The following is a 57671-nucleotide window of genomic DNA, read 5'->3' on the forward strand; positions in this document are numbered from 1 at the left end:
CGACCCCAGGGACCGTCGCAAGAACGCGGTCACCGTCACCCCGGCCGGCCAGGACCTCGTCGAACGCTGCGCGGCCGCGGCCGAAACAGCCAACGCCCAGCTTCTCGCACCGCTCGCCCCCGCCGAAGCGCGCCGCCTCATGGCCCTCCTGGCGCGCTTGCACGAGGCGTGACGAACCCGCTCCCGACCCGCCCCTGCGTGCGGCCCACTCGTGGCCCGAAGAGCTCCCCGGCGTACTGTCGAGATCATCGGGGCCGGTACGGTGCCGCCATGACCGCATTCGAAGGCGAGCCCGCCACTCCCGATCCCGCGCGCACGGCGCTCGTCCTCGCCGATCCGATCGGCCGTATCGCGGCGCTGCCGCTCGCCCCGCGCTCCGGACGTCAAGTGATCGACGTGGCAAGGAAGTCGGCGGACACCTTCCGTGCGGTGGGTGGCTGATCGCATGCCCAAGTTCTCGATAGCCGCGGCCGGTTCACGCCCCTGCACCCTCGTCGTGTGCCGGGGCTGCTGCTGTGGCGACGCCGCCAAGAACCCCGGCACCGACCACGCCGGTCAGCTCGCCCGGCTCCGGGCGGCGGCCGCCGCCTCGGACGGCCGCATCGCGGTGCGCACCACCGACTGCCTGGGCCCCTGCGGCCAGGCCAACGTGATGGTGGTCCAGCCCTCGGCCAAGGCGCGCGGGCGCGGCGCCCGCGCGACCTGGCTCGGCTGGATCCTCGACGACGACGCCACCGATGACATCCTCACCTGGGCGGAACAAGGCGGCCCAGGCATCGCCGAACCCCCGGCCACCCTCGCCCTCCAGATGATCCCGCCCCCGTCCGAGGCCCGGAAGCGCGCCCGCTGAGACCTGGCGGAACCGCCCTGCTCCCGACGGCCGCCCATGAGCCCGAGTCAGTACGCCTCGGAGCCGGAGGTGGTGGTGGAAGGGATGCCGTCATGCCGGGCATGGCCGGACGACGCCGCCTGCTCCGCCGCGCCGAAGAAGTCTCCGCCCTTGCGGCGGTAGTCGTCCGTGCCCCAGTCGCGGGCCGCACGTTGCTGCGGGGGGACCTTCTGCAGGTGCGGGATGTGCTTGGCGCAGTGGATGTACGCCTCCTGGACGGTTACCTCCACCCAGAGGCGGGCGCGGCGGCCGGGGGCCGGGTCCGGGGGGATGTCGGGGTGGTGGGCGCGGACCTCCTCGTCCAGGAGGATGCGGGCCCGGCCGTTGACATGCAGGCCGATGCGGTCCCGGGTGAAGTCGACCATCAGGATGCCCACCTGGGGGTTCTCCGCGATGTTGCCCATCGAGGCCATGACGCCGTTGCCCCGGTATTCCGGGTACATCAGGGTGCGCTCGTCCAGGACCCGGACGAAGCCGGGCGGGCCGGCCCGGAAGGTGGAGTCGCACTCGCCCCGGCGGTCGGCGCTGGCCAGGAAGAACATCTCCTGGCGTGCCACGAACTCCCGCATGTGCTGGTTGAGTTGGTCGAGGACCTGCTCGTCGTAGAAGCGGTCGGCCCGCTCCGTGGTACCCAGGTGGCGCTGCATCAGGTGCTCGCCGTCGCTCCCCGGCCGTACACCTGCCCGCTCCGCAGCCCTGCCGTGCTCGATCTCTGTCGCCAAGTCCTCAGTCTCCCGCCATGACCAGCTCTTCGATGAAGTCGTGCCGTATGCGGCTCGACGGCATGCCGGCTCCCACCAGCGCGTCCACCCCGCTGCGCACCATGGCCGCCGGCCCCGACAGGTACGCGTCGTACGCCCGCCATGGGCCGTACTGCCGTACGGCGTCCGGCAGTTGACCGCTGATGCTGTTCACCTGGCCGCCCGCCGGGCCGGTCGCGACGACCGGGCGTACGGACAGCCACGGGTGCTTGCGCGCCAGCGTCAGCAGCGGGTCGATGTCGTACAGGTCGCTGCCGCTGCGCGCACCGTAGAAGACGTCCACCAGGCGACGGCGGCCGTGTTCGGCGACGTCCTCGACCAGCGCCCTGATCGGGGCGATGCCGGTGCCGCCGCCCAGGCACAGCAGGCCGTTGTCCGTGGTGTGGTCCACGGTCATGGAACCGGCTGGGGGACCGAGGCGGATGACATCGCCGGGCCGGGCGCGGTGCACGAGGGCTCCGGACACCCAGCCGGCCGGAACTGCCTTGACATGGAAGGAGAGCAGACCGTCGGAGCGAGGGGCCGACGCGAAGGAATAATGCCGCCACACCCGCGGCCACCAGGGTGTCTCCAGGGTCGTGTACTGACCGGCGAGGAAGGGGTAGGGCTGGTCGGGGCGTACGGTCACGACCGCGATGTCGGGGGTCCGCAGCTCGTGGGAGACGACCTCGGCGTGCCACCAGGCGGGCGAGACGGCCTCGTCCACGGCGGCCGCGTCGATCATGATCTGCGAGATGGCGGTGTAGGCCTGGACCCAGGCCGCTTCGGTGTCCGGGTTCCAGGTGTCGGGCGCGTACCGGGCCAGCGCGCCGAGGAGGCACTCTCCGACGGCCGGGTAGTGCTCGGGCCGGGTCCCGTACTTGCGGTGGCCGCGGCCGAGGTGGGACAGGTAGTCGCCGAGGGTGTCGGCGTCGTCCACGTGCTCGGCGGCCGTCAGCAGGGCCTTGAAGAGGCGGTCGCGCTGGGTGTCCATCGCGGCGGGGAAGAGGGCGCGCAGATCGGGGTGCCGGACGAAGAGCAGCGCGTAGAAGTAGGACGTGACCTTGTCGGCCACGGGATCGATCTCCGCCATGGTGCGCCGGATGAGGACGGCGGTGGGGGAGGCGGCCTTCGGTGCGGCTCCGCCTTCCGGGTCGGCTTGCGTGCCGCCACGGGGGTCGGGGTCCGGCGCGTCCGCGATGTCCGGTGGAGGCGTGCGGTGAACCGGTGTGTCGTGAGCCGCCGCCGCGGGCCAGGTGCCGGAAGCGAGGTCTTGGCTCGCCTCCACGGGGCCGGCCTCGGCGTGCGACCGCCCCTCTTCGCCGGTGATGTCCGCGTCCTGTGCGGGGTGGTGGGTCCTCTCGTAGCCCGGGTTGTCTTCGGGGCGGGAGAGGGGAGTCGGCGCGGCGGGTGGTCCGGGCGGCGCCGGTCTGCGTATTCGCTCCTCGGCGTTGCCGACCGGGTGAATGGGATTCGGAGTCCTGCGGGGCAGGCCGTTCTCCGTATCGACATGAACGGAACTTCCCGCATCACCATCGCGTTCATCCCGCCGCAACCTGCTGGGACTGGCAGAGGATTTGTTCGGCGGAGTGAACCAACCCCGCTCGCCATTGCTGCCGTCGGAAGAGCCGCTGTCGCCCGTCGTCGTGGGAGCGTCCATGATCTGCCTCGCCTCGCACGTCTTTCGGTCGTCTTCGCATTCCGTGATGCGGAAGGAATTCGGGATTGCCTCGAGCCGCCTTCGAATTCCGGAACAGCCGTCGCTGCGCCGGCGGTGTCAGCCGCATCCCCCATGGGGACAGACGTTGCGTTCGTCTGTGTTCGGCGCCCGGTTCTTTCCGATCCACCTTTCCTTCCGGACTGCGGAGTTGGTCATTCCTCTGAGTCGGACTAGACCATACCGGCAGCGGTTGAAACCGCAACCCCTGGTCTTTGGACACTCCAGGCAGGCCTGCCGAAATCGAACCGGGTCGCACATGTCCCATATTCGGCCCCATGGTGGGAGGGAAATGCAAAATCGGCCCGTGGGCAAATCGCTGGGACCTGGGGCGATTCGCCCACTCGTCTGGGGAACTTCCCACAGCGCTGGAGTCCGCCCGACTCGGCCGAGCCCTCGCTCCCTCAGTGCCGTACGTCCCCGCGGGGCCGTTCCAGGGTGAAGGTGTCCACGGGGGTCAGGTCTCCGTAGGGCCCGTCGAAGGTGTAGTACGTGACCCGCATACGGGTGCGGCCGGTGCGGGTGTCGCCCGGGTCGACATCGAAGGCGGCGAAGCCGTGGGTGTGGACGCGGTCCTGGACGGCGCGCCAGGGTGCGTCCTCGGTGACGAAGACCGCCTTGCGGTGGCGGCCCTCGGTCTCCTTGCCGAGATCGACGACGACGCGCCCCTTGGGCTCCTCGAACAGGGCGTCCTGGGTGGTCGCGAAGTTGCCGCCGTTCCCGATGATCATGTGGACGGTGCCCTTGCCGGTGTCCGCGACATCGGTGCGCGTGGAGACCGGGACCGGGGTGCGGGCCTCGTTCGGCAGGGTGCCGCGGACCGGCAGCGAGCGCTCGTAGTAGTGCTCGTGGCCGCTGAGTACCAGGTCGACCCCGTACGTGTCGAAGAGCGGGCCCCACGCCTCCCTGATCCCGAGGTCGCTGCCGCTTCCGCTGCGGCTGCTGGAGATCATCGGGTGGTGCATGAAGACGACGATCCAGTCGATGCCGCCGTCCGCACGCGCCGCCTTCAACTCCCGTTCCAGCCAACGGCGTTGGGCCCCGCCCGAATAGCCCCGCACATACGTGTCGCCGGTGTCCTGGATCGCCACGTCGTCGTTGGCCAGGCTGATGAACCGGACCCCGCCGACCGTGAAGCCGTACCACAGGCCCCGGGTCTCCGGGTCGGCGGAGGCCGTCGGTCCGGGCAGGGTGAAGTAGGTCTGGTAGCCGGTCACGCCCAGGGGGCCGTTGCCCTGTTCGTTCTCCCCGTTGCCGACGCAGGGCATCCACGGACGCAGCCGTGTCGAGCGGCTGTTGCCGATGAACCAGTCCGCCCACGTCGCGACGCGGTTCTGGCCGAAGACACCGGCCGCGGAGGCGTAGCACAGGTCGCCGTTGACGAGGTTGAACAGCGGCCCGACCCGTTCCACCGCGGCCACGATGTCGGCGGAGGCCGCCGTGCCGGCCTGGCTGCTGGTGTAGAGCGGGAAGCGGCCCGAGGGTGAAGGGGCGCCGCCCGTCGGCCAGTTGACGGCCCGGCGGAGATTGGGCGCGCCCTGGTCGCCGAAGCTCGTGAAGGTGAACGCGGTGCGCCCGCGCGGCGCCGTCGTGAACGAGCCGGTCTCCGGTGCGGCGCCGTCGTGCCCGGCCGAGTACAGGTAGGTGGTGTCCGGCCGCAGCCGGGTGAGGCGGGCGTGGTGGACGTACACCTCTTCGTGGGAGAGCCCGTCGCGGTAGGTGCGGGTCTCGGCGTCGACCACCCGGCCGGTGCCGCCGTCCGGGGAGCCGAGGCGCACCTGCGGTCGGCGCACGGACTGGGGGCTGATCCAGGAGACGGTCATCTCGGTGGCGGGGTCCGCGCCGAACTGGAGGTGCAGCCCCGCCACGCCGGGCGCGCCGATACGGCCCGGAGTGCGCTGCAGCAAGGGGAGCGGTGCGGGCTGCGACGGGCCCGCGGCCTCGGCGCGTCCCGCGGCGCCGAGGGCGGTGGCGGCCGCGGCCGCGGTCGAACCCGTCAGTACTGATCTGCGCGCGATCGGCATGGAACACCCTTTGGACGGAGGAAAGTTGACCAACCGCACCCTACGGCCGTCGTTCCTCTCGTGGGGCAGGGCTTGGGGCCGGTGTTCCTTCCGTGCGGCAGGGCTTGGGGCCGGTTGTGGGGTGTGGCGGTCAGTGGTCCGGTTCGCCGGTGGAACGCGCCACTACGCCGGCAGCTCGCCTGACGGGAGTGGGCCCGGCGTGTTCGCCGCCCGGCGCGGAGAGCGCGCTTTCGGGGCGGACTTCGGGCTTTCGTCGTGCGGCCGTCCGGCGGTCCCGAGCAGCCTCAGGACCTGCTGGACGGCGGCGTCGGGGCCGTCCGGGCGGTGGACGGCCGCGACCGTGGTCTCCAGATGGGGAGAGTCGCCGCGCAAGGGGCGGTAGGTCACTCCGGGAATCCCCAGCGAGAGCACCTGCTCGGGGGCGAGCGCCAGACACAGGCCGGCCGAGACATGGCTGAGCAATCCGGGCAAGTCGTCCGCCTCGCCCAGCGATTGGGGGAGGAAGCCGGCCTGCGCGCAGGCGAGCGTGACCTGCTGGGCGAGCCCCGGCAGGGCGCTGGACTTGGGCAGCGCGAACTTCTGCCCGGCGAGCTCGCGCAGGTCGAGGGAGTGTTCGGCGGCGAGCGGGTGGTGCTCGGGGAGGGCCACGACCAGCCGCTCCACGGCGATCTGCCGGACGGCCAGGCGTTCCGCGCCGAGGGCCGGGATGCGGATCAGCGCGAGATCGAGCGTCCCCGCGTGGAGCATGCCGGCCAGTTCCGCGGACGGGCGCTGGCTCAGGTGCAGCCGCAGGCCGGGCAGTTCGGCATGGATGCGGCGCAGCAGGCGCGGCAGGAAGTCGTAGCTGAGGCTGCTGATGAAGCCGAGCCGGAACTCCCCCTCGTGGCCGCTCGCGACCCGCCGGGCCCGGTCGACGGCGGCGGCCTGCGCTTCGAGCAGCCTTCGGGCGTCCTCGGCGAACGCGCGGCCGGCCGGGGTGAGCTGTGCGCCCCGCGGATTCCGCTCGAAGAGGGCGACCTTGAGGCCGCGCTCCAGTCGCTGGATCGCCTGGCTGAGCGGCGGCTGGCTCATGGCGAGTCGCTCGGCGGCGCGGCCGAAGTGCTGTTCTTCGGCCAGCACGACGAACTGCTGGAGTATGCGCTGCGTCAGTTCCATATGGCACAGCATATGAGAGATGGCAGAAGGAAGTATTGGACGATATGGAGCGCCGGGGATTTGACTGGGCGTCAAAGGACCGGTGCGCAAAGCCGGTCTCCGTGGAGATCGGAGACGTGACATGTCATCAGAACCAGAAGTCCCCTGTGGAATGGGGCCGTTGCACGGCCTGCGCGTGATCGAGCTGGCCGGCGTGATCATGGGTCCCTATGCGGCGCAGCAGCTCGGGGACCTCGGGGCGGACGTCATCAAGGTCGAACCGCCAACCGGCGACATCACCCGCCACTACCCGCCGACCCGCAGCCCCGGAATGGGCGCGGCGACGCTCAACCTCAACCGCAACAAGCGCAGCGTGGCGATCGACCTCAAGGCACCGGGCGGCCGCGACGCGCTGCTCGCCCTGACCGCGACCGCGGACGTGTTCATCACCAACGTCCGCCCGCAGGCCCTCGAACGACTCGGCCTGGGCTACGAGGAAGTGGCGGCCGGCAACTCCGGCCTGGTGTATGTCAACGCCCAGGGTTTCCGCAGCGACTCCGAGCTCGGCGGGCGGGCGGCCTACGACGACATCGTGCAGGCGGCCTCCGGCCTGGTGTGGCTGAACGAACAGGTCAGTGGCATCCCGTACTTCGTCCCCACCGTGATCGCCGACAAGATCTGCGGCCTGGTGATCGTGCAGTCGGTGCTCGCCGCGCTGCGCCATCGCGACCGCACCGGTCAGGGGCAGCACGTCGAGGTCCCGATGGCCGACACCATGCTGGCCTTCAATCTGGTCGAGCACCTGGCGGCGGCCACCCTCGACCCGCCCGAAGGCCCGATCGGCTACGCGCGGGCGCTGAGTTCGCAGCGCCGAGCCTCACGCACGGCGGACGGCTGGATGTGCATCCTGCCCTACAGCGACCGCAACTGGTACGACTTCTTCGCCCACGTAGGCCGCCCGGAGCTGGCCGGCGATCCGCGCTTCGCCTCACTCGGCGCGCGCGCCAGTTACGCCGACGAACTCTACGCACTGGCAGGCGAGTTCACCGCCCGGCACACCAACGCCGAATGGCAGGCGTTCTGCGACGCGAACAGCATTCCCGCGGCCCCCGTGCTGAGCCTGGCCGAGGCCGTCGCCGGCGACTACGCCACCGAAGGCGGCCTGCTGCGGACTGCCGTGCATCCCACCGAGGGCGGCTACCGCCTCATCGGCCAGCCCGTCCGCTTCTCGGCGACCCCGGCCGGACTGCACCGGCACTGCCCACACATCGGTGAGCACACGGAGGAGGTGTTCGCCGAAATCGGCCACCGCCCGTCCGCCTGACCGCGCGGCAACCGAAACACCCGCCCCTCCGCCTGAGCCGCGACAACCGAAACCACCGCCCGTCCGCCTGACCAAAGACAACCGAAACCACCGCCCGTCGCCCTAGCCCGCAGCGGCCGAAACCGAGGACACACATGAGCGAGCAGGATCCCCTGCGCATCGAGCACCGGCCCAACGGTGTCACCGTGCTCACCTTCGACAACCCCGACCGGCGCAACCCCATGACCCGGCGGCTGACCGAACAGTGGCGGCGCGCCGTGCGGTCCCTGCGCGAGGCCCCCGACCTGCGGGCCGTCGTCGTCACCGGCACCGGCCCCGCCTTCTGCTCGGGAGCCGACCTCAACGAGCTTGCCGACCGGCACGGCCAGGATCTCCCCGGCACCCGGGCCCAGCTGTCGGCCTTCTACCGGACCTGGCTGAGCATCCACGACCTGGCCGTCCCCACCGTGGCGGCCGTGAACGGCCACGCGGTGGGCGCCGGACTTGCCCTCGCCCTGGCCTGCGACCTGCGCTACGCCGCCGAGGAGGCAAAGCTCGGCGCGCCGTTCGTCCAGCTCGGTCTGCACCCGGGCATGGCCACCACCGCACTGCTCAGCGAGGCTGTCGGACTGCCGTGCGCACGCGAACTGCTGCTGACCGGACGGCTGGTGAGCGGCGCGCAAGCAGCCTCCATGGGCATGGTGCACGAGGCCCTGCCCGCCGGCCAGGTGCTCCCGGCCGCGCTCGACGTGGCCGACCGGATGGCCGCCGCCGCCCCGCTCGCGGTCCGGTTGACCAAGAGCGGCCTGTCCCAGGGGCAGCTCACCGTCGAGCAGGCGCTGAGCTGGGAGGCGCTCGCCCAGCCGGTGACGACCACCACCGACGACTTCCGCGAAGGCGTCCAGGCCCGCCGGGAGCGCCGCCCCCCGCGCTTCACGGGTGCCTGACCGCCGATCACCTACGTACCACCACCTGTGAGGAGTACTCCCATGACCCTCTCCGCACTCGACATCGGAGCGGTTCAACCCCCTAGTGAATCCTGGCAGTTGAGGAAGGAGGTGCGCGACTTCCTCGATGAGGAGCGGGCCGCGGGCACCGTCCTGGGGCGGCCCGACTCGTGGCTGACCGGCTGGGATCCCGCGTTCACGCGCCGCCTCGCCGCACGCGGCTGGGTCGGCATGGCGCTGCCGCGGCAGTACGGCGGCCAGGGGCGCGGCAACCTCGAACGCTATGTCGTCATCGAGGAGCTGCTGGCGGCCGGCGCTCCGGTATCGGCCCACTGGGTCGCCGACCGGCAGGCCGGCCCGTCCATCCTGCGCCACGGCACCGAGGAGCAGCGGCGCTGCTTCCTGCCTAGGATCGCCGCCGGCGAGTGCTTCTTCTCGATCGGAATGAGCGAGCAGAACAGCGGCTCCGACCTGGCCTCGGTGCGGACCCGGGCGGAGCGGACCGACAGCGGCTGGCGGCTGACCGGCACCAAGATGTGGACGGGCGGCGCGCACGTCAACGACTACGCGATCGTGCTCGCCCGCACCGACGAGTCCGACGACCGTCACGCCGGGCTGAGCCAGTTCATCGTCGGCCTGCGTGATCCGCGCATCCGGGTCGAGCCGATCCGCCTGCTCAGCGGCGAACACACCTTCAACTACGTCCACATGGAAGGCGTCGAGCTCGCCGACGACGCACTTCTCGGCCGCCCCGGCGACGGCTGGCAGCAGGTCACCGGGGAACTGGCCCTGGAACGCAGCGGGCCGGAACGCTTTCTTTCCACACTGCCGCTCCTCGTCGCCCTCGTCGGGCAGCTCCGGCAGACCGCGTGCGGCCCTGAGCAGCACGCCCGCGTGGGCCGCCTCACCGCGCGGCTGTCCTCGATCCGGCAGCTGTCCCTCGGCGTGGCCGCGGCCCTGGAGGCCGGCCGCCCGGCTGACGTGCAGGCCGCACTGGTCAAGGACCTCGGGACGCGCTTCGAGGGTGAACTCGTGCGCGAGGTCCGAGAGATCCTTCCGGTCGCCGCCCGCTTCGACGCCACGCGCGGCACCTTCCCCGAACTGCTGGCCACGGCGATCCTGCACTCACCGGGATACACGCTGCGCGGCGGCACCAACGAAATCCTGCGCGGAATCATCACCCGAGGCCTGGAGCAGTCGTCATGAGCAACGAATCCGTCATCCGGCGTGCCGTCGCCGTACTGGCCGGAACAGATCTGGCCGACATCCAGGAGCGCCCCGCCGAGTCCGCCCGGGCGGTGTGGAACGAGCTGCGGGCCGCCGATGCGCTGCCGCCGCTCGGTACGGACCGGGCCGCTCTCGTGGCGCTCGCCCGCGAGGCCGGTTACCGCGGAACACCGGCTCCGCTCGCCGAGACGCTGCTCGTCGCGCGCCCGCTGCTTGCCGAGGCCGGGCTCACCGTCCCGGACGGCCCGCTCACGGTTGCCTCCGGTCCCCTCGACATACGGTTCACCCACGTGGACACGGCCAGCGGGGTCGGCCCCCTGGGGGCGTGCGGCACCGATGACGCGGTGCGGGTCAGCGGCACACTGAGCCGGGTGCCGTGGGCCCGCGCCGCCGACGCCGTGGCCGTACTGACCGAAGGGCCGTCCGCCGGGCCCGTGCTCCTCCTGCTCGACGCGGCCGAGGGCGTGCGGGTCGAGGGCGCGAACCTGGCGGGCGAGCCCCGGGACGACCTCGTCCTGATCGACGTGGCCGTCCCCGCCGACCGGGTCCGTCGCGTCCCGGCCGCGCTGGTGCGGGAGGCGCAGTGGCGTTCCGGTCTGGCGCGGGCCGCACTGATCGCCGGCGCGGCGCGCCGCTGTGTCGACCTGACGGTCACTCATACTGCGTCCCGCGTGCAGTTCGGCCGGCCGCTGAGCCACTTCCAGGCGGTCAAGCAGGAGGAGGCCAAGCTGATCGAGGAGGCGGCCCTGATGGCGGCGGCCGTCGACGCGGCAGGTGCCGCCCCCGCCGATCCGGCCGCCGCGGAGTTCGCCGCCTGGACCGCCGCCGCGCAGGCCTGCGCCTCGGTGGGCGAGGTCACCCGCATCGCCCACCAGCTGCACGGCGCGATCGGATTCACCGAACTCAGCCCGCTCCGCCTGGCCACCACCCGCATGTGGTCCTGGCGCGACGAGGACGGCGGTGAACACGAGTGGTGCCGAAGGATCGGGCGGCGTGTCGTGGAAGGCGGCAGCGACCGGCTCTGGCCTCAGGTGACCGCCGGCTGACCGAGCCGGGGGACGACTCCCGATCCGGGAACCCGGCGGATCGGCGTTCCGAACGCGTTCAGGCCTTGACGGCGTCCGACAGGCGCACGAACTCGTATCCCTGGTCCAGCAGTTGAGGCACGGCGCCGCTCATTCCCCGGGCGGTGCCGCCGTGGGGATGGTTCATGTGGCCTATGACGACCGAGCCGGGGCGTACGTCCTGCATGGCCTGGTGCACCTGTGCCGGCGTGAAGGTCGCCCCGCCGTCGCTGTTGACGTCGAAACTCACGAAGCGCTCTCCGAGGTCGGTGACGATCCTGGCGGCCACGTCGTCGCAGTAGGCCGTGCCGGAGCGGAAGAAGCGCGGCGGGTGGCCGAGGAGGCCGGTGAGCTTGGCGCGGTTGCCCGAGACCTCGTCGAAGACCTCGCCCGCGTTCCGAGTGCCGGGTATCCGGTAGGCGGAGCGCCCGGAGACGGAGAGCGGGAGGTGGCGGGTGCCGTGGTTGCCCATTTCGAAGAGCGGGTCGGCGGCGAGCTCCTCGAAGACCGACGGATTCTCGTCGATCCAGCGGGAGTTGATGAACAGGGTCGCGGGGACGGAGCGCCGGCGCAGGAACTCGATGAGCGCCTTGTCGTACGCGTTGCCGCCCTTGCCGCCGCACGCGTCGAAGGTCAGCGCGGCCGTCTTCCCGCCGGCCGGCAGCCGCGAGAGCGCTCCCGGCACGGTCAGCCCCCAGCTGGTGGGCGCGTGCCTGCCGTAGCGGGCGACGATCTCGGCCCTGGTCGGCCCGGCCGGTGGTGCGGAGGGGGCGGACGAACGCGTTCCCGACGAGGACGGCGAGTCAGTGGCCGTGGGGGCGGCCGGGGCGGGCTTCGCCGGTCCTGAGCAGCCGGTGAGGAGTCCACTCGCCGCCACCGCAAGGACCGTACGCCGACTCACGTTCATCGTGCCGCTTTCTCCGATCGAGGCAGCGCTGCTCGCCGCACGTGATCAGCCTAGGCGGCGTGCCCGACGGGCCCGTGGCGGGTCCTCTCCGCCGTGGACCGGCGCGGGCGGCAAAAGGCCCGGCCGGCGCAGGGGGCGCTCCTCGCCGGCCGGGCCGCTCGGTCGCAGCGGGTCAGACGCCCGAGCGCAGCGCTATGCGCTCGTCACCCGCGTACACGTTCATGGAGCTGCCACGCAGGAAGCCCACCAGGGTGAGCCCGGACTCGGCGGCCAGGTCGACGGCGAGCGAGGACGGCGCGGAGACCGCCGCGAGGACCGGAATGCCCGCCATGACCGCCTTCTGGGCGAGCTCGAAGGAGGCCCGGCCCGACACCAGCAGGATGCAGCGCGACAGCGGAAGCCGGTCGTCCTGGAGAGCGCGGCCGACCAGCTTGTCGACGGCGTTGTGGCGGCCCACGTCCTCACGTATGTCGAGCAGTTCGCCCTCCGGCGAGAACAGTGCCGCCGCGTGCAGGCCCCCGGTCCGGTCGAAGACCCGCTGCGACGCGCGCAGCCGGTCGGGGAGGCTCGCGAGCAGTTCGGGCTCCACCCGGACCGGGGGAGTGTCGGCGATCGGGAAGCGGGCCTGCGTACGGACGGCGTCCAGGCTGGCCTTGCCGCACAGGCCGCACGACGATGTCGTGTACACGTTGCGTTCGAGGGTGATGTCGGGCACCGCGACGCCCGGCGCCAGCTTCACGTCGACCACGTTGTACGTGTTGGATCCGTCCGCCGTCGCGCCCGCGCAGTACACGATCGACTGGAGCTCGGACGCGGCTCCGAGCACCCCCTCGCTGACCAGGAACCCGGCCGCGAGCGCGAAGTCGTCGCCCGGAGTGCGCATGGTGATCGCGAGGGGTTTGCCGCCCAGCCGGATCTCCAGGGGCTCCTCGGCGACCAGGGTGTCCGGGCGGGTCGAGACCGCCCCGTCCCGGATGCGGATGACGCGGCGGCGTTCGGTGACCCGTCCCATGTCCTCAGTCCCTCGATCGCTCTCGTCGAACTCGTCAGTCTCGTGTCTGTACGTGCTGGAAGCCGAAGCGTCCCTTGATGCACAGATTGCCGTGGGTCACCGGGTTGTCGTGCGGCGAGGTGACCTTGACGATCTCATTGTCCTGCACATGGAGGGTGAGGTTGCAGCCGACGCCGCAGTACGCGCACACCGTGGTCGTCTCCGTCTGCGCCGCCTCGTCCCAGGTGCCCGCCGCCCGCATGTCGAACTCGGACTTGAAGGAGAGCGCTCCCGTCGGGCAGACCTCGATGCAGTTCCCGCAGTACACGCACGCCGAATCGGTGAGCGGGGCGTCGTGCTCGGTCGAGATCCGGGCATCGAAACCCCGCCCGGCCACCGCGATGGCGAACGTGTTCTGCCACTGCTCCCCGCAGGCGTCGACGCACTGGTAGCAGAGGATGCACTTGTCGTAGTCGCGCACATACAGGTCGTTGTCGACCTTCGGCTGCTCGTCGACCCGCCCCGCCTCCGCGCCGAACCGGCCGGGCTCGGCCCCGTACTCCCTGATCCACTCCCCGGCGCGCGGGGTCGTGGAGAGGTCGACGGACGAGGCGAGCAGTTCGAGGACCACCTTGCGGCTGTTGCGGGCGCGCTCGGTGTCCGTGCGCACCGTCATTCCCGCCTCGGCCCGCCGCGAGCACGCGGGCGCGAGGGTCCGGCCGCCCTCCACCTCGACGACACACACCCGGCAGGCGTTCTTGGGGGTGAGGGTGTCGCCCTGGCAGAGCGTGGGGATGTCCTTGCCGACGCCTCGGCAGGCATCGAGGACGGTGTCGCCCTCCGGCACCCGTACGGTCTCGTCGTCGATCGTCAACTCGACGATGCGGCGCGGTGGTTGAAGCGGAATCGCGGTCACTCGGGGGGCTCCTGTTCGCTGCGCTGCGGCACTCACCGGACGGCGCCGGCACCGGTTCGGGCGGCTCATTCGAAGGCTCCGAGGCGGTCGATGGCGGATTCGACGGCGTTCCACGCGGTCTGCCCGAGGCCGCAGATCGAGGCGTCCCGCATCGTGCGGCCGACATCCCGCAGCAGCGCGATGTCGCCCGCCGCGGCGGCGCCCGTGCGGTCCTTGATCCGGTGCAGCGCCTCCTCCTGGCGTACGGTGCCGACCCGGCAGGGCACGCACTGGCCGCACGACTCGTCCCGGAAGAACTCCGCGATCCTGAGCAGGATCAGGGGCAGCTCGACGGTGTCGTCCAGGACCAGGACCACCCCCGAACCGAGCGTGGTGCCCGCCTCCCGGGTGCCCTCGAAGGTGAGCGGGATGTCCAGCTCGTCGGGGCGCACGAAGCCGCCCGCGGCGCCGCCGAGCAGGACGGCCCGCATCCGCTCCGGAGGGCCCGAGAGCGCGATCAGTTCGCGCAATGAGGCCCCGAACGGCAGCTCGTAGACGCCCGGGCGGGCCACGTTCCCCGAGACGCAGAACAGCTTGGTGCCGGTGGAGGCCGCGGTGCCGGTGCGTGCGTACGCCTCCGCGCCGTGCTCCAGGATCGGCAGCACATTGACCAGCGTCTCGACGTTGTTGACGGCGGTCGGCTTCCCGAACAGGCCCTTCTCGACGGGGAACGGCGGCTTCGAGCGGGGCTCCCCGCGCCGCCCCTCGATCGAGTTGAAGATCGCGGTCTCCTCGCCGCAGATGTACGCGCCCGCGCCGCTGCGGATCTCGATGTCGAAGGCGTACCCCTGTCCGAGGACGTCGGGGCCGAGCAGTCCGCGCTCGCGGGCCCGGGCGATCGCGTGGCTCAGCCGCTCGTGGGCCCGGGGGTACTCGCCGCGCAGGTAGAGGTAGCCGCGCTCGGCGCCGACCGCGTACCCGGCGATCGTCATGGCCTCGACCAGGGCGTACGGGTCCCCCTCCATCAGGACGCGGTCCTTGAACGTGCCGGGTTCCGACTCGTCTGCGTTGCACACGAGGTAGTGCACGCGTTCCGGCCGACGGGCGGTGGCCTCCCACTTTTGCCCGGTCGGGAACGCGGCGCCGCCCCTGCCCACCAGGCCGGCGTCCAGGACCTCCCGGATCACTCCGGCGGGGCCGAGGGCGAAGGCTCTGCGCAGTGCGGTGTATCCGCCCTGGGAGCGGTAGTCGTCGAGGTCGTACGGGTCGACCTCGCCGATGCGCTTGAGGAGGACGAGGCTGTTCCGGGTGGCGTGCCGGCCCGCCTGGGGGACGGCGTGTGCGGCGGGGTGTTCGGGGGCGGTGGCGTCCGGGGCGGCCAGGGCGTGGGCCAGCGTGGCGGGGGTGGCGGGGGCGAGGACGGCCGTGAGCCGGGGGGCTGGTTCACTCCCCGCCCCGCCCCTTCCCGCAGTGACATGAGCGGCTCCGCCGCGTGGCCTCCGGGGGTTGGGAAGGGCGTCGGGTTTGATGCCGGGGGTGGTGCCCCCGGACCCCGGCTCCTCGAACGCCGGAAGGGCTGGATGTGTGGGTTGTCCGGCTGCGGGCCGTGCATGGCTGGTCGCGCAGTTCCCCGCGCCCCTGGCGGGATCGAATCTGGTCGGCTCGGGCATACCCAGCCCGTCCGGCGTTTGAGGACGAGCGCCTTTCGGGCGCGATCGGGGGTCCGGGGGTGGAGCCCCCGGGGTGTCCGGGGCGGGCGGGCCCGCTCTTCGGAGCAGTGCCGCCGGGGCGCGTTCGCACAGACCCAGGCACGGGCTGCGCTCCCAGGAGGCGGACGGGGTGTCCGCCAGGGCGTCGCACAGCTCCGCCGAGCCCTTCGCCGCGCACGCCAGGTCCGTGCACACGTAGAGCACCGTCGCGGGGCGCGGCTTCACCGAGAAGAGGGAGTAGAACGTCGCCACCCCGTACGCCTCCGCCGGTGGCACCGTCAGGCGGCGGCAGATGTAGCCGAGAGCGCTCTCACTGAGCCAGCCCACCCGGTCGTTGACCGCGTGCAGCGCCGGCAGGAGCAGGTCCCGGCGGTCCCGGGCCTCCTTGCCGCCGCGCGCCCAGCGCAGCTCCGCGTCCGTACGGTCGTCCGCGCCCTCCCACGCCGAGCCGGGCGGCCCCAGCACCGCGTCCACGGCGGCCCGTTCCTCGTCCGTCGGCTTGGTTTCTCCGAAATGCAGGTCCACGGAACAGTCAGCTCCTCACGGCCACGACGGCCGTCTTCTCCACCCGGACCGCCGACGCCTTGAACTCCGCCGTCCCCGCGATCGGGCAGTTCGCCTCGACGGTCAGCCGGTTGGTGTCGACCTCGTCGGGAAAGTGCATCGTCATGAAGGCGAGGCCCGGCCGCAGCGCCGGGTCGATCCACACCGGGGCGGTCACGGCGCCGCGCCGCGACACCACCCGTACCTCCTCGCCCCGTGCCACACCGAGCCGCTCCGCGTCCTCCGGGCACAGCTCGATGTACTCGCCCCGCCGCAGCGGAGAGGCGTAACTCCCGCTCTGCACCCCGGTGTTGTACGAGTCGAGCCGCCGGCCCGTCGTCAGGCGCAGCGGGTAGTCGCCGTCCGTCAGGTCGACCGGCGGATCGTGCTGGACCAGGCCGAACTCCGCCGCCCGCCCCCGCCGCGCGGGATCCGTCTCCCAGAGCCTGGCGTGCAGGAAACTGGAGGGGAGCTCCTGCTCGGAGGGGCACGGCCACTGGAGGCCCTGGTGCTCCTCCAGGCGGTCGTACGTCATGCCGTAGTGGTCCGGTGAGAGTGCCCGGAGTTCGTCCCAGACCTCCTTCGAGTCGGCGAACTTCCAGTCGTGGCCCAGGAGTTGGGCGATCGCGCAGATGATGTCGGTGTCCTCGCGCGCCTCGCCCGGCGGTTTCAGCGCGGCCCGCACGCGCTGCACCCGGCGTTCGCTGTTGGTCGTCGTGCCGTCCGTCTCGGCCCAGGCGGCGGTCGCGGGCAGGACCACGTCGGCCATCCGCGCGGTCTTGGTGAGGAAGATGTCCTGGACGACGAGGTGGTCGAGGGCGGCGAGGCGGCGCGCGGCCTGCTCGCTGTCGGCCTCCGACTGCGCCGGGTTCTCGCCGATGCAGTACACCGCCTTCAGGGTGCCGTGCTCCATCGCCTCGAACATCTCGGTCAGCGTCATCCCGTACCGGGGCTGGATCACCGTCTGCCACGTCGTCTCGAACTTCGTACGGGCCTCGGTGTCGAGGATGTCCTGGAAGCCGGGCAGCTTGTCGGGGATGGCGCCCATGTCGCCGCCGCCCTGCACATTGTTCTGGCCGCGCAACGGCTGCACGCCGGCTCCCCACCGGCCGACGTGCCCCGTAAGCAGCGACAGATTGATCAGGGCGCGGACGTTGTCCGTGCCGTTGTGGTGCTCGGTGATCCCCAGCGTCCAGCAGAGCTGGGCCCGTTCGGCACTCGCGTAGGCGTGGGCGAGCTCGCGGATGGCGGCCGCCGGTACGCCGGTGACGCGCTCGGCGGCCGACAGCGTCCAGGGTTCGACGAGCTCCGCGTACGCCTCGTAGCCCGTGGTCGCCCGGTCCACGAAGGCACGGTTGACCAGTCCCGCGTGGATGATCTCCCGCCCGATGGCGTGCGCCAGCGGGATGTCCGTGCCGACGTTGAGCCCCAGCCAGCTCTCCGCCCATTGGGCCGTCGAGGTGCGGCGCGGGTCGACGGCGTACATCCGGGCGCCGTTGCGGATGCCCTTCAGGACGTGCTGGAAGAAGATCGGGTGGGCGAAGCGGGCGTTGGAACCCCACATCAGGATGACGTCGGTGTGCTCCACCTCCTCGTAGGAGGAGGTGCCGCCGCCCGAGCCGAACACCGCGGACAGGCCGGCGACGCTCGGGGCGTGGCAGGTCCGGTTGCAGGAGTCGACGTTGTTGGTGCCCATGACGACCCGGGTGAACTTCTGCGCCACGTAGTTCATCTCGTTGGTGGCGCGGGCGCAGGACAGCATGGCGAAGGCGTCGGGCCCGTACGCGGCCCGGGTCCGCCGGAACCCGGCCGCGGCCCGCTCAAGGGCTTCATCCCAACTCGCTTGCCTCAGCTGCCCGTTGGTGTCGCGGACCAGGGGGTGGGTGAGCCGCGGATACTGCTTGGGCTGCCTGTTCTTCTTCATGCGGCGCTCCGGGTGTCGGACGTCTGGGCGAGGAGGTCGGCGAGCGCGTGCACGGCGCGCAGGGTCGGGACCGGGGTCGTGGTGAGCCCGGCGAGTTCGACGACGGCCGCGAGCAGCACGTCGAGTTCGAGGGGCTTGCCCTTCTCCAGGTCCTGGAGGGTGGACGTCTTGTGCTCGCCGACGCGCTCGGCGCCCGCGATGCGCCGCTCCACCGAGATCGTCGGGTGGCAGCCGACGGCCCCCGCGACGGCGAGGGTCTCGCGCATCATCGACTCGACGAGCGAGCGGGTGTCGCGGTGGCGGCATATCTGCGCCATGGTCGCGCGGGCCAGCGCGCTGATCGGGTTGAACGAGATGTTGCCGAGGAGCTTGATCCAGATGTCGTTGCGCAGATCCGGCTCGACGGGGCACTTGAGGCCGCCGGCCTGCATGGCCTCGCTGAAGTCGAGGCAGCGCCGCGAGATCGTGAGGTCGGGCTCGCCGATGGAGAACCGGGTGCCCTCCAAGTGCCGTACGACGCCCGGGGATTCGATCTCGGTGGCCGCGTACACCACGCAGCCGATGGCCCGGGCGGGCGGCAGGGTCGCGCTGACCGCGCCGCCCGGGTCGACGCTCTCGATGCGGCGCCCGGTGTGCGGACCGGGCAGCCTGTGGAAGTACCACCACGGGATGCCGTTCTGGGCGGCGATGACGGCGGTGTTCCCGTGCAGCAGCGGGTGCACCAACGGCCCTGCCGTCGCATAGGAGTTGGCCTTCAGGCCGAGCAGTACGTAGTCGACCGGGCCGACCTCGCCCGGGTCGTCGGTGGCGGCGGGGCGGGCGGTGAAGTCGCCACGCGGGCTGAGGACGCGCACCCCGTCGCGGCGCATGGCCGCCAGGTGCGGCCCGCGGGCGATGAGGTGGACCTCGGCGCCCGCGCGGTGGAGCGCGGCCCCGACGTATGCGCCGATGGCTCCGGCGCCGACTACTGCGACTTTCACGGGGCTCTCCGTTCGGTGGAGGGGCCGGGTCGGTGGAGGGGCTCAGGTACCTCGGTACTCGGGTACTCGGAACCGAATTCGTCGACAGAATATTGTCTACAGTATGCCTTTTGAAGGGGTCAAGACGCCTGACGCACTCCGGTTCCACTCCGCCGGGGCGAAACGCTGACACAAGGCTCCAAAGGTGCAGCAGTGAATCCTGTTGGGTCCCGCGCCCCTGTACCCATCAGTAGCCACGAAGACTGGATGGCTCCGGATGTCAGCAGTCCATGCTCGTACCGATCAACCGTCCATGCTCGTACCGAGGAGATCCGTCATGACCGGCATGCGAGGCTCGCGCGTTGTCGCCGTCGGGCACTACCAGCCCGCCAAGGTGCTCACCAATGACGACCTCGCCGAGCTGGTCGACACCAGTGACGAATGGATCAGCAGCCGGGTCGGCATCCGCACCCGCCATGTCGCCGGCCCGGACGAGCCCGTGGACGAGCTGGCCGCGCACGCCGGAGCGAAGGCGCTGGCCGGCGCCGGGCTCACCCCGGCCGACATCGACCTGGTTCTGGTCGCCACCTCCACGGCCGTCGACCGCTCGCCGAACACGGCCGCCCGGGTCGCCGCCCGGCTCGGCATGGGCTCGCCCGCGGTGATGGACCTCAACGTGGTCTGCGCCGGGTTCACGCACGCGCTCGCCACCGCCGACAGCCTGGTGCGCACCGGCACCGCCAAGCGCGCGCTGGTCATCGGCGCGGACAAGATGACGGCGGTGACCGACTGGACCGACCGCACCACCTGCGTCCTGGTCGGCGACGGAGCCGGCGCCGCGGTCGTCGAGGCGAGCGAAGAAGCGCTGATCGGCCCGGTGTTGTGGGGCTCGGTGCCCGAGATGGGGCATGCCGTACGCATCGAGGGCACCCCGCCGGTGTTCGCGCAGGAGGGCCAGTCCGTCTACCGCTGGGCCACCACCCAGCTGCCGCCGATCGCCCGGGAGGTGTGCGAGCGCGCCGGGCTCACCCCCGAGGACCTGGCCGCGGTGGTCCTGCACCAGGCCAATCTGCGGATCATCGAACCCGTCGCGCGCAAGATCGGCGCCGTGAACGCCGTCATCGCCCGCGATGTCGTCGAATCCGGGAACACCTCGGCGGCGAGCATCCCGATGGCCCTGTCCAAGCTGGTCGAACGCGGCGAGATCAGCACCGGCGACCCCGTCCTGCTCTTCGGCTTCGGCGGGAACCTCTCGTACGCGGGGCAGGTCGTACGCTGCCCGTGACGGGCCCGGGGCTCGGGGGCGGGCCCCGGTCACAAGGGCGAGCCCGGGTCACGAGATAGTCCTCGGCCGGCTCCGCCAGCTCTTGACGCGTCGCACAGCCGCCCACGATCACCTCGCGGACCCATGCCTCCAGCAGCCCGCGATCCTCGTCGCCGAGCTCCAACGGTGGCACGGGCGCCGGGAGTTCGATGTCAAGGCGCTCCCAGTCGAGCCCGGCGTTCCAGCCCTCGCTCGCGCGGGCCCATCCGGCTCCGTCGCGACTGTGATCGCAACCATGTCGTCACTGTCGCACCCGGCACTGTCAGTGCCTCCTGCCCAAGCACCGGGCAGCCGGGAGTTCAGAGCCAGCGCTCGGCCGCCTCCACGCTGTCGCCCCCGCTGCTGTTGAACGCGATCGCGGCCGCCGGGGCGTGCCGGCGGACCAGGTTCACGACGAGCTCGAAGAAGACGAGCAGCGTCTCGGGCTTGCGGATTCCGCCCCCGATCACGACGACGTCCCACGCCTGCGCGGTGAGCGCGCCGATCACCGTGGACTCGGCCGTATCGTCCAGCGCTATCAGAGCCATGGAGGCATCGATGCCGTGCTCGCCGAAGCGGGCCAGCTCCTTGTCGAGATCCGCGCGCAGGGCGTCGCCGTCCATGCCGGGGACTGTGTGCGGGTCGATACCGAGAACAAGTGTGGAAGGCATGTGGTGTAGGACGATCAGCGGACCGCCCGAGTTCCGCCCGGCGGAGAAGAGCGACACGTCAACTGCCCGACTGCCGGGCCGGATACCTCCTTCCGGACCCCCGCGCGGGGCGCGCCCGTCGGCGCCCTCCTGAGGAGGGTCGCGCCGATCGGGTGGATGCGATGGGTCCGGCCGCGGGGACGGCGCCGTCTCAGGGGGCTCCGGTACCCACCGACGTACAAATGACCCCATGTGTCACTACTGTGGAAGCCGTCGCGGAGGAGTTCTTTCGGGCCGCGGCCTCCGCCTCCACCATCTTCTCCATCGGGCCGGCCGCCAGCGCCCCGGAGATCACGACCGCCGCCCCGACGGCGACGGCCAGGATGACCGTACCGAGCCCCACCATCGTCTCCACCGGAATCGTGTACGCCCCCACCACACGGGCCACGCACTCCGCCAGCAGAGCCCCGCCCCACACCACGGAGAACAGCGTCTCGCAACGGCGGAATCGTGCGTTCCCGGCCATCAGCCGGTCCCAGGCGGCGGCCTTGTCCGGAGAGTTCCTGGTGATCCAGGGCTTGAGCGCGGACGTCATCAGGGGCCGGCCGGCCGCCGCCGAGAGCAGGATGCCGATCCCGACCACGCTGCTGAGTGCACCGTCCTTGGCCAGCATGAGCCGGGGGTCGCCGCTGACCGCCGAGAGCGCCAGACTCCCCACGTTCACCGCCAGGACCAGCGCGGCGAGGCGGTTGAGGCTGCGGCTCCTCATCGCGCTCCACGCCGTCCGCACCGCCGGGAGCACACTGCTGAGCGCCAGCGCGGCGAAGGTGCCCAGCCCCGCGGCCTTGAGCACGTAGTACGAGGCCAGCGGCACGCCCGCCTCGACGATCAACGGCGTCAGGCTGTCCACCAACGGGTTGCGGCTGCTGCTCATCACGGTCTCCCCGGTCCAGTTCTCGGCGACAGGAACAGCGTGCCGGGGGTGGGCACTTGGGCGGCAGAGATCGCTGTCCCGGGAACGCCAGGACATTTGTCAGTCGGCGAGGTGTGACAGGCACCCTCCACAGCGCGGGCGGGGCCGGCACCCGAGGCGCCGAGCGGGACACGAACAGCGGCGCGAAGAGAGGTGTCGGGAGCGGCGGGAAAGCGGGCTTCGCGAGCGGCTTCGTGGCAGATCCAGGCCATTCCCCGGACCTGTGCAACCGAATCCGGACGACGCATGTGCCAGGGGATTGCGCTCGGTAGACTGTAGACGATAGCCAATTTCCATGACCGGCTCGAAGCCCGTGGTGCAGGAGGGGGAACCGATGTTGTCCGCAGGACTGCCGCAGGGAACCGTGCCCAAGCTGGAGCGACCCGGGCCGCTGCGTGAGCGCGTGTACGAGGCTCTCCTGGAGCTGATCACCACCCGGGCCCTGCGCCCCGGCCAGCACCTGGTGGAGAGCGAGCTCGCGGGGCACCTCGGGGTGTCCCGGCAACCGGTGCGCGAGGCGCTCCAGCGGCTCAACACCGAGGGCTGGGTCGACCTGCGGCCCGCGCAGGGCGCGTTCGTCCACGAGCCCACCGAGGAGGAGGCCGACCAACTGCTCTCGGTGCGTACGCTCCTGGAGGCCGAGGCGGCCCGGCTCGCCGCGGCCAACTCCGGTTCGGCCGGGATCGCCGCCCTGGAGAAGCTGTGCGCCGAGGGCGAGCGGGCCGTCGCGGACGACGACGTGGACCTGGCCGTGGCCACCAACGCCGCGTTCCACGCCAAGGTCATGGAACTCGCCGGGAACCTGGTGCTCGCCGAGCTCGCGGGCCAGGTCGACCGGCGGGTGCGCTGGTACTACACCCCGGTCGCCCGCCGGCGGGGCAAGCAGTCCTGGATCGAGCACCGGGACCTGATCGCGGCGATCTCGGCGCGCGACGAGCAGCGGGCCACCGAGGTCATGCGCGCCCACACCGAGCACACGCGCACGACCTACCACGAGCGCGCCGAGCGGGGCTGACCCCGCCGACCCGCCCGGAAGGCGTTGTCCGAGTCCGTTCCGCCCGCCGGCAACCCCGTCCGGCCCAAGTCCGGGTTCTCGATGGCCGGCAGCCACGGCCCGCCGTCCACGGAGGCGTGCCGGGCCGTTCCGCGTTGTCGCCTGCGGACCGTCCCGGTACTGGAACCTCCGGCTACCGACCGAGGGGCCCTGTCACGCGGATCGGCCGGCCGCCCCCGCCGACGCGCTGGTGGAGTCGTTCTCCGTGGCCGGCACTCTGATCCGCACGGGTTCGGTGCCCGTGGTGTGGTGGCGGGCGCCCCAGTTCTGCAGGGCAGCGCGGCAGGCGTGATCCAGGTGCCGCACGGCCGTCAGGTCGAGTTCGATGGGTTGATTCCTCGGCAGTGCCTCCAGCGTCTGCAGGATGCGGGGAAGCCGGAGGAAGGTGGGGTTGCCGGTGAGGGCCACCACCAGCCTGCCACCGGTGAGTTCGCGGGTGTCGAGGTGGATGTGGGAGGTCTCCCACGCCGACTTCGCCACGGCCAGCACCAGGCCCAGGACCACGCCTTCGAACATGCTCGTCGTCACGATGGCGACGCCCGTGATGGCGAGGACGACGAGCTCGCCGCGGTGTTCGCGCCACAGCGGGCGTACTTCCTTGACGGGGATCAGCTTGCAGCCGGCGTGTACCAGCACGCCCGCGAGTGCCGCGAGCGGGATGATCCCGATCACCGTGGGCAGCAGCACGGTGAACAGCAGCAACCACAGCCCGTGCAGGATGCGGGAGACCTTCGTCGTCGCACCTGCCTGGAGGTTGGCGGAGCTGCGGACGATGACCGCGGTCAGCGGCAGGGCCCCGAGCACGCCGCACACCGTGTTGCCCACGCCCTGGGCGACCAGCTCCTTGTCGTAGTGCGTACGCGGGCCGTCGTGCATACGGTCCACCGCTGCCGCACTGAACAGCGATTCCGCCGAGGCGATGAGGGCGAAAGCGAGGACCGTACCGAGCACCGCGACGCTGCCCAATGAGCCGAGGTCGCTCGCACCGGGCGGCTGGACGGCCTCGAAGAGCCCCTGCACCTTCACGTGGGCGACGTCCGGGCCACCGATCGCCGTGCCTGCGGTGGCGAGGGCGACCGCGGCCAGCGGCGCAGGGATCTGCCGCACCTTGGCGGGCAGCTTCTTCCACCCCACGAGCACGACGATGGTGCCGAGGCCGGTCGCGAAGGCGGTCAGCGCGGAGCGGCTGGTGGCGATGTCACCGACCAGACCCGGGATGCCGAAGACCTTCTCCAGGCCCGAGCGCGGCTGGTGGACGCCGGCCATGGTGTACAGCTGCCCGAAGATGAGCACGAGTCCGATGCCGGCCAGCATGCCCTGGACGACTGAGACGGAGATCGCCCGGAACCAGCGGCCGAACCGCAGCAGGCCGAGGCCGATCTGGAGCACTCCGGCGGCCAGCACAATGGCGCCGAGCATGCTCAGTCCGAACTCCCGGACGGCTTCGAAGACGAGGACGGTCAGGCCCGCCGCCGGGCCGCTGACCTGGAGCGCGCTCCCTGGCAGGAAGCCCACGACGAGCCCGCCGACGACACCGGTGATCAGGCCGAGTTCGGCCGGCACGCCCGATGCCACGGCCACGCCCACACACAAGGGCAGGGCCACCAGGAACACGACGAGCGAGGCGAGCGCGTCCTGGCGCAGGACAGCAGGATTCTTGAAAGCGCACAGCATGAGCGAGGGTCCCCCCGAATTCGTGCCCGCCCGGTTCACAGGGCTTTGAACAACAGTCCGCCGTCTTGCGCCTGTTGCGCTCTGAGCGCGCCGGTACGCGACCGGAAGCCTTCCGTATGCCGGGGGTCGGCCGCGTGCGTGGGGGAGAAGGAACGCGGCTTGTCGATCAGTGACTTCATGATGGCCTGCCTCCTGCGCCTGCGCGGCTTCAGCCGGGGCGCGGTGTGGTCGGGTCGGTCAAGAACTGTGAAGGGGTGCGGCGGCGATTCTTCAGCGCCACGTCCTCGGGGCGATACGCCACACCACTGCGCCGCAGTCGGATTCGCAGCAGCAATCAAACCTTACCAGTGCTTTGCCTGTTGATGGCAGATGGAATAGTTGGCAAAATCCCAGATGAATGGGACATTCGATCAACTTGGAGGCTGGTTGAGTGGGGGCGTACGGTGGCGCCGCGGGGCGCACAACATGCCTCTCTGTCATGGGACTTGCTCCCGCGATGCGCCGCGAGGGACTCCCCTTGCCGACGCCGTGCGCGACGCCATTGGCAATCCCTTCTCTTCACTTGATCGATGATGGTGCTTTACCTTCCCATCGTTTGTGGTTGGGGCCTGTGAAATATGAAACGGCGTCCCGGTCGGCGTCGTGGGGTGCCCATGCCTTCCCGGGCAACCGATGTATGACGGGGTACGAAGGGGCGGAGACCCGCGGTGGCGGCACGGGCTGCCGCCGGGGCGGGCAACTCCCTGCCCTGGACGTCGGGTTCGCCTGCGGGCGAGTCCATAATTACGTGTAACACGCAGGCGTATGCTCGGCCCATGGTTGAGCATCGCATGATCGACGTGAACGGTATCCGGCTGCACATCGCGGAGGAGGGCGAGGGCCCGCTCGTCGTACTGCTGCACGGCTTCCCCGAGTCCTGGCACTCCTGGCGCCACCAGTTCGGCCCGCTGGCTGCCGCCGGGTTCCGGGTAGTCGCCCCCGACCAGCGCGGATACGGCCGCAGTGATCACCCGGAGGACGTGGACGCGTACAGCATCCTCCATCTCGTCGGGGACGTGGTCGGGTTGATCCACNTCCATCTCGTCGGGGACGTGGTCGGGTTGATCCACGCGCTGGGCGAGGAGAGGGCGTTTGTCGTCGGACATGACTGGGGCGCACCGGTGGCCTGGCACACCGCGCTGCTTCGGCCCGACGTCGTGCGGGGGGTGGCGGGGCTGAGTGTGCCGCCACCGTTCCGCGGGGCGCGTCCGCCGCTGGCGGCCATGCAGGAACGGTTCGGTGGTCGGTTCTACTGGAACTATTTCAATCGGCCCGGGGTGGCCGACGCCGAGTTCGCGAAGGACACCCGGACCGCTCTGCGCAAGCTGTTCTACTCCGCCTCCGGCGACGCACCCGACGCGGGCCGCCCCGATCAGGCGCTGGTGGCCGATCCGGGCCGTGGCTGGCTCGCGGACATGACCGACCCCGAGGCGCTGCCGGACTGGCTCACCGAGGCGGACCTGGACGAGCTCACCGAGAGCTACGCCAAGGGCTTCACCGGCGCCCTGAACTGGTACCGCAACCTGGACCGCAACTGGGAGCTCACCGCCGCCTGGCAGGGAGCGGTCGTCAGTGTGCCCGCACTGTACGTGTACGGCGACCGTGACCTGGTCCCGGCATTCCCGGGGACGCCCGAACTCATCGCGAAACTACCGGAGTTGATGCCCAGCCTGCGCCGTGAACCGGTCATGCTGCCGGGCTGCGGCCACTGGACTCAGCAGGAGCGGCCCGAGGAAGTGAATGCCGCGCTGGTCGATTTCCTGACTCAGCTGCGGGGCTGACGGACCGTTTCCGCCCGGTGCGGCTGTGGTGCGAGAAGGAGCCTGTTATCCGGCGGCCCACGTCCGCCGCCCGGGTCGGGCCGGGCTAGGCGGGAAAGGGGAGGCGCCGCTGACCAGAATCATGCGCTTCCCCTGGCGTCGTCGTGCGGGCAAGGCGCCCAGCGTGCCTCGGCCAGCAGCATCGCGACCACGACGAGCACCAGGGCGAACAGCTCGGCCAGCGACGAGAGGCACGTGCCGAGCGGGATCGTGGCAATGCACGCCGCGGCGCCGGCCGCGCGGAAGCGGAGGGGCGGGATGTGCAGCACCGCGCGGAACGCGACGTTTCCCGCCAGGAAGAGCGCCACGCCGCCCGCCAGCGCGACGGCGGGCGCGGTGGGCAGGTGGTCCGGGAGGTGGCCGATGGATTTCTTCACTCCGGCCGCGAGCACCGCGACGCCGAGCAGCACGAGCAGCACGAGCAGCATCGGTACGAAGCTGTAGTAGTACGCGAGCATCGTCGCCCGGAACCTGGCCGGCCCGGTCACCGCCCGCAGTGCCTGCTCGGCGGCCTCCTCGTCGCGGATGAAGTACGTCCACCACAGCGCGGTCGCCAGGGCCAGGGCGAGGGCCGCGCCGCCGAACAGGCCCCAGTCCAGCCTGAGGTCGCCCGCGCCGACACCGATGGCGATCACGGACTCGCCGAACGCGACGCCGTCCGTGGTGAAGACTCCGGGGATGGCCAGGGCACAAGTGAGGAAGCCGCACATGCCGAGGATGAGCGGGATGCGGCGGGCGTTGGTCTCGGGCGGTACCTGGTTGGTGAGGTAGGCGTAGGCGCCGTCTCATGTGCGGCCGACACCCTGGCCCAGGGGAACGAAACCGCCCCGGTGTGTCTCAGCTCCGGGGCGGCCCTGCACACATAGGGGCCTACACCACCTCCCGACTGATGGGCTGTGGGTTGGCCGCGATGTCCCGCACCCTGGTCCGGCCGGGCTGTCGCAGCAGCAGGGCCATGCAGCCCGCCGCCATCGAGATGCCGCCCGCCAGGGCATACGCGCCGTCGTAGCCCCACGCGTCGACGACCATCGAGCCGAGTCCGCCGCCGAACAGGCCGCTCACCAGCTTGCCGCTGTAGACCAGGCCGTAGTTGGAGGCGTTGTAGTTCTCGCCGAAGTAGTCCGGGGTCAGTGCCGCGAACATCGGGTAGAAGGCGCCGCCGCCGAAGCCCGACAGGAAGGCGAAGAACAGGAACAGCCACTCACTATGGATGGTGCCCGCCCAGATCACGCCGAACTGCGCGAGCCCCAGGACCACGATCACGAACACCAGGGTCGGCTTGCGGCCCCACAGGTCGGACAGCCAGCCCACGACCGCCCGGCCGATGCCGTTGATCACCGCCATGACGCCCATGGACGAGGCGGCGACCAGCGGGCCGAAGCCGACCTCCTTCGCGTAGTCCACCTGGAAGGAGATGCCGAAGATGGAGACGCCCGCCGTCATCACGATGGTGATCCACATCAGCGGCAGCATGCCCGTTCTGATGGCTTCCTTCGGGGTGTACTGCTTGGCCGCCGGGGGGTTCTTCGCGAGGCTCGCCGCGCTCTTGGCGTTGCCGGAGAAGTTCAGCGGGTCGATCTCCGCCGGCCACCAGTTCTTCGGCGGGTCCTTGAAGAACCAGGCGCAGGCCGCCACCACGATCAGCACATAGACACCGATGAGGTCGAGGACCTCGTTGTAATTGGCCGTGTCGAAGGCGTAGTTGAAGATGAAGATGAAGGGCAGCGAGCCGTAGGCGAAGCCGCCGTTGACGAAGCCCGTCTTGGCGCCGCGCCGTTCCGGGAACCACTTGCCGACCATGTTGATGCAGGTCGCGTAGACGAGTCCGGACCCCACCCCGCCCACGACGCCGAAGCCGAAGATCGCGGCGAGCACGTTGTGCAGGTGGGACAGTGCGAAGAAGCCGAGGAGGCAGAGTGCCGAACCGATGTACATGGCCCGTCGGGCGGTGAGGATGCCCTTTTCCCGCATCCAGCCCGCGGGGAAGGCGATGCCCGCCTGGAAGAACACCCAGACGCTCAGAATCCAGAAGGTGTTGCTCTGCGTCCAGCCGTGGGCCTCGGAGAGGGTGTCCTCGGCGGAACCGTAGGCGTACTCGGACACGCTGATCGCCATCATCGCGATCCACGGCAGGTAAACCATCAGTTTGCGGCTGTGGCCCAGCAGATCGCGATCGCTCTCGCCGACGCGATACACGCGGCCCTTGCTGTCCGTGACTTCCCGGTAGGCGACACCCGCCGCGTACCGTGGCTCCCCGGATGTGGAACTGTCGCTCATTGTCGTCCCCTTGGCGTCGAAAGAACCTGGCCAGCGCCCCCTGTCCAAACCCTTCGTTGCGGCAGGGCTCTAGGTGAGCAGCCCCGCGGCCCGTGCCCAGCGGTACTTCGCACCGAGCACCGCTACCGGCTTCTCGGTGGTGTAGGGGTAGGCGACGACGCCGCGCTCGAAGAGGTACGCGCAGGCCTCCTCGACCTCGATGTCACCGGCCAGCGAGGCCACCACGGGCTTCTCGACGCCGCGTGCCCGGAACTCCTCGACGACCCGCGCCGTCAGCTCGGCGAACACCATCGGCGGGGTGACGATCGTGTGCCAGTAGCCGAGCACGAGCGCGTGGATGCGAGGGTCCTCCATGCCGAGCCTGATCGTCGCCTCGTACGTGGCCGGCGGCTCGCCTCCCGTGATGTCGATCGGGTTGCCCGCGGCCCCGAACGGCGGGATGAACGCCTTGAAGGCGGCGTCCAGGTCCGCCGGGATCTCCATCAGCCGGAGCCCGTTGTCGACGATCGCGTCCGACAGCAGCACCCCGGAACCGCCCGCGCCGGTGATGATGACGACGTTGTCGCCGCGCGGCGCGGGCAGCACGGGCAGCGCCCGCGCGTACTCCAGCATCTCGTTGAGGCCGGGCGCCCTGATCACCCCCGCCTGGCACAGGATGTCGTCGTACACGGCGTCGTCGCCGGCCAGAGCGCCCGTGTGGGAGCCCGCGGCCTTGGCGCCCGCGCTGGTCCGCCCGGCCTTGAGGACCACGATCGGCTTCTTCGGCACGGTCGCGCGCGCCGCCTCGACGAAGGCCCGGCCGTCCTTGAGGTCCTCCAGGTGCATCGCGATGCACTGGGTGTTGGGGTCCTCGGCGAACCAGGTCAGCAGGTCGTCCTCGTCGATGTCCGACTTGTTGCCGAGTCCGACGATCGCCGAAACCCCGGTCCTGGTGGAGCGCGCGAAGCCGAGGATCGCCATGCCGATCCCGCCGGACTGGCTGGTCAGGGCGACCGGGCCCTTCACGTCGTACGGGGTGCAGAACGTGGCGCACAGGTCCTGCCAAGTGGAGTAGTAGCCATAGATGTTGGGCCCGAGCAGCCGCACTCCGTGCCGCTCGGCGATGGCCACGATCTCGTCCTGGAGGGCCTGCTCGCCGGTCTCGGCGAAGCCGGACGGGATGAGCACCGCGTTCGGAATGCCCTTGCGTCCCACCTCCTCGAGGGCCGACGCCACGAACCGGGCGGGGATCGCAAAGACCGCCACATCCACCTCACCTGGAACGTCCGTGACACTCTTGTACGCCTTGCGGCCCTGAATGTCATCGGCCCGCGGGTTCACGGGGTGGATCTCCCCGGGGAAGCCTCCGTCGACCAGGTTGCGCATGACCGAATTGCCGATCTTGCCCCGCTCGTTGGACGCGCCGATCACCGCGACGGAGCGCGGCTGCATCAGCCGCCGCATCGAGTGCAGGATCTCCTCGCGGCTGTACGTCCGCCTCGGCTTGGCCACCTCCGTCGTCAGCAGGATCCTGATGTCGGCGGCGACCGCGCCCTCGGGGGTGGCGATCACCGGGTTGAGATCGACCTCCGCGATCTCCGGGAAGTCGGTGACCAGCTGGGACACCCGGCGGATCTGCTCCGCCAGCGCCCACCGGTCCACGGCCGGCGCGCCGCGCACCCCGCGCAGGATCTCCGCCGCCCCGATCGAGTCGAGCATGGAGATCGCCTCGTCGGCGGAGACCGGAGCGAGCCGGAACGTGACGTCCTTGAGGACCTCCACCAGCACCCCGCCGAGCCCGAACGCCACCACCTTGCCGAAGGTGGGATCGGTGACCGCCCCGACGATCACCTCCTGCCCCGGCGGCAGGAGTTGCTGCACCTGCACGCCGTCGATGCGCGCAGCGGGGGCGTGGGCCCGGGCGTTCTCGATGATCCGGTGGAACGCGGCGCGCACCTCGGCCGCGCCCTCCACGCCGACCACGACCCCGCCCGCGTCGGTCTTGTGCAGGATGTCCGGCGAGACGATCTTCAGTACGGACCTGCCGCCGAGCCGTGCCGCGTGCGCCACCGCCTCGTCGACGTCCCGCGCGAGCGCCTCGCCCGGCACGGCGATCCCGTACGCGTCCGCGACTGTCCTGCCCTCGGGGGCGGTGAGCGCGTCGCGCCCCTCGGCTCGTACGGCGGCGAGCAGCGCCCGCACCGCCTCCCGGTCCTGTGCCTCGACACCGACCATCGCTCAGATCACTCCGTTCGTCTTGAGCAGCCGCAGTTCCTCGTCGCCGAGGCCCAGTTCGCCGACGTACACCTCTTCGTTGTGCTCGCCCAGCAGCGGCGAGGTGACCATGTCGACGGGGGAGTCGGAGAGCTTGAGCGGGGAGCCGACGGTGGTGAACCGGCCGCGCTTCGGGTGCTCGACCTCGACGACCATGTCGTTCGCGACGAGGGAGGCGTCCTCGATGATCTCCTTGGTGGAGAGGATCGGGCCGCACGGGATGTTGTGCGCGTTCAGCCGCTCAAGTACCTCCCATTTGGGGAGAGTCGACGACCACTCCTCGATCAGCTGGAACATCTTGCCCAGCTTGGGAAGGCGCGCCTCGGGCGTTGCCCACTCGGGATCGGTGGCGAGTTCCGGGCGGCCGATGAGCTCGGTGACCGGCTGCCATCCGACCGGCTGCACGATCACATACACGTAGTCGTTGGGTCCGCCGGGCGCGCACTTCACGGCCCAGCCGGGCTGCCCGCCGCCGGACGCGTTGCCGGAACGGGGAACTTCCGTGCCGAAGTCGTCATTGGGGTACTCCGCCAACGGGCCGTGCGCCAGCCGTTGTTGGTCGCGCAGCTTGACGCGGCACAGGTTGAGGACCGCGTGCTGCATGGCGACCTGGACGCGCTGGCCGCGCCCGGTGGACTCGCGCTGGTAGAGCGCGGCCAGGATGCCGGCCACCGCGTGGATGCCGGTCCCGGAATCGCCGATCTGCGCGCCGGTGGCGAGCGGCGGCCCGTCCTCGAAACCGGTGGTGGCCATCGACCCGCCCATGGCCTGCGCGACGACCTCGTACGCCTTGAAGTTGGTGTACGGGCCTTCCCCGAAGCCCTTGATCGAGGCGTACACGATCCGGGGGTTTATCTCCTGGATCCGCTCCCAGGTGAAGCCCATGCGGTCGACCGCGCCCGGACCGAAGTTCTCCACCATCACATCGGAGCGGCGGATGAGCTCGGTCAGGATCTCCTTGCCGCGCGGCGTCTTGGTGTTGAGGGTGATGCTCCGCTTGTTGCAGTTGAGCATCGTGAAGTAGAGCGAGTCGACGTCGGGGAGGTCGCGCAGCTGCCCCCGGGTGATGTCACCGGTGGGCGCCTCCAGCTTGACGACGTCCGCGCCGAGCCAGCCGAGCAGCTGGGTGGCGGAAGGGCCGGACTGGACGTGGGTCATGTCGAGGACGCGCACGCCCTCAAGTGCCTTGGCGGCAGGGGCCGTTGTCATGGCAGGGCTCCTCTACTTGTACATGGTCTGGTTCATGGTTCCGGGGGCGTACGCGTCCGGATCGACCCACACGTTGATCAGCGACGGCTTGCCCGACTCGCGGGCGCGTCGCAGCGCGGGCCCGATGTCGGCGGGGTCGCGGACCTCCTCGCCGTAGCCACCCAGCATCTGCGCGAACTTGTCGTAGGGGACATCGCCCAGGGTGTTGCCGACCCGCTCCCGCTCCAGGCCGTACTTCTGCGCCTGGCCGTAACGGATCTGGTTCATCGAGGAGTTGTTGCCGACGATCCCGACGAACGGCAGGTTGTAGCGCACCAGCGTCTCGAAGTCCCAGCCCGTCAGCGAGAACGCCCCGTCGCCGAACAGCGCCACGACCTCCTTGTCCGGCCGCGCCTGCTTGGCGGCGAGCACGAACGGAATGCCGACACCGAGCGTGCCGAGCGGGCCCGGGTCCATCCAGTGCCCGGGCGACTTCGGCTGCACGACCTGACCGGAGAAGGTGACGATGTCACCGCCGTCACCGATGTAGACCGAGTCCTCGGTGAGGAACTCGTTGATCTCGCTGACCAGCCGGTACGGATGGATCGGCGAGGCGTCCGACATCAGACTCGGCAGCCGCTTCTCGATCGCGGTCTGCTCGGCGGTCCGCAGCTCCTCAAGCCACGCCTTGCGCTTGACGGCCCCGCCGCCCGGCCGCCCCGAGGCCGCCTCGGTGACGGACTTCAGGATGAGACCGGGGTCGCCGACGATCCCGAGGTCGATGTCCCGGTTCTTGCCGACGGTCCGGTAGTCGAGGTCGATCTGCACGACCGTCGCACTCGGCGAGAGCCGCTTCCCGTACCCCATCCGGAAGTCGAAGGGGGTGCCGACGATCACGATGAGGTCGGCGTTGGAGAACGCGTACCGGCGCGACAGCTGGAAGTGGTGCGGGTCGCCGGGCGGCAGCGTGCCGCGCCCGGCCCCGTTCATGTACGCGGGCACGTTCAGGGTGCGTACGAGCTCGATGGCGTCGTCGGTGGCCCGGCTCGTCCACACCTGGCTGCCGAGCAGGATGGCCGGCTTCTCGGCGTGCACGAGCAGGTCGGCGAGCTTCTCGACGGCCGCCGGGTCGCCGGGGCTGCGGGTGGAGGCCCGGTAGCGCCCCGCCGCCGGGACGCGCGCCTTCTCCAACGGCACCTTCGCGTCGAGCACATCGCGCGGAATCTCCAGGAAGGACGGCCCCGGCGCCCCGTTGAAGCACTCGCGGAAGGCCATCGACACCATGTCCGCGGCCCGCGCGGTGTCCGGGACCGTCGCCGCGAACTTGGTGATCGGGGTCATCATGTCGACATGGGGGAGGTCCTGGAGCGACCCCATCTTGTGCTGGCTGTGCGCGCCCTGACCACCGATCAGGAGCATCGGCGACTCGGCACGGAAGGCATTGGCGACTCCGGTGACGGCGTCGGTGGTGCCGGGCCCGGCGGTGACCACGGCGCAGCCCGGCTTCCCGGTGATCCGGGCGTAGCCGTCGGCAGCGTGGGCGGCGACCTGCTCGTGACGTACGTCGACGACCTCGATTCCTTCGTCCACACAGCCGTCGTAGATGTCGATGATGTGGCCGCCGCAGAGGGTGTAGATGACATCGACGCCCTCCGCCTTGAGCGCCTTGGCGACGAGGTGCCCGCCCGAGATGAGGTCCTGACCGCTGTCGTCGGAGCCGTGAGGCATGGCGAAGTCCGTCCCTTCGTAGGGGAGTCGAGGTGCGCCTTCGGCGCTGCCCGCCAAGGGCAGGGAGGCGCCCTTCGTAGATTGCATACAGTCGACGAATACTGTATGAACCTTGTTATCCCTCATGCGATGGCGTGATGTCCAGGGGGCGGGCGGCACTTTCACCCTCAGTCAGGAGCCGGCAGTGGATCTGTACGAGCACGAGGCAAGGGAACTGTTCAAGGGCCACGGCATCGCGGTCCCCGACGCGGCCGTGGTGGCATCCCCGCGCGAGGCCCGGGCGGCGGCCGAGTCGCTGGGCGGCCGGGTGGTCGTCAAGGCGCAGGTGAAGACCGGAGGCAGGGGCAAGGCGGGCGGAGTGAAGCTCGCCGCCAACCCGGCGGCCGCCGAACTGACGACCCGCCAGATCCTGGGCATGGACATCAAGGGCCATGTCGTCCGCAAGGTGATGCTGGCCCAACCGGTCGACATCGAGGCCGAGTTCTACGTCTCGTACGTCCTGGACCGTGCGGCGGGTGTCTTCCTCGCGATCGCGTCCGCCGAGGGCGGCATGGAGATCGAGGAGGTCGCGGCCGGCCGGCCCGAGGCCGTCGCCCGGATCCACATCGACCCGGAGCGGGGGGTGGACGCGGCGAAGGCGGCCGAGATCGCGGCGGCGGCGGAGCTCCCGCCGGAGGCGGCCTCGGTGCTGAGCCGCCTGTGGCAGGTCCTGGTCGAAGAGGACGCGGTCCTGGTGGAGGTGAACCCCCTGGTGAGGACGGCGTCGGGCGAGATCCTGGCCCTCGACGGCAAGGTCACCCTGGATGACAACGCGCGCTTCCGGCACGCGCGTTGGGACGCGTCCGGGGTGGACGCGAGTGGGGACCCGCTGGAGGCCGCGGCGTCGGCCAGGGGCCTGAACTACGTGAAGCTGGACGGCGAGGTAGGGGTCATCGGCAACGGGGCGGGCCTGGTCATGTCCACGCTGGACGTGGTGGCGGGCTGCGGAGCCCGACCCGCCAACTTCCTCGACATCGGAGGAGGCGCATCGGCCCAGGTCATGGCCGACGGCCTGACCGTGGTCCTCTCCGACCCGGCCGTGAAGTCCGTATTCGTGAACGTCTTCGGCGGGATCACGGCCTGCGACGCCGTGGCCGACGGCATTGTCCAGGCCCTGGAATCAGTGCACCTGACCAAGCCCCTGGTCGTACGCCTGGACGGGAACAACGCCGCCCAGGGCCGAGCGATCCTCTCCGGCCACGCCCACCCGCTGGTCCAGCAGGCCACCACCATGGACGGCGCGGCCCGTCGCGCCGCCGAACTCGCCCAGCAGGGAGTCTGACATGGCGATCTTCCTCACCAGGGAGAGCAAGGTCCTCGTCCAGGGCATGACCGGCGCCGAGGGCATGAAGCACACCCGCCGGATGCTGGCCGCCGGCACGCACATAGTGGGTGGCGTCAACCCGCGCAAGGCGGGCCGGGTGGCCGACTTCGACGACCGTACGGTCCCGGTGTTCGCGACGGTGGGGGAGGGGATGGCGGCGACGGGAGCGGATGTGTCGGTGGTCTTCGTCCCGCCGTCGTTCGCGCGTACGGCAGTGGAGGAGGCGGTGGATGCCGGGGTCGGCCTTGTGGTGGTGATAACGGAAGGCATCCCGGTGCACGACGCGGTCGCGTTCCACGCCCGCGCCCGAGCGCGGCGCGGCGCGACCCGCATCATCGGCCCGAACTGCCCGGGCCTGATCAGCCCCGGTCAGTCCAACGCGGGCATCATCCCGGCTGACATAGCCCCGAAGCCGGGCCGCATAGGCCTGGTCTCCAAGTCCGGCACCCTCACGTACCAGCTGATGTACGAGCTGAGGGACATCGGCTTCTCCTCGGCGGTGGGCATAGGCGGCGACCCGGTGACAGGCACCACCCACATCGACTGCCTGGCCGCCTTCGAGGCGGACCCCGACACCGAGTTGATCGTCCTGATCGGTGAAATAGGCGGGGACGCGGAGGAGCGGGCGGCGGCGTACATAGCGGCCCACGTGACGAAGCCGGTGGTCGCCTACATCGCCGGCTTCACGGCCCCAGAGGGCAAAACGATGGGCCACGCAGGAGCGATCGTGTCCGGTTCGACCGGAACGGCGTCGGCGAAGAAGGCGGCGCTGGAGGCGGCGGGGGTGGCGGTTGGCTCCACTCCTACGGAGACGGCGGGGGTGGTGGTGGGGCTGCTGGGGTAGCGGAGGATCGGTGGGGCGCGCGCCTGCTCGGCTGCGGGTGGGCGGTAGCTGGTGGCGCAGTTCCCGGCGCTTCTTTGGGGGTTGTGGTGGGGCTGGCTTGCGGGAGCAGGTTGGTGGGGTGGGTTCGGCTGCGGGTGGGCGGCGGCTGGTGGCGCAGTTCCCGGCGCTTCTTTGGCAAGTTGTGGCGGGGCTGACTTGCGGGAGCAGGTTGGTGGCGTGGGGTTCGGCTGCGGATTGGTGGCTGGTGGCGCAGTTCCTCGCGCCCCTTCACGGCGCCCTGCCGAAGCCGACTTGTGGAATAACCGCTGGGCGGCGCGATGTCCCTTGCTGGCCTGCCGATTCAGCCTCTCCAGGGTTCCCTTCAGCAGCACCTGATTCAGCCCTTGGGCGGGGGCGGTGCTCTGGGGGCGGCACCCAACTGGACTGTGCAGACAGGGGGTTGAGTCATACCCCGCCAAGGGGCGCGGGGAACTGCGCGACCAGCCCCCACGGCCCGCGGCCGACGAACTCGCCGTCAAGGTGGTGGGGCCAGTCCCCCCACCGGCCCAAACCCAACGCCCCCACCGCCGGAGGCTTTTGGGAAGGGGCGGGGTGGGGAATCGGCCCGCCGCAGGCACCCACTCACCCGCGCCCACCCCCCCGGCACCCCGACCCCGCCCCGCCGCGCCCCGCCCCACGCCACGATCACGTGACGTCACTCATACTTCACGCCCAGTACGTACCCAACCCCGCCCCACCTCACTACCGTCCGGTAACACAAGCCATCCCACCCCGCCCCGACAGCAGCGCACCGAGAGCGGAGACCCTCATGGCACCCACCCCCGATTCCAGCACCCCCAGCTCCACAACCCCCACCCCTCTCACTCTGAAGCCCGGCACGGCCTGGTCGGACGCCTGGCGGCGCGCCCGAACCGCCGCCCCCGAGGCCTTCCAGGACGACCGCGTCCTGAACCTCTGGGCGGGCCGGTGGCACAAAGACGGCCGCGCACTCCCCGCCACCAGCCCCATCGACGGCACCCCCATCGCAGGCCCGCCCCGCCTGGACGCCCCCACCGCCCAACAGGGCGTACGCGCCTCCCTCGACCAGCACCGCGCCTGGCGCCACATCCCCCTCCCCGAGCGCAGGGCCCGTGTCGGCGCCACCCTCGACGCGCTGACCGAGCACCGCGAACTGCTCGCCCTCCTCCTCGTATGGGAGATAGGCAAGCCCTGGCGCCTGGCCAGGGCGGACGTGGACCGCGCGATCGACGGAGTCCGCTGGTACGTCGACAACATCGACACCATGCTGGAGGACCGCACCCCGCTCCCCGGCCCCGTCTCCAACATCGCGAGCTGGAACTATCCGATGTCGGTCCTGGTCCACGCCATGCTGGTCCAGGCCCTCGCGGGCAACGCGGTGATCGCGAAGACCCCGACCGACGGTGGCGTCGCCTGCCTCACCCTGGCCGCCGCCCTCGCCGTACGCGAGGGAATCCCGGTCACGCTGGTCAGCGGCAGCGGGGGCGAACTCTCCGAGGCGCTGGTCCGTTCCCCGGAAATCGGCTGCGTGTCCTTCGTCGGCGGCCGCGACACCGGCGCCCGTATCGCCACGGCCGTCGCCGACCTCGGAAAGCGGCACATTCTGGAGCAGGAAGGCCTCAACACCTGGGGAGTCTGGAACTTCACCGACTGGGACGCCCTCTCCTCCGTCATCCCCAAACTCTTCGACTACGGCAAGCAGCGCTGCACCGCCTACCCCCGGTTCGTCGTCCAGCGCACCCTGTTCGACCAGTTCCTGGCCGCCTATCTGCCGGCCGTACGCTCCGTACGCACCGGCCACCCCTTGGCCGTCGAGCACCCCGAAGACGCCCTGCCCGCACTGGACTTCGGTCCGCTCATCAACGCGGCGAAGGCCAAGGAGCTGGGCGACCAGGTGGTCGAGGCGATCGACCGGGGCGCGGTCCCGCTGCACCGCGCGCCGCTGACCGAGGCCCGCTTCCTGCCCGGCCAGGACACCAGCGCGTACTTCCCGCCGGTCACCCTCCTGAGCCCGCCCCCGTCCTCGCCCCTGTTCCACGCGGAACCGTTCGGCCCGGTCGACACGATCGTCCTGGTCGACACGGAGGCGGAACTGCTGGCCGCGATGAACGCCTCCAACGGAGCGCTGGTCGCCACCTTGTCGACGGACGACCCGGAGACGTACGACCGACTAGCCCCGCAGATAAGGGCGTTCAAGGTGGGCCGGGGCCAACCCCGCTCGCGGGGCGACCGCGAGGAGCTGTTCGGCGGCTTCGGCGCCTCGTGGCACGGAGCGTTCGTGGGGGGTGAACTCCTGGTCCGCGCCGTGACGGAGGGCCCGGCGGGAGAGCGCGCCCCGGGCAACTTCCCGGCCTACCAACTGATCCCGTAACGCCCGGGCCGACTACTCCGGACCGGCAGGGCAATGTCACCCGATGCCCTGCCGGTCCGGCTCCAGCGCGAAGGCGCGCTCGGCCGCTTCCGGCACCGCGAGCGCGACGGCCTCCACCAGCAGCTCCCGGTGCCGGAGCAGCGGCTCGCGGCGCGGTTCGGGAACGAGCCCGAGCAGATCGTCGAGCCCCGCCGTGATCCGGCGGGTGACCTGCGGGTTTCCGACCGCGCAGAGCCGGATCTCGGCGAAGCCGAGGTCGACGAGATCGGCCCAGTCGGGCACGTCCTGGACGAGCCGGACCTCACCCTTCCCGTCCGGATGCCCCACGGCCCCGAGCGGCCGGTGCGCCAGCGCGGTGAGCAGCTGCACGATCCGGTCGAGGCACTGGACGGCGGTGGTCGGGTCGTTGACGGCCGGCGAAAGGGCTCGCAGGGCGATGTCGGACAGCTGCCGAAGCCCGAACCCGAGATCCTGATGGAAGGTACGCTCCACCCCCACGGAAACGGTGTAGCGCAGCGCGCCCCGCGAAGGCACCTTTCCCTGATCGCTCCCGTGCACCGAAAGCAACGGAGTGCCCGGCACCACGAAGTCCCCGATCCGGGGAATGAGCCGCAGCACGACCCCCTGCCGCTGAGCTGCCCGCACCAGCCGGGCGATGTTGACGTCCCGCAGCACTCCGGCCTCCCCGCTGTACCCGACCCGCCCGCTCTCCGGGCCGAGATCGAGCCCACCGAGCTCCCCTCGCGGCATCTTGTCCACAACCCGCAGGGCCTCACCGGTGATCCGGTCGACGACGTGCCCGACCCGCATGAGCCGCAGTGTGGAGTTCACGTACGCGATGAAGAGGAAGAGGCTCAGCGCGACCAGAAGCAGCGTGAGGACGCTCTGCAGGAACGGAACGGTGGTCACAAGGCGCGGGTCGGTCTCGCTCTCGAATGAGGTGAGCACGAGCAGCGACAGCGTGAAGGTGGCCAGGAAGACGGCGAAGGTCAGCTTGGTGATCCGGGACCGTACGAAGATCCGCACCACGCGGGGCGTGAACTGCCCACTGGCCATCTGCACGGCCACGAGCGAGATGCTGAAGACGACACCGATGAAGGTCATCATCGCCGAGCTGATCGTGTTGATCACGGGCTTGATGTCGTTGACGAACCGAATGAGGTCGTCGACCGAGTCGAACTCCTGATGGTCCTGGAGCAGCCGGACGATGGCCGACTCGGCCTCGCTGGCTCCGACCCACAGCATGAAGATCAGCACGATGGCCGCGGTCGGCGCGAACCAGAAGGTGTCCCGCAGATGCTCCCGCAACGGCGAGAGCGCACGCGGCCGCCGGTATCCCTTGCCCTTGCTCACCCGGCGAGGCTAGGCGTGCGCCGCAGTGCTGATGCCGCCACGCCGCCGAGTGGTCCCACAGTCGTACACACATTGGTCCTCACGGAGTACGAATCCGTACATCCGCGCCAGAACAATGGAAGACAACGAAAGCGCACGCATCCGAACCGACCAAGGGAGCACGAGCCATGTCCGCTGGCCGCACCAGGACCCGGACCGTCGTCCTCACCGTCCTCTCGGTGGCGGTGGCCCTCGGCTTCGCCGCGGTCGTAGCTGTACCGGCCGCGAAGGACTGGTACCAGAACCGCCACGACGAGGCCGCCTCCTACAGCTCCGGCAAGGAGGCGAAGGGCGACCGCGCCTCCGTACCCCGCTGGCTCCCCGACGAGGCGAAGCGCATCGAGTACGCGATGAAGACGACCGGCGGTGACCGCCTCCTGAAGGCCACGCTCCCGTCGGCGACCCTCCCGCCCACGTGCAAGCCGCACAAGCCGGGCACCGCCCCGAAGCCGCCGGCGATGAAGTCGGCCTGGTTCCCCCAGCACGCCGAGCAGCGCACGGCTGCGCGCTGCGACCTGTACTACGCGTACATGGAGGGCAACACTCTGTACGCCTGGCAGGCGAACGACGACTGGATCCAGGCGAACAAGGCCTGACGCTCGCCTGACCACGCAATATGCGGGTGAACAGCACCTCAAACCCCTGGTAGAGTTCTCTATGTCGCCGCGGGGAACGCACCGCGAAGACAACACCTAGTCCGGGTGGCGGAATGGCAGACGCGCTAGCTTGAGGTGCTAGTGCCCTTTATCGGGCGTGGGGGTTCAAGTCCCCCCTCGGACACTGGCTATACGCACATAGAAGAGCGGGTTGTGACTCAACGGTCACGATCCGCTCTTTTGCATAGTAGACGAGCTTGAGGCCCAGGGCTTCGTACAGGCGCTGTTTGTTCTCGGGGGTGGCGGTTGCCAGGGCCGAGGTGATGTCGTCGAGCTGTTCGACCAGGTCGCGGATCTCGGCTTCGGTGAGGACGCTGCGGCGGCTGGCGGTGGTCTCGCTGAGTTGGCGTTGGGCGGCTGCTTTCTCGGTCTGGGTCTGGTTGATCCATCCGGTGACGAGTTCTGGGTCGGTGCCGCGGTCGAGGGCTGCGCGGTATTGGGCGATGCGGCGGTCGCAGTCGGCGATGGTGATGCGGGCGACTTCGAGTTCGGGGGCGGTGGCGAGGGTGCGTTCCTGGCTGCGTTGGAGTTCGTGGAGGGTGCGGGCGAGGCGGCCGGGTTCGAAGATCTTGGAGATCCAGGCGTCGAGCGGTGGTACTACGGCGTCTTCGCGGATGTACAGGGTTGGCGGGTGGTCCAGTGCGGCGGTGCGTGCGTATTCCTGTGTGTAGCGGCATCGGTAGTTGGAGTGGCCGTTGTTGAAGCTGCCTTGCATGGTGCGGCGGCAGATCGAACAGCGCATCCGCCCGCGGAGCTGATAGGGGCGGTGGGTGCGGTGGAGCAGCGGCCGGGGGTGATCGCGCCGTTGGTGGCGTGTCTGGCGCTCGGTCTGTACGGCTTTGAAGTCCTGCAGGGTGATGAGGGGGTCGTGGACGGGGTTCGCGGACCAGATCCACTGGTCCGGGGTGTTCCAGGTCTGTTTGGTGCGGTGCCCGAGCGTGACGTCGTCGATGTCGAGCAGGACCTCTTCTTTGTGTTGTTTGTTCCATACTTCGTGGCCGGTGTAGCGGGGGTTGGTGAGGATGGTGGCGACGGCGCCTTTGGACCAGGCGGTGCCGTGGCGGTGGGAGTTGCGGGGGCGGTCGTGGGCGGAGGGGCAGGGGATGTCGTCGATGGTGAGCCCGATGGCGATGGCCAGGTAGCCCTTGCCGAGCAGGTATTCGGCGTAGATCCGCTGAATGACGGGCGCAGATACAGGATCGGGTACGAGGCGGTGCAGCCGTTTGCCATCGGCGGCTTTGGCGGGGTTGGGGTGCGGGCCTGCGTCTTGCAGCGTGTAGCCGTAGGGCGGGCGTCCGCCGAGGTAGCGGCCTTCGAGCTGGGCCTGGGAGGCCATGGCGGTGCGCACGCGGATCTTGATGCGGTTGCGTTCGCCCTTGCTCATGCCGCCGAAGACGGACATGACGAGGTCGTGGGCCTCGTTGTCGGGGTCAATGGGCCCGCCGACTTCTGGAACCCAGAGCGGTACGGCGAAGTGGACGAAGAGCGGGAAGGTATTTCCGAACTGGTTGCCGTAGAAGGTGCGCTGGGGCTCACCGATGACGACGGCGTCGAAGCCCCGCTGGGGGTTGCGCAGGTCCTGGAGGAGGGCGGCGGCGTGTGGGCGGCGCTTCCAGGGCAGGGCGCGTGAGTGGCCGGAGTCGAAGTACTCGGCCACGATCTGTCCGCCGGCTGGTTCGATCAGTCCTTTGGCCCGCAGGAGTTGCCAGTTCTTGGAGGTTTCCGGGTCTTGGAGGTCTTCGGTTGAGCAGCGTCCGGCGAAAGCGAATCGGGTCACGTCGTACTCCCGCAGCGATAGTGGTGCGAACGGCGGCCGGCGGCCGGTGGTCGTCCGTGGTACCTCTGGTCGGAGAGAAGGTCCAGCTGGGGCCGCTGGAACGCAGGGGCGCGACTCAGGGCAGCCGCGGGAGCCTTCCGGATCTGCGTTCGTACGCGGACAGGAGAATCCGCAGGAGTGCGGCCGCCGCCGCGGGCGTGAGAGCGGGAGGCTCGTGCGGGAGTACCACTTCGAGCCCGCCTGCCTGGCCGGTGGTCAGGCAGCGGAGCCGAGACCGGTCCGATGTGACATCGGATGTGCCGTTGGCGTGCTTCTCCGCAGCAGGCTGGCGATCGCAGCAGTGGTCGGCAGGTTGTTCTTGCCGATTGGTCTGTCTCGGAGTGGAGGGGTGCATTGGGTGGTCCACGATGATCTCCAAGGGGCGTGCGTGGCTACCCTCTAAGGAGAATTTGGACCATGAAATGCGCCACGAAGCCGGGTGGCGGCCTGTCAGCGCATTTCGGCCCGGGACGGCTTCCAGCTGCCGAGCCCTGGAAGCCGGTGCGTGATATGGGGATGGGCATGGGGATGTAATGGAGTTCCGGTTCAACGTCTAATACGTTTGGCGAAAGGCCGTCTGACCTGCGACGGAGCGGGTTGGGCGGCCTTGGCGGTCCGCACAGAATCCGCAGCGTGATCCTGCGTCCGCGTGCAGGCGGCGAGGGCCGCGCCCGACCATCACGGCCTGGCGCGGCCCTTCAGCCCATTCATGATGCGGGCAGAAGGTAGCCCAGGATCAGCATTCCGAGGCCGCCAACACCGAGGAAAGCCCCGCCGCCACTACCTATCGCCGTGAGCTTCGTCGCCCCCAGGGCGAGGAGCACGTTGCCGCAGATCAGGGCGGCAAGGGAGGCCAGCAGCAGAACGACGGCCACACAGAGGATCTTGATGGTCAAGGAGTTCGTTTCCCTTCCGTGGGAAGGGGTGGCCAGTCCGATGCCATCGAGGCAGCCGAGCCCGACCACCCCTGTTGACGATGACAACAGCAGTGATCAACTCGGGTGCGGCCGACTCGCACCCGAAAGGCGCTGGCTGCCTGCTCTCGTCGCTCCGCACGGACATGTACGGCTGCCTCGGATCCACAGGAAAACGCTTGCCTAACTCTCCGTAATGTCGGCGGAGAACCGTCACCATCTTAGCGTGAGCGTTGTCAAGACGTCGAGGCAATTTCCTTGGGCGGAGGGGGTGTTGGGCTCCTCGGTGCGAGCCACTTTTCGCCGGCGGCGATGCACGGGGTGGCTGAACCCGGCCGCGCTCGAACGCGACGATCAGTTGGACGGACGGGCGCTCGCCATTTGGTCCGCGTACGCCTTGTCGACTGCGGCCCGGGTCCGCTCCTCGGAGTCGGGCCACAGGTGGGTGTAGATGTTCAGCGTCATGGCCGCGTTGGTGTGGCCGAGGCGCTCGGAGACCGTCTTCACGGACTCGCCGTGCTTGATCAGCAGGCTGGCGTAGTGATGCCGGAGGGCATGGGGGCCAGTGCCCTTCGGTATGCCGGCCTTCGCGCAGGCGGGCCGCCAGGACCCGTCCATGAAGTGCGTGTAGACCACGGGTCCGCCCTGCGGCGCCGTGAAGATCCAGCTCTCGGGCCCATCGGCGGGGAAGTCCCGCAGGTGGGCCTTCATCGCATCCACCGCCACGCGGGGGAGCGGAACCGTGCGGTGCGAGCGGGCGGTCTTGGGCGGGCAGACGTACACGCCGTGATTGGCGGTCTGCTGGATCTGTTGCTCGACCGAGACCGTGGCATGCAGCAGGTCGAGGTGGCGCGGCTGGAGGCCGAACAGCTCACCGGGGCGGAGTCCGGTGGCCGCGCCGAGCAGCACGAGGCCCTTGTAGCGGGCGGGAATCTCCTCGGACAGCGTCCGTACCTGCTCGACGGCCAGCGGCACGACCTTCTTCCGGGGCACTGAGGGCAGTTTCGCCTCGGCGCACGGGTTGTGAGGGATCATCCGGTCACGGACGGCCGCCCGGAAGACGGCGTTGACCGTGTTGAAGACCGTCCGTGAGGTGCTGGCGGCCAGCCCGTGCGTGGTGGTCAGGCCGGTGACCCAGCTCTGTACGTCGCCGGGCTTGATGGCGCCGAGCGCCCGCTTCTCCCAGGCCGGGTAGACGTAGCAGCGCAGGTGCTGGGCCACCGCCTTGGCCGTGGAAGGCCGGTGCGGCTGGATGGCCCGCCATTCCTCCGCGTACTCCTTGAAGGGCTTCTTCGCCGACCGCGGGTCGACGTACTGCCCGGTGACCAGGCTGGCCGTGACCTCGCCGATCCACCGTTGGGCGTCGACCTTGCGGTCGAAGTGGCGGGCGTGCCCCTTGCCGTCGAGGTCGCGGTAGCGAGCCCGCCATTTGCCGTTGGGGCGCTTCTGGATGTTGGCCAAGCGGCTTCTCCTTCGTGTCGGTTGTCAGTAGTGGCCACCGTCCTCGATGTCGCTGCTGAGCGTGCGAGCGTCCTGCTCGTCGCCCATGAGGCGGAGGCACTGCTCGTGGATGGCCCGCGAGCTGTCGGGATGGGCCTTGATGTGGTCGGCGATGGCGACCACGGCGTGGTGTAGGCGGTCGCGTGCGTCTCGGGCCTCGTAGAACGCTTCGACGGCCTCTTGGACGAGTCGCCGACTGTCGATGTCGAGCCCCTCCAGAGGCGGGGACATCAGCTCTTCGAGGGGGAGCTCGAAGACGCGGGAGAAGGCGAGAGCCTCGTCGAGGTTGATACGTCGGCGCGGGGTGCCGTTCTCAATGCGCCAGACAGCCGTCTGGTTCATCTTCACGCCGGCCCGCGTGACCCGTTCCGCCAGTTCCGTCGTGCTCCATCCCCTGACCTCGCGCTCCAGGGCGACGCGTGCGGCCACGTTCCCCTCGCTGTAGAGCAGTGGCACCTCGCCGGACTCGGGCCTGTCGCCTGCCATCGCACCTCCATCGCAACCATCCTCGCTATGCAGATTGAAACATGGACTTCCCGATTTGGGTAACCGGGATCGTCGGGTACAACATTATTCATATCCGAAACGTTGCCTAGTTGAATGGGAATGCATGCGATATCTGACCATTGCCGAGGTCGCCGAGCGCTACCGCACGGCCGAGAGCACCGTCCGCTACTGGCGCCACATCAGGAAGGGGCCGCGCGGCATCAAGGTCGGGAAGCGGGTGCTGTACCCCGAGGCCGAGCTGCTGCGGTACGAGCGAGCGCTGATCGATGGCCAGGACGAGTGGGGTCTGGCCGCGTAGCCACAGACCCGAAGCGCGAGCGGTCAGGGAGGGGACGACGGGGCTGCGGGCGCCGAGATCGGTGAGGGCCCAGCGGATGGCGACGGGTTCGGACTCGTCGGGTGGAGTCTGCCGCTCCAGGCAGGCGCGGTAGGCGCGGCGCAGGGGCTCGACCGCGTCCTCGATGTCCAGGCTTGCCAGCGCCGTGGCCGCCCACTGACGGACGGTGGGGTTGTCGCTGTCGAGCATGGTGATCAGGGCGGGGCCGCAGCGGGGGTCGGCGACCTCCTCGAAGACCTCGATGGCGGTCAGTTGTCCGAAGCCCCCGAGGGAGGGAAGGGCGTCGAGGATGGCGCGGGTGGCGGCGGATCCGATGTGGATCAGTTCCGCGCGGGCGTCGTAGGACTCGCCGGACTCGCCGTCGAGCTGCTGGACGAGTCGCTTGATGTGGGACGTCATGACGCCGTGTGGTCGCGGCGCCAGAAGGTGGGGAGCCACCAGCAAAGCACCGAGCGGTCGTCGGGCCACGGGGCGCGTTCGTCCGCGTCCCAGTCTTCGAAGGAGTCGCGCGTCAGGTCGATGGGGCGCCAGGCCGGGTCGATGGGCTCGTCCTTGGCCGGAGGGCGGACGTACTGCTGGCCGTGTTGGTCGCAGGCGCCGAAGTCCTGGTAGTTCCGCTGGGCCTCGATCAGGGAGACCTTGTTCGCGCCGCCGTCCGTGGTCGGCCAGCGGAACTGGACCCCGTCGTCCTCCCAGAAGCAGACGGGGCAGATCTCGTAGGAGCCGGGCATGGCGTCGAGTACGCGGTGCCCGCAGCAGGGACAGGGGTAGCGGTCGCTCACCTGCGTAGTCTCGTTGTAGGTCCGGCCGGTGCGCCATGGATTTCTCGGCCTCCGCACGCCCGGCCGGTCCGCAGCCAGTCCGCGGGACACTCGCAAACGGCCGTCGGGAGCCAACGCACGCCAACGAGGAAATGCCAGGTCAGAGCCCTGAATGGGGCTCCGCCTCAGGTCAGAATCGGACCGCAGACATTCCGCTTCAACGTTTAGTTGCCGCCTAAGCATCGGCGTCGCCATCTGGCAAACATGCAGGTGAAACGAGGTCGGCCCGATCGGGGGCCAACCTCGTTCGCATGCCCCGTGCTGGATCCGTGCCGGATGACCTGACGTCTCGCACCTATCGTCGTCCCTGTTTATCCGTACCGCGCTGGGTTGGGCTGACTGCCCGTCAGTGAGACGGTGATGCGTCTGGCGACGGATTCCGTTGTCGACAGGGCGGCTACCAGGTGTCGCGGGGTCCGAGGTGGGGCATTTCCCCCGTCGGTTCCGGTTTGCCAATCAACGGGAATTGCGGGGCCCAGCGCGGCGCGCGTGGCAACGCGCCCCGGAACGGGCGCTTGGCCGCAGGTTCGAGTCCTGGGCACGAGCCGCAAAACATGGGAAGCGGTGTCGCCGCCGGTCGGTGGGGGTTCTCTTGTGGTCACGGCCGCCGTGTCGTTCTGAAGATGGGCGTTGTGATCGCATGGCGGGACATCGACTCGGGGCTCTCTCGGCGTTGTCGGTGTCCTGGCTGCATGCCACTGCGGTGGCGCTGTTGTTAGGGAAGGTAGCGACATGCCGCGGTCGGCTGCGATGTCTTCAAGAGCCGTTCAAGTAGAGGAAGGCCCTCATTGTAGTGCGGCGCTCCGGATGTTCCAGGGACGAGGCGCCGCAGAGATCGTGTGGCCACGGAGGCGAGGAGACCACTTATCTCCTCGCCGATGGAGAGCGACAGGGAGCCGACGAGGTTCAGTTCCCTGTCGTCCCACTCGTCGATGTGCTCCGTCACGAAATCGAGCCCTACTTGCTCGCGTCGGGCCAGGAGCAGTAGTTCGCAACAGTGGACGGCGCTTCCCAGGTCAAAGCGGAGAAGCGCGGACAGACCAGAGGGACCGAGTCCGGGCTCCTCACAGATGATCACCAATTCGTCAGCGCTTGGATCTCTGGCCTCGATGCGGAGCTGAAGGCCGCCTCGCACGAGCAGTTCTTCGGCGGCCCGTCGTTCACGGTCGTTGTGGAGGGCGACTGCCCACCAAGGGAGCGGCCCCCACGTTCCATGCGTCGTCTCGTGTTTGTCGAGGAGGGCGAACTCGCTGTGTCTGCCCAGGAGCTGCTCCTGGAAGGTGGCGAGGCAACTGTCCTGGAAGTGTTCGTCCGCGTCCCGGTCTCGGAGGAGCTCGTACTCGATCGCGCTCATGCCCTCAACGGCAAGGACAATGTGGTCCAGTTGTTCCTGGATGACCTCGCCTGCCCGGCCGAGCACGCCTCGGAACTCGTCGCCGTCCGGGGCCTTGTCCATGTAGCGTCCCAGCCAGTGCCGGGCGGCCTGGCAGCACACGAGATCCCGGCCGACGGTGACCAGGTGGCCCGCCTTGAGGATGCTCCATGTACGGGTGTTGTGCCAGCGCTCCTCGTCGCGATCAGCGCCGCTGTGCTTTCCAAGGGCCATCGCTGCGGCGTTGCCGACGCGGAAGTCGGGTTCGGCCTTCAATCGCTTCCAGAGATCGGGATATCCCTCCAGCGGGTAGGCGGGCAGTGCGGAGAGGGCCGCGAGGACGCGCTGATCATTCGTGTCCCACAGCTCGTGCAGCTCCTGCTCGACACGGGATCGGGTGACCGTGCGGCCGCGCTGCGCTGCCCAGTACTCGAGCAAGAGCATGTACGTGCTCTCAGGGCTCCACGGCTGCAGGCCAAGGCCCCCCAGCGCTACGGAGCAGGCCAGACCGTTGAATTCGATCGAGAACCGGACTTCGCGGACCAGCGCGGTAAGTGCTTCGGAAGTCGGCGTCGGTGCGGAGAACGCTGCACTCTTGGCGAGCTCGGAGCAGATGTCCGGCTCAGCCATGCCCCGCGCGTGCAGTACGGCAATCCGGACGACCAGCAGCGTGCCGATCAACCGTGGAGAGCCGAGATCTTCACGAAGGTGTTCGGGGTCCAGCGCGCTGCAAGCTCTCACCTGCTGGAGCAGACCCTCTTGCATCTCCCGGAACCATTCTTCGCGCTGCTCGGTGAGCTCCTGGCGCGCATGTTGTGCCATTCTTCCCGCCCCTGTTCGGTCTTCCGCCCGTACGTAACCATCCCTGAAGGAAGGCCAGTTGATGTTTCGGATCATATGAGGCGTCGGGTAGCCCTTGCGCCTGCCGGGGGCCAATCGCCGGCCCCCGGCAGACACAGTCACTACCAGCCGCGGATCCTGCGGCCGTATTCGCTGTCCGGGTGCAACAAGGCGTCGGCGACGCGGCCGCCGGCGTCCTTGGCGCCGCCGCCGAAGTTGAGGGTCCCGGAGGCGTTGGCGCTGGCGGCGACGCCGTCCCAGTAGCGGGCCTCGCGCTCGAAGCGGACCGGCTGGAGCAGCTGCGCGAGCTCGTCCTGGCTGAGCCGGGGGCCGGCCTTCGCCCAGCTCGTGGCCTGGTGGGTGGCGATGCCGAGGCCGGCGAGGACAGCGGGTGCGGAGATGGCGTCACGGGCTTCGAAGTGCGGGTACAGGTCGGAGACCAGTGAGGCGAGCAGCGGCACGAGCTCTCGCTCGGCCTGCTCGGCGTCGACGCCTTCGGGCAGGTCGCCGTCGTGCACCGTCGCTGAGGACAGGCCGAGCCCGGCCCGGCCGTGGAGCGCGGTGATGACGAGCACGCGCAGCGCAGAGAGCGTCACCAGTTCCGGGTCGGTCTTCGTCAGCTGCCGCTTGCGGGCTTGCACGAGCTTGCTGAAGGGCACGATCTTTCCGTCGAGCTCGACCTTGACGGTGCCTGCGACGCGGTGTGCGATCTGGGTGCCGAAGTCCCGCTGGTCCATGGACATGGCGAGGTTCTTGGCAACGGGGACGCCCTCGACGTTGCGGTCGTAGAAGATCTGGCGTGCGTCCTCGACGGACAGCCCGAAGTACAGCTCGAAGGGCACCCGGATGCGGCTGAGCTGCTCGTAGCTGACGCCATAGCGCTCCGGCTCGTCGTAGAGCGCGTGCCAGGCGGTGACCTGGGTCTCACCGTCGATGGCGATGACCGGGGCGCCGGGGATGACCGTGATCGTGCGGATTCCGCTCCCGGGGAGCAGTTCGTCGCCGATCGCGCCGGGCTGTCCGTCGAGCCACAGCGTGACCGGAGGCAGGGACCACGCGGCGCCGTGCTCGCCCTTGATCCCAGCCGCGATATAGGCGGCGTAGGTGAGGACGTTGCGGCCCTTCTGCGTGGTGAGGGTCCGCTGGACCAGGGAGCGCAGCGCGGCGTGCTGCCGCATTGCTCCGGAGGCGTACTTCAGGGCCCGCTTGTCCTCTTCCTTCTTCGGGTTCGGTACGAGCTGGAGCAGTGTGGGCAGCCCCATCGTGCCGATGACGGCGTCGGGGCGGAACGGGGTCACGGTCAGCTGGATGCCTTCGACGGTGGCGGTTGGCATGGTCAGGGACATGGGGGCACCTCTGGGTGTGTGGAGCGTCGGGTGACGCGTAGGAAGAGGGGCTGTGCGTCCGGCGGCGGGCGCACCTGTGGCCAGGAACCGGCCCGATCGCCATGAGCGGTGGCGAGCCATGAAAGCGATTCAAGAAGAGCACGCAGTGAAAGCGCTGTCAAACAGCTTGCCTGAGAGTGGTGTACGTGTAAGCTGTTTTCAGCCCGAGTGGCAGTCCTGCCTCGCCCCGCTACAAGGAAGTCTTCGATGTCGTCGTCATCCGCCCTGGTCACAGCCGCAGAGATCTCGCGTCTTGCCGGGGTCACCCGCGCCACGGTGAGCAACTGGCGACGTCGTCACGAGGGCTTTCCCGCGCCCGTCGGCGGTTCTGACACCAGCCCGCTGTACGACGTGAAAGCGGTACGGGCCTGGCTGGCCGAGCGCGGTTACGACATGTCGGTCGACCCGTCCGAGGAACTGCGCACCTTGTTGCGGCAGGCCGACGGGGGAGCGGGCGTTGTCGGTCGGCTCATTCCGTTCGTTCTCGCGGCTACCGAGAGCAGCGCACGTCAGCGCGCGGACTGGAGCGGCCTGCCGGATGCCGAGCTCGCCGAGCGGGCCGGGAAGGCAGTGGGTACGGCCCTGGCCGACATGGAGCCGACAGCCGATTCCGCCCCCGTTTCGTACCGTGCCGCCGACGCGAGCCTGCTGCGCGCCGTCGCCGCGTGTGTGGACGCCGAACTGTCGGCGGGAGGCACGGGCGCTACGACCCTCGACCTCCTGGCGCAGCGCGAACTCCTCGACAGCGCCGCCACGGGCTCTTACTCCACCCCGGCCCCCGTCGCCGAGCTGATGGCCGCGCTGCTCGCCGCCGTTCACGGTGGGAGTGCCCCTGACCGCGTTCTGGACCCGGCCTGTGGCGGGGGCTCTCTTCTGGCAGCCGCGGCAGCCATGGGGGCAACCGAGTTGTACGGGCAGGACATTGCCGCCGTGCAGGCTCAACGGGCGGCAGTCCAGCTGCGGATCACAGCCGGCGGAACGAGGGCAACCGTTCGCGTGGGAGATTCACTACGCGCCGACGCCTTTCCTGAACTGGCCGTCGACGGCGTCCTGTCCGCGCCGCCCTTCGGCGTTCGCGACTGGGGCCACGACGAACTCGCCTATGACGCCCGTTGGGCCTATGGCGTCCCGGGTCGCTCGGACTCCGAACTCGCCTGGGTGCAGCACGCCTTGGCTCATGTCTCGCAGGGCGGTGGTGTGGTCCTGCTGATGCCGGCCAGCCCTGCCTTCACCGGATCGGGCCGCGGCGTGCGTGCCGAACTGGTCCGTACGGGTGCGCTGCGCGCGGTGCTATCCCTCCCGGCTGGGGCGCTGCCGTACACCGGGCTCAGTCTTCAGCTGTGGGCGCTTCAGCGGCCGGACCCACAGGGGGTAAGTGTTCCGTCGGTGCCATCCGTACTGTTCATTGATACGGCGGCGTGGGTGACGTCTGGCCCGATGGGCTCACGGAGTGCGACGGACTGGCCGCCGCTGACCGCCGCTGTCCTGGACCACTGGCATACGTTCACCGGGAGTCCGGAGAGGTTCGAGGCAGTGCCAGGCAGCGTCAGGGCCGTTGAGGCGATCGACCTGCTAGACGACCGCGTCGACCTGACCCCTGCCCGCTACGTCAACTCCGGACCGGACGCGGACCCATCGGCCACGGCCACCACGGCGAACGACCTCTGGGCGAAGGGGGCCGATGCGGCAAAGGATCTCGCCACGGTCTGGTCCGGCCTGAGTGAACTGAAGCCCGCGGGTGATGCCGTGCGTGCGTGGCGTACCGCGACCGTGGCCGATCTAGGACGGGGCGGCGCGTTGACCGTTCTGACGAGTGCTGTGACGCGGCGGGGTGCGGATGGCGGGCGCACCGTTGCGGACAAGGGCTCCGACTCCGGCCCTGAGCACCCCACCAACCTGCTCATGCTGAGGGCCACCGATATCGCCACCGGGGCCCGCGCGTCCGAGCTGGCACCGGCCGAGGGGCTGGATCGCATGGTGCGCATCGAGGTCGGCGACGTTCTACTTCCTGAGATCGTGCGAGATCGTGCGAGCGCCGCGACCACCCCTTTCCGCATCGCGGATGAGGAAGACGCGGGCAAGATTCTCGGCCCGCACCTGAAAGCGTTTCGCCCAGACCCGGCCCGCCTCGACTCATGGTTCCTGGGCGGTGTCCTGTCCGCCGGAAGCAACATCAGCGCGGCGGCCAGCGGCAGCACGACCATCCGCATCGACGCACGCCGCCTACGTGTCCCTCTGCTCCCTCTGTCCGAGCAATGCCAGTACGGCGCAGCCTTCCGCCGCCTGCACAACCTCCAGACAGCCGGCCGACGGGCCGCCGAACTCGCCACCGAAACCAGCCACTTCGTAAGCGAAGCCCTGGCTGGCGGCACCCTGCTGCCGCCTCCCGAAGACCCCCGGCGCGATGACGGCTCCCTGGCCGGATAGCCCTCCCGCGCCCTGTACTTCGACCACACTGACCACGACAGACATCCGCCGCCCGCACCAGCGAGGCGGCGCACGGAAGGGACTCCGTTGAACAGCGCCATCCACACGGCCCTGGCCAATCACGCATGGTCCGTCGCCGACCTCCTGCGCGGCGACTACAAACAGTCCGACTACGGCAAGGTCATCCTGCCGTTCACCGTGCTGCGCCGCCTTGAATGCGTCCTGGAGCCGACCCGCGAAAGGGTCAACGAGACCGTCGAGAACCTGAAAGGCCAGGGCATCGACAACACCGACCACTTCCTGCGCCGCGCCTCGGGCCACTCCTTCTACAACACCAGCACGTACACGCTGCGAAGCATCGCAGGCGACGCCTCGAACGCGGCGACGCTGCTCCAGAAGTACGTGGGCGCCTTCTCGGACAACGCCCGTGAAGTCCTGGACAAGTACGAGTTCAACCAGCAGATCCGCAAGCTCGATGACGCGAACCTGCTCTACCAGGTCATCGGCAAGTTCACCGACCTGGACCTGCACCCCGAGGCCGTGCCTAACCACAACATGGGCTACGTCTTCGAGGAGCTGATCCGCCGCTTCGCGGAACAGTCCAACGAGACCGCCGGTGAGCACTTCACCCCGCGCGAAGTCATCAAGCTCATGGTTAATCTGCTGATCGCCCCGGATGGTGACGCGCTGTCCGTCCCGGGCACGGTACGCACGGTCATGGACCCGGCGTGCGGCACGGGCGGCATGCTCAGCGCCGCCGAGGAGCACATCAAGGACCGCAACCCCGACGCGACGGTCGAGGTGTACGGACAGGAGCTCAACCCCGAGTCATGGGCGATTTGCCGTTCTGATCTGATGATCAAGGGCCAGGACCCGGAGCACATCGCGTACGGCAACTCCTTCTCCGACGACGGCCACAGCCGAGAGAAGTTCGACTACCTCCTCGCCAACCCGCCCTTTGGCGTGGAATGGAAGAAGGTCAAGGACGACGTCGAGTACGAGCACAAGTCGCTAGGCGAGGCGGGCCGCTTCGGGGCTGGCCTGCCGCGCATCAACGACGGCTCGCTGCTCTTCCTCCAACACATGATCTCGAAGATGAAGCCGGTGGACGTACACGGGGGCGGCGGCTCGCGTGTGGCCATCATCTTCAACGGCTCACCGCTGTTCACGGGCGCGGCAGGCTCGGGCGAGTCGGAGATCCGCCGCTGGATCCTGGAGAACGACTGGCTGGAGGCGATTGTCGCCCTCCCCGACCAGCTCTTCTACAACACCGGCATCTCCACGTACTTCTGGATCCTGACCAACCGCAAGGCCAAGGACCACAAGGGCAAGGTCGTCCTCCTCGACGCCCGCGACCAGTGGGTCAAGATGCGTAAGTCGCTCGGCGACAAGCGCAAGGAACTGGGAGATGGCACGGCTGGCAAGCCGAACCACATCGCCGACATCACCCGCCTGTACGGCGAGGCGATCACGGCCGCAGGGGACGCGAACCACCCCATGCACGCCAAGGTGAAGGTCTTCGACAACACCGCCTTCGGCTACCAGCGCATCACCGTCGAACGCCCCTTGAAGCTCCGCTTCGACCTGACGGACGAGACTCTGGCAGCACTCATCGCCTCGAAGCCGATGCAGAAGCTGGCCGAGGAGTCGGCGCTCAAGTCCCTCCCGGAAATCGCCAAGCTGGTAGCAGCCCGCCGCAAGCTGACAGACGAGCAAACAGCAGAACTTGAGAAGCTGGTGGACGCGGAACTCCTCCCCTTCGCCGAGGCCCTGACCCCCCTCCTCGGCCAGTCCTGGCCCACCCTCTCGGAAGCCCAGGTCGCTCTCACCTCCGTAGCCGCCGAGGCCGGCCTGACCTTCCCCAAGGGCGCCACCTTTAAGAAGGCGCTGCGCGACGCAATCGGCATCCGAGACGCTCAGGGTGAAGTCCAGGTCATCAAGGGTTCCTCCGAGCCGGATCCTGATCTCCGCGACTACGAGAACGTCCCCCTCGGCGAAGACATCGAGGCCTACCTCAAGCGCGAGGTCCACCCCCACGTCCCCGACGCCTGGATCGACCACACGAAGACAAAGATCGGATATGAGATCCCGTTCACGCGTCACTTCTATGTGTACGAACCGCCGCGGCCACTTGCGGAGATCGACGCGGAGCTGAAAATGCTGGAGTCTGAGATCCAGGCTCTCTTGAGCGAGGTGACCAAGTGACGGTTCAACCTACCGGGATTCCGTACGGGCGGTCTCTGCCGCGTCATTGGAACGTAGTTCCGCTGAAGTATCTGGCAGATCTCTTTAACGGTTACGTGTTCAAGTCTCAGGACTGGGCCGACTCTGGGACGCCTATCATCCGCATCGAGAATCTGAATGGCTCCAGTGACTTCAACTTCTCGAATCTCGACCTTGACGCCAAGCATCGTGTGGTTCGTGGGGATCTACTCTTTTCTTGGTCAGGCAACCCTGGCACATCTTTCGGTCCATTCGAATGGGGGAAGCCGGGACTTCACTTCCTGAACCAGCACATCTTCAAGGTGGATTCCTATGGGTGTGACGCAAGGTGGCTGTATTGGTCCCTGAAAGCTGCGACTCATTGGATTGAGCGGGAGCTTACGAGTGGCATGATTGGTATGGTCCATGTAACGAAGGAGGATTTGAAGAACGTTCCCGTCCCCATCCCACCGCTAGAGGAGCAGCGCCGCATCGCCGACTTCCTTGACGCTGAGACTGCCCGTATTGGTTCCCTTGTCAGGGCTCGATCGGCTCAGCTCAGGTGCTTGGAGCAGCGGTGGACAACGCACCTTGCAGACGTCACGAACGACCTCATTGCTCGCTATGGACTGGTCCCGTTCCGGCGTGTGCTCACCTCGGTGGAACAAGGTTGGAGCCCTCAGTGCGATGACATCGAGGCGCAACCTGACGAGTGGGCAGTCCTTAAGACAAGTGCTGTAAGTTCAGGAATCTTCAAGCCCCTGGAGCATAAAAGACTCCCCTTCAACATTCTGCCTGATTCTCGGTATCGGATCGAGAATGGGGACATCCTCATGACAAGAGGTAGTGGCTCGCCAGCTTACGTCGGAGTGTCCGCTGTTGCCGATACGGGTGGAAGGAACCTGCTGCTCAGTGATCTCCTTTACCGGGTGCGACTGGAGCGCAACTGGTCACCTGAATTTGTGGCTCTGATGCTCGGCAGTGCACCTGTGCGCGGGTTTATGAGCTTGCTGTTTCGTGGGCAATCAGGGCAAACGATCAAGCTCAGATCCGAGGATATCAGGGCTATTGATCTGCCCGCTGTGCCTCCAAGGGAGCAAATCAAAATTGCATCCGCCTTGCAGGCGAAGCGGAATGCCATCATGCGAGCCCAGGCAACCGTGCAGGTATCTGGCGCCGTTCTCGCCGAGCGCCGCCAAGCGCTAATCGCCGCTGCCGTGACTGGCCAGTTCGACGGCTCAATCGCCTCGGAATGAGGAGTTCACCATCGATGACGGATCCCGTGCCGTAGTTCCCGACTGGCCCGTATGAATTCACCGTCCTTCGACAAGTTCTGAAAAGACGTTGGCTACCTGCTGACGGGGAAACGGGGAGACTGACCATGGCCGCCGTACACAATGAATCCGCCTTCGGCGACGGCATAGTTGCTGCTCTGACCGAGCGGGGCTGGCGCGAGGCTCAGCCCCAGGATTACCAGGCCGACATCGGGCTCGACACCAACGAACTGTTCACGTTCATCGACAAGACCCAGGCCCAGGAGTGGTACGACCTGGTCAACGTCTACGGCGGCGTCCAGGCCGATGCCAAGTACGGGTTCGTGCGCCGTCTGGACAAGGCGATCGCCGAGGAGGGGGTGCTCTCCGTTCTCCGTAACGGCGTCAAGGACAGAGGTGTGAAGCTGCGCGTCGCGTACTTCAAGCCGAACCTCGTTGTCGAGGACTCGGTCCTCGACAACTACCGGGCCAACCGCCTCACCGTCGTGCGTGAGCTGCGCTACGCCACCAAGCAGGCCGACTGGGACAACCGGCTCGACCTGGTCCTCTTCCTCAACGGAATCCCCCTGGCCACGGCCGAGTTGAAGAACCCGCTCACTGGGCAGGGCGTTGAGCATGCCAAGGAGCAGTACCGCACCGACCGCGACCCGAGCGAGCTGATCTTCAAGCATCGGGTCGTCGCGAACTTCGCCATAGACCCGGACCTGGTCTTCGTCGCCACTCAGCTCAAGGGCAAGAACACCGTCTTCCTGCCCTTCAACACCGGCTCGGAGGGTCCTGGCCGTCCTGGCGGCGCTGGCAACCCCACCCCCACCGCCTACGGCACGTACGCCACCTCCTACCTATGGGAACAGGTCTGGCAGCGGGACAACTGGCTCGACCTCATCCAGCGTTACGTGCACCAGCAGAAGCACAAGACGCCCGGCGGCGGCTCCACCCGCTCAACGATCTTCCCCCGCTTCCACCAGTGGGATGTCGTCAAGAAGCTCACCGCGCACGCCTCCGTCAACGGGACGGGCCACAACTACCTGGTGATGGCGTCCGCCGGCTCCGGCAAGTCGAACACCATCGGCTGGCTTGCCCACCGGCTGTCGGACCTCCACGCCGGCACTGACCCCCGCGTCCTCAACCAGGAAGCCCTGAACGCCGGTTACATCAAGCCAGGTGCACCGGTTTTCGACAAGGTCATCGTCATCACCGACCGCCGCAACCTGGACTCCCAACTCCGGGAAACCGTCGGCAGTTTCAGCCAGACCGACGGTCTTGTCGTCAAGATCGACGAGAAGCACGGGGCCAAGAGCGAGCAGCTCGCGCGCGCGCTTTCCCGTGACACCGGGAAGATCGTCACAGTCACCCTGCACTCGTTCCCTGCGCTGGTCGACTACCTCAAGCGCAACCCGACCGAGATCCAGGGCACGACCTTCGCGATCATCGTCGACGAGGCCCACTCCTCCCAGTCCGGCGACGCCGCCACCTCGGTACGGGAGGTCCTGCGGGACCTGGGTCTCGACTCGGACTCCGATGAAGCAGGGGCCACCAAGGCCAAGGCCCGCCGCAAGAAGCCCGAGACGCTGGAGGAGATGCTCAAGCAGCGGGCGGAAGAGCGGGCCATGGCGCCCAACATCTCCTACTTCTCCTTCACCGCTACGCCCAAGGCCAAGACCCTCGAACTCTTCGGGACAATCGAGGACATCGGTGGC

45 protein-coding genes, 1 tRNA gene and 2 pseudogenes (2 of these 48 cut by a window edge) are annotated in these 57671 nt (G+C 69.3%); 20 read left to right on the plus strand and 28 right to left on the minus strand.

Annotated elements, in window-relative coordinates; translation table 11 throughout:
• From ABD346_RS14595 to ABD346_RS14605, 3 genes are all read left to right on the plus strand, one after another.
• Window positions 1-172 carry the 3' portion of a MarR family winged helix-turn-helix transcriptional regulator gene (locus ABD346_RS14595; protein ID WP_381229852.1) on the plus strand. 392 nt of this gene lie to the left of the window's left edge, so 172 of the gene's 564 nt are visible here — the last part of the coding sequence; its start codon lies beyond the left edge, outside the window; its stop codon occupies window positions 170-172.
• Between the two features lie 98 nt (window positions 173-270).
• Window positions 271-441: a hypothetical protein gene (locus ABD346_RS14600; protein ID WP_344375061.1), complete on the plus strand. Its 171-nt coding sequence runs from the start codon at window positions 271-273 to the stop codon at window positions 439-441.
• Window positions 442-445: 4 nt separating this feature from the next.
• Window positions 446-850 (plus strand): thioredoxin domain-containing protein, encoded by a 405-nt coding sequence (locus tag ABD346_RS14605; protein WP_344375155.1) that lies wholly within the window; start codon window positions 446-448, stop codon window positions 848-850.
• Between the two features lie 47 nt (window positions 851-897).
• Here the strand turns inward: ABD346_RS14605 and ABD346_RS14610 are convergent, their stop codons facing one another.
• The 4 genes from ABD346_RS14610 to ABD346_RS14625 all read right to left on the minus strand — a co-directional run bounded on the left by ABD346_RS14610 (window position 898) and on the right by ABD346_RS14625 (window position 6525).
• Complete coding sequence (locus tag ABD346_RS14610) at window positions 898-1611, minus strand: pyridoxamine 5'-phosphate oxidase family protein (protein WP_344375063.1); 714 nt, start codon at window positions 1609-1611, stop codon at window positions 898-900.
• Between the two features lie 4 nt (window positions 1612-1615).
• The gene (locus ABD346_RS14615) at window positions 1616-2917 is read right to left on the minus strand and encodes a globin domain-containing protein (protein WP_381229847.1); all 1302 of its coding nucleotides are present in this window, start codon (window positions 2915-2917) and stop codon (window positions 1616-1618) included.
• Between the two features lie 833 nt (window positions 2918-3750).
• Complete coding sequence (locus tag ABD346_RS14620) at window positions 3751-5370, minus strand: purple acid phosphatase family protein (protein WP_344375066.1); 1620 nt, start codon at window positions 5368-5370, stop codon at window positions 3751-3753.
• A 162-nt stretch (window positions 5371-5532) separates the two neighbouring features.
• Entirely contained in the window at window positions 5533-6525 is a 993-nt protein-coding gene (locus ABD346_RS14625; protein WP_344375067.1) for a LysR family transcriptional regulator, read from the minus strand.
• 151 nt (window positions 6526-6676) lie between these two features.
• Between ABD346_RS14625 and ABD346_RS14630 the strand changes: the two genes are divergently transcribed.
• The 4 genes from ABD346_RS14630 (at window position 6677) to ABD346_RS14645 (ending at window position 11027) form a co-directional block, all read left to right on the plus strand.
• Window positions 6677-7828: a CaiB/BaiF CoA transferase family protein gene (locus ABD346_RS14630; RefSeq protein WP_344375069.1), complete on the plus strand. Its 1152-nt coding sequence runs from the start codon at window positions 6677-6679 to the stop codon at window positions 7826-7828.
• Between the two features lie 134 nt (window positions 7829-7962).
• Window positions 7963-8754, plus strand: a complete 792-nt coding sequence (locus ABD346_RS14635) for an enoyl-CoA hydratase/isomerase family protein (RefSeq protein WP_344375070.1) — start codon at window positions 7963-7965, stop codon at window positions 8752-8754.
• A gap of 42 nt (window positions 8755-8796) precedes the next feature.
• Window positions 8797-9960, plus strand: coding sequence for an acyl-CoA dehydrogenase family protein (locus tag ABD346_RS14640; RefSeq protein ID WP_344375071.1), 1164 nt, complete (start codon window positions 8797-8799; stop codon window positions 9958-9960).
• On the plus strand, window positions 9957-11027 hold the full coding sequence (locus ABD346_RS14645; protein WP_344375073.1) for an acyl-CoA dehydrogenase family protein: 1071 nt from the start codon (window positions 9957-9959) through the stop codon (window positions 11025-11027). Before ABD346_RS14640 ends, ABD346_RS14645 begins: the two co-directional genes overlap by 4 nt.
• A gap of 58 nt (window positions 11028-11085) precedes the next feature.
• On the opposite strand, the gene ABD346_RS14650 is transcribed toward ABD346_RS14645, so the two are convergent.
• From ABD346_RS14650 to ABD346_RS14675, 6 genes and pseudogenes are all read right to left on the minus strand, one after another.
• Entirely contained in the window at window positions 11086-11952 is an 867-nt protein-coding gene (locus ABD346_RS14650; protein ID WP_344375074.1) for a polysaccharide deacetylase family protein, read from the minus strand.
• Between the two features lie 172 nt (window positions 11953-12124).
• Window positions 12125-12964: a formate dehydrogenase accessory sulfurtransferase FdhD gene (fdhD, locus tag ABD346_RS14655; protein ID WP_344375075.1), complete on the minus strand. Its 840-nt coding sequence runs from the start codon at window positions 12962-12964 to the stop codon at window positions 12125-12127.
• Window positions 12965-12998: 34 nt separating this feature from the next.
• Entirely contained in the window at window positions 12999-13859 is an 861-nt protein-coding gene (locus ABD346_RS14660) for a 2Fe-2S iron-sulfur cluster-binding protein (protein WP_344375077.1), read from the minus strand.
• Between the two features lie 65 nt (window positions 13860-13924).
• Window positions 13925-16072, minus strand: a complete 2148-nt coding sequence (locus tag ABD346_RS14665; RefSeq protein ID WP_344375078.1) for an NADH-ubiquinone oxidoreductase-F iron-sulfur binding region domain-containing protein — start codon at window positions 16070-16072, stop codon at window positions 13925-13927.
• A gap of 7 nt (window positions 16073-16079) precedes the next feature.
• Window positions 16080-18014, minus strand: a complete 1935-nt coding sequence (locus ABD346_RS14670) for a molybdopterin oxidoreductase family protein (RefSeq protein ID WP_344375079.1) — start codon at window positions 18012-18014, stop codon at window positions 16080-16082.
• A pseudogene (locus ABD346_RS14675) lies at window positions 18011-19006 on the minus strand (2-dehydropantoate 2-reductase); the annotation flags it as partial. The pseudogene ABD346_RS14675 and the gene ABD346_RS14670, both read right to left, overlap by 4 nt.
• 313 nt (window positions 19007-19319) lie before the next feature.
• Here ABD346_RS14675 and ABD346_RS14680 point away from each other — a divergent pair.
• Window positions 19320-20258, plus strand: a complete 939-nt coding sequence (locus ABD346_RS14680; protein ID WP_344375157.1) for a beta-ketoacyl-ACP synthase III — start codon at window positions 19320-19322, stop codon at window positions 20256-20258.
• Window positions 20259-20596: 338 nt separating this feature from the next.
• Here ABD346_RS14680 and ABD346_RS14685 read toward each other — a convergent pair whose 3' ends face one another.
• Window positions 20597-20947, minus strand: a complete 351-nt coding sequence (locus ABD346_RS14685; RefSeq protein WP_344375081.1) for a hypothetical protein — start codon at window positions 20945-20947, stop codon at window positions 20597-20599.
• Window positions 20948-21137: 190 nt separating this feature from the next.
• On the minus strand, window positions 21138-21860 hold the full coding sequence (locus tag ABD346_RS14690) for a VC0807 family protein (protein WP_344375082.1): 723 nt from the start codon (window positions 21858-21860) through the stop codon (window positions 21138-21140).
• 373 nt (window positions 21861-22233) lie between these two features.
• Here ABD346_RS14690 and ABD346_RS14695 point away from each other — a divergent pair, with 373 nt between their 5' ends.
• Window positions 22234-22914 (plus strand): GntR family transcriptional regulator, encoded by a 681-nt coding sequence (locus tag ABD346_RS14695; RefSeq protein ID WP_344375083.1) that lies wholly within the window; start codon window positions 22234-22236, stop codon window positions 22912-22914.
• A gap of 192 nt (window positions 22915-23106) precedes the next feature.
• Here ABD346_RS14695 and ABD346_RS14700 read toward each other — a convergent pair whose 3' ends face one another.
• A complete protein-coding gene (locus ABD346_RS14700) occupies window positions 23107-24627 on the minus strand; it encodes a SulP family inorganic anion transporter (protein ID WP_344375084.1) in 1521 nt (506 codons plus the stop codon).
• Between the two features lie 35 nt (window positions 24628-24662).
• Window positions 24663-24806 (minus strand): hypothetical protein, encoded by a 144-nt coding sequence (locus ABD346_RS14705; protein ID WP_344375086.1) that lies wholly within the window; start codon window positions 24804-24806, stop codon window positions 24663-24665.
• Between the two features lie 636 nt (window positions 24807-25442).
• Here ABD346_RS14705 and ABD346_RS14710 point away from each other — a divergent pair.
• Window positions 25443-26447 (plus strand): alpha/beta fold hydrolase, encoded by a 1005-nt coding sequence (locus ABD346_RS14710; RefSeq protein WP_344375088.1) that lies wholly within the window; start codon window positions 25443-25445, stop codon window positions 26445-26447.
• A gap of 119 nt (window positions 26448-26566) precedes the next feature.
• Here the strand turns inward: ABD346_RS14710 and ABD346_RS14715 are convergent, their stop codons facing one another.
• The 5 genes from ABD346_RS14715 to ABD346_RS14735 all read right to left on the minus strand — a co-directional run bounded on the left by ABD346_RS14715 (window position 26567) and on the right by ABD346_RS14735 (window position 33932).
• A complete protein-coding gene (locus ABD346_RS14715; protein ID WP_344375089.1) occupies window positions 26567-27196 on the minus strand; it encodes a low temperature requirement protein A in 630 nt (209 codons plus the stop codon).
• Between the two features lie 160 nt (window positions 27197-27356).
• Window positions 27357-28763, minus strand: coding sequence for an OFA family MFS transporter (locus tag ABD346_RS14720; RefSeq protein ID WP_344375091.1), 1407 nt, complete (start codon window positions 28761-28763; stop codon window positions 27357-27359).
• Between the two features lie 69 nt (window positions 28764-28832).
• Window positions 28833-30977 (minus strand): acetate--CoA ligase family protein, encoded by a 2145-nt coding sequence (locus ABD346_RS14725; protein WP_344375093.1) that lies wholly within the window; start codon window positions 30975-30977, stop codon window positions 28833-28835.
• A gap of 3 nt (window positions 30978-30980) precedes the next feature.
• On the minus strand, window positions 30981-32225 hold the full coding sequence (gene frc, locus ABD346_RS14730) for a formyl-CoA transferase (protein ID WP_344375094.1): 1245 nt from the start codon (window positions 32223-32225) through the stop codon (window positions 30981-30983).
• A gap of 12 nt (window positions 32226-32237) precedes the next feature.
• On the minus strand, window positions 32238-33932 hold the full coding sequence (locus ABD346_RS14735; protein ID WP_344375159.1) for a thiamine pyrophosphate-binding protein: 1695 nt from the start codon (window positions 33930-33932) through the stop codon (window positions 32238-32240).
• A gap of 184 nt (window positions 33933-34116) precedes the next feature.
• Between ABD346_RS14735 and sucC the strand changes: the two genes are divergently transcribed.
• The 3 genes from sucC to ABD346_RS14750 all read left to right on the plus strand — a co-directional run bounded on the left by sucC (window position 34117) and on the right by ABD346_RS14750 (window position 38528).
• Complete coding sequence (sucC, locus tag ABD346_RS14740) at window positions 34117-35253, plus strand: ADP-forming succinate--CoA ligase subunit beta (protein ID WP_344375096.1); 1137 nt, start codon at window positions 34117-34119, stop codon at window positions 35251-35253.
• A gap of 1 nt (window position 35254) precedes the next feature.
• Complete coding sequence (sucD, locus tag ABD346_RS14745) at window positions 35255-36139, plus strand: succinate--CoA ligase subunit alpha (RefSeq protein WP_344375097.1); 885 nt, start codon at window positions 35255-35257, stop codon at window positions 36137-36139.
• An 808-nt stretch (window positions 36140-36947) separates the two neighbouring features.
• Window positions 36948-38528, plus strand: coding sequence for an aldehyde dehydrogenase family protein (locus ABD346_RS14750; protein WP_344375099.1), 1581 nt, complete (start codon window positions 36948-36950; stop codon window positions 38526-38528).
• 36 nt (window positions 38529-38564) lie between these two features.
• Here the strand turns inward: ABD346_RS14750 and ABD346_RS14755 are convergent, their stop codons facing one another.
• Window positions 38565-39881 (minus strand): DUF2254 domain-containing protein, encoded by a 1317-nt coding sequence (locus ABD346_RS14755; RefSeq protein WP_344375100.1) that lies wholly within the window; start codon window positions 39879-39881, stop codon window positions 38565-38567.
• Window positions 39882-40048: 167 nt separating this feature from the next.
• Here ABD346_RS14755 and ABD346_RS14760 point away from each other — a divergent pair, with 167 nt between their 5' ends.
• Both ABD346_RS14760 and ABD346_RS14765 read left to right on the plus strand, forming a co-directional pair.
• Window positions 40049-40516 carry a hypothetical protein gene (locus tag ABD346_RS14760; RefSeq protein WP_344375101.1) on the plus strand — a complete coding sequence of 156 codons (468 nt, stop codon included), beginning with the start codon at window positions 40049-40051 and terminating at the stop codon, window positions 40514-40516.
• 99 nt (window positions 40517-40615) lie between these two features.
• Window positions 40616-40700, plus strand: a tRNA-Leu gene (locus tag ABD346_RS14765).
• Here ABD346_RS14765 and ABD346_RS14770 read toward each other — a convergent pair.
• From ABD346_RS14770 to ABD346_RS14785, 4 genes are all read right to left on the minus strand, one after another.
• Window positions 40665-42353: a recombinase family protein gene (locus ABD346_RS14770; protein WP_344375103.1), complete on the minus strand. Its 1689-nt coding sequence runs from the start codon at window positions 42351-42353 to the stop codon at window positions 40665-40667. The two genes, ABD346_RS14765 and ABD346_RS14770, sit on opposite strands and share 36 nt — an antisense overlap.
• A 746-nt stretch (window positions 42354-43099) precedes the next feature.
• Entirely contained in the window at window positions 43100-43288 is a 189-nt protein-coding gene (locus ABD346_RS14775; protein ID WP_344375104.1) for a hypothetical protein, read from the minus strand.
• Window positions 43289-43660: 372 nt separating this feature from the next.
• On the minus strand, window positions 43661-44767 hold the full coding sequence (locus ABD346_RS14780; RefSeq protein ID WP_344375105.1) for a tyrosine-type recombinase/integrase: 1107 nt from the start codon (window positions 44765-44767) through the stop codon (window positions 43661-43663).
• A 24-nt stretch (window positions 44768-44791) separates the two neighbouring features.
• Window positions 44792-45292: a helix-turn-helix transcriptional regulator gene (locus tag ABD346_RS14785; protein ID WP_344375106.1), complete on the minus strand. Its 501-nt coding sequence runs from the start codon at window positions 45290-45292 to the stop codon at window positions 44792-44794.
• 124 nt (window positions 45293-45416) lie between these two features.
• On the opposite strand from ABD346_RS14785, the gene ABD346_RS14790 reads away from it, so the two are divergent.
• Complete coding sequence (locus ABD346_RS14790; protein WP_344375160.1) at window positions 45417-45611, plus strand: helix-turn-helix transcriptional regulator; 195 nt, start codon at window positions 45417-45419, stop codon at window positions 45609-45611.
• A gap of 138 nt (window positions 45612-45749) precedes the next feature.
• Here ABD346_RS14790 and ABD346_RS14795 read toward each other — a convergent pair.
• The 4 genes and pseudogenes from ABD346_RS14795 to ABD346_RS14810 form a co-directional block, all read right to left on the minus strand.
• Window positions 45750-46049, minus strand: a pseudogene (locus tag ABD346_RS14795) (HEAT repeat domain-containing protein); the annotation flags it as partial.
• Window positions 46046-46432 (minus strand): CPCC family cysteine-rich protein, encoded by a 387-nt coding sequence (locus ABD346_RS14800; RefSeq protein ID WP_344375108.1) that lies wholly within the window; start codon window positions 46430-46432, stop codon window positions 46046-46048. The pseudogene ABD346_RS14795 and the gene ABD346_RS14800, both read right to left, overlap by 4 nt.
• Window positions 46433-47186: 754 nt before the next feature.
• Entirely contained in the window at window positions 47187-48665 is a 1479-nt protein-coding gene (locus ABD346_RS14805) for a hypothetical protein (protein ID WP_344375109.1), read from the minus strand.
• Window positions 48666-48805: 140 nt separating this feature from the next.
• Window positions 48806-50029 carry a DNA sulfur modification protein DndB gene (locus ABD346_RS14810; RefSeq protein WP_344375110.1) on the minus strand — a complete coding sequence of 408 codons (1224 nt, stop codon included), beginning with the start codon at window positions 50027-50029 and terminating at the stop codon, window positions 48806-48808.
• A gap of 246 nt (window positions 50030-50275) precedes the next feature.
• On the opposite strand from ABD346_RS14810, the gene ABD346_RS14815 reads away from it, so the two are divergent.
• From ABD346_RS14815 to ABD346_RS14830, 4 genes are all read left to right on the plus strand, one after another.
• Window positions 50276-52495: an N-6 DNA methylase gene (locus tag ABD346_RS14815; RefSeq protein WP_344375112.1), complete on the plus strand. Its 2220-nt coding sequence runs from the start codon at window positions 50276-50278 to the stop codon at window positions 52493-52495.
• Window positions 52496-52582: 87 nt separating this feature from the next.
• The gene (locus ABD346_RS14820; protein WP_344375113.1) at window positions 52583-54700 is read left to right on the plus strand and encodes a type I restriction-modification system subunit M; all 2118 of its coding nucleotides are present in this window, start codon (window positions 52583-52585) and stop codon (window positions 54698-54700) included.
• Window positions 54697-55953: a restriction endonuclease subunit S gene (locus ABD346_RS14825; RefSeq protein ID WP_344375115.1), complete on the plus strand. Its 1257-nt coding sequence runs from the start codon at window positions 54697-54699 to the stop codon at window positions 55951-55953. Before ABD346_RS14820 ends, ABD346_RS14825 begins: the two co-directional genes overlap by 4 nt.
• Before the next feature lie 125 nt (window positions 55954-56078).
• Window positions 56079-57671, plus strand: partial view of a type I restriction endonuclease subunit R gene (locus ABD346_RS14830; RefSeq protein ID WP_344375116.1) — the start only. Its footprint extends 1614 nt past the window's final position; 1593 of the gene's 3207 nt are visible here — the first part of the coding sequence; the start codon lies at window positions 56079-56081; its stop codon lies off the right edge, out of view.

The organism is Streptomyces mauvecolor (assembly GCF_039532965.1).
In the GTDB taxonomy this organism is placed as follows: domain Bacteria; phylum Actinomycetota; class Actinomycetes; order Streptomycetales; family Streptomycetaceae; genus Streptomyces; species Streptomyces violascens.

What these genes read in the sequence shown, in the direction of transcription:
- ABD346_RS14715 (WP_344375089.1), bottom strand. Translation starts at nt 27,196, where the DNA reads ATGTGCGGCTTCCTCACTTGTGCCCTGGCCATCCCCGGAGTCTTCACC.
- ABD346_RS14750 (WP_344375099.1), top strand. Translation starts at nt 36,948, where the DNA reads ATGGCACCCACCCCCGATTCCAGCACCCCCAGCTCCACAACCCCCACC.
- ABD346_RS14685 (WP_344375081.1), bottom strand. Translation starts at nt 20,947, where the DNA reads ATGCCTTCCACACTTGTTCTCGGTATCGACCCGCACACAGTCCCCGGC.
- ABD346_RS14625 (WP_344375067.1), bottom strand. Translation starts at nt 6,525, where the DNA reads ATGGAACTGACGCAGCGCATACTCCAGCAGTTCGTCGTGCTGGCCGAA.
- ABD346_RS14645 (WP_344375073.1), top strand. Translation starts at nt 9,957, where the DNA reads ATGAGCAACGAATCCGTCATCCGGCGTGCCGTCGCCGTACTGGCCGGA.
- ABD346_RS14690 (WP_344375082.1), bottom strand. Translation starts at nt 21,860, where the DNA reads ATGAGCAGCAGCCGCAACCCGTTGGTGGACAGCCTGACGCCGTTGATC.
- frc (WP_344375094.1), bottom strand. Translation starts at nt 32,225, where the DNA reads ATGACAACGGCCCCTGCCGCCAAGGCACTTGAGGGCGTGCGCGTCCTC.
- ABD346_RS14700 (WP_344375084.1), bottom strand. Translation starts at nt 24,627, where the DNA reads ATGCTGTGCGCTTTCAAGAATCCTGCTGTCCTGCGCCAGGACGCGCTC.
- ABD346_RS14815 (WP_344375112.1), top strand. Translation starts at nt 50,276, where the DNA reads ATGTCGTCGTCATCCGCCCTGGTCACAGCCGCAGAGATCTCGCGTCTT.
- sucD (WP_344375097.1), top strand. Translation starts at nt 35,255, where the DNA reads ATGGCGATCTTCCTCACCAGGGAGAGCAAGGTCCTCGTCCAGGGCATG.
- ABD346_RS14680 (WP_344375157.1), top strand. Translation starts at nt 19,320, where the DNA reads ATGCGAGGCTCGCGCGTTGTCGCCGTCGGGCACTACCAGCCCGCCAAG.
- ABD346_RS14620 (WP_344375066.1), bottom strand. Translation starts at nt 5,370, where the DNA reads ATGCCGATCGCGCGCAGATCAGTACTGACGGGTTCGACCGCGGCCGCG.
- ABD346_RS14735 (WP_344375159.1), bottom strand. Translation starts at nt 33,932, where the DNA reads ATGCCTCACGGCTCCGACGACAGCGGTCAGGACCTCATCTCGGGCGGG.
- ABD346_RS14810 (WP_344375110.1), bottom strand. Translation starts at nt 50,029, where the DNA reads ATGTCCCTGACCATGCCAACCGCCACCGTCGAAGGCATCCAGCTGACC.
- ABD346_RS14705 (WP_344375086.1), bottom strand. Translation starts at nt 24,806, where the DNA reads ATGAAGTCACTGATCGACAAGCCGCGTTCCTTCTCCCCCACGCACGCG.
- fdhD (WP_344375075.1), bottom strand. Translation starts at nt 12,964, where the DNA reads ATGGGACGGGTCACCGAACGCCGCCGCGTCATCCGCATCCGGGACGGG.
- ABD346_RS14725 (WP_344375093.1), bottom strand. Translation starts at nt 30,977, where the DNA reads ATGGTCGGTGTCGAGGCACAGGACCGGGAGGCGGTGCGGGCGCTGCTC.
- ABD346_RS14720 (WP_344375091.1), bottom strand. Translation starts at nt 28,763, where the DNA reads ATGAGCGACAGTTCCACATCCGGGGAGCCACGGTACGCGGCGGGTGTC.
- ABD346_RS14605 (WP_344375155.1), top strand. Translation starts at nt 446, where the DNA reads ATGCCCAAGTTCTCGATAGCCGCGGCCGGTTCACGCCCCTGCACCCTC.
- ABD346_RS14805 (WP_344375109.1), bottom strand. Translation starts at nt 48,665, where the DNA reads ATGGCACAACATGCGCGCCAGGAGCTCACCGAGCAGCGCGAAGAATGG.
- ABD346_RS14650 (WP_344375074.1), bottom strand. Translation starts at nt 11,952, where the DNA reads ATGAACGTGAGTCGGCGTACGGTCCTTGCGGTGGCGGCGAGTGGACTC.
- ABD346_RS14640 (WP_344375071.1), top strand. Translation starts at nt 8,797, where the DNA reads ATGACCCTCTCCGCACTCGACATCGGAGCGGTTCAACCCCCTAGTGAA.
- ABD346_RS14630 (WP_344375069.1), top strand. Translation starts at nt 6,677, where the DNA reads ATGGGGCCGTTGCACGGCCTGCGCGTGATCGAGCTGGCCGGCGTGATC.
- ABD346_RS14790 (WP_344375160.1), top strand. Translation starts at nt 45,417, where the DNA reads ATGCGATATCTGACCATTGCCGAGGTCGCCGAGCGCTACCGCACGGCC.
- ABD346_RS14695 (WP_344375083.1), top strand. Translation starts at nt 22,234, where the DNA reads ATGTTGTCCGCAGGACTGCCGCAGGGAACCGTGCCCAAGCTGGAGCGA.
- ABD346_RS14635 (WP_344375070.1), top strand. Translation starts at nt 7,963, where the DNA reads ATGAGCGAGCAGGATCCCCTGCGCATCGAGCACCGGCCCAACGGTGTC.
- ABD346_RS14760 (WP_344375101.1), top strand. Translation starts at nt 40,049, where the DNA reads ATGTCCGCTGGCCGCACCAGGACCCGGACCGTCGTCCTCACCGTCCTC.
- ABD346_RS14600 (WP_344375061.1), top strand. Translation starts at nt 271, where the DNA reads ATGACCGCATTCGAAGGCGAGCCCGCCACTCCCGATCCCGCGCGCACG.
- ABD346_RS14670 (WP_344375079.1), bottom strand. Translation starts at nt 18,014, where the DNA reads ATGAAGAAGAACAGGCAGCCCAAGCAGTATCCGCGGCTCACCCACCCC.
- ABD346_RS14785 (WP_344375106.1), bottom strand. Translation starts at nt 45,292, where the DNA reads ATGGCAGGCGACAGGCCCGAGTCCGGCGAGGTGCCACTGCTCTACAGC.